Source organism: Serratia sp. TSA_7 (assembly GCF_052692135.1).
This window is the reverse complement of the sequence record NZ_JBQZFU010000003.1, coordinates 288,358-345,046: the sequence shown is the minus strand read 5'-3', so window position 1 is coordinate 345,046 and position 56,689 is coordinate 288,358. Positions and strand designations below refer to the sequence as shown.

Here is a 56,689-nt window from a genome sequence, read left to right as displayed (position 1 = left end):
ACGTCCTTCACATCACCGGCCAACACGCCGCCCTGTACCGCAGCACCCACCGCAACGGCTTCGTCTGGGTTAACGTCTTTACGCGGTTCTTTACCGAAGAAATCAGCGACTTTCTTCTGAACCATTGGCATACGGGTCTGGCCGCCCACCAGGATCACGTCCTGAATGTCGGAAACCGACAGGCCTGCGTCTTTCAGCGCAACTTTCAGTGGCTCGATGGAACGAGCAACCAGATCTTCAACCAGCGACTCGAGTTTGGCGCGGGTCACTTTGATGTTCATGTGTTTCGGGCCGCTCGCGTCTGCCGTGATGTACGGCAGGTTGACGTCGGTCTGCTGAGCGGAAGACAGCTCAATCTTCGCTTTCTCTGCGGCTTCTTTCAGACGCTGCATTGCCAGCGGATCTTTACGCAGATCCATGCCCTGTTCTTTCTTGAACTCTTCAACCAGATAGTTGATCAGACGGCTGTCGAAGTCTTCGCCACCCAGGTGGGTATCACCGTTGGTTGCCAGAACTTCGAAGGTTTTTTCGCCGTCGACGTCGTCGATTTCGATAATGGAAATATCGAAAGTACCGCCGCCCAGGTCATAAACCGCGATGGTGCGGTTGCCGACTTCTTTGTCCAGGCCGTAGGCCAGGGCTGCAGCCGTCGGTTCGTTGATGATGCGTTTTACTTCCAGACCTGCGATGCGGCCGGCGTCTTTGGTCGCCTGACGCTGTGCGTCGTTGAAGTAGGCAGGTACGGTGATAACCGCTTCAGTTACCGGTTCACCCAGGTAATCTTCCGCCGTTTTCTTCATTTTCTTCAGCACTTCAGCAGAAATCTGCGGAGGCGCGATTTTCTGGCCTTTCACTTCGATCCAGGCGTCGCCGTTATCTGCGGCCACGATTTGGTACGGCATGATGTCTTTATCACGCTGTGCTTCTTCGTCCTGGAAACGACGGCCAATCAGGCGCTTGATCGCAAACAGGGTATTTTGTGGGTTAGTCACAGCCTGACGCTTAGCCGGCTGACCAACCAGAATCTCACCGTCTTGGGTGTAGGCGATAATAGAAGGAGTTGTGCGGTCGCCCTCGGCGTTTTCCAGCACGCGCGCCTTACCACCATCCATAATTGCTACGCAGGAGTTGGTAGTCCCCAGGTCGATACCAATAATTTTGCCCATCTAAACGTCTCCACTAATAAATTCATAATCGGTCAGGTTGCTAACCTATATGCGGGCGATTTTTTGCTTTTCAACTGCCCGCTATCTCAGTCTTTCCCGCGGTCAGCAACTGCGGTTGCAAATAAGATGGGGCCATCCCACTCAGCATCAAGGGGCAAGGTGAAAAAAATTTCTTTTTTATCGTCACTCAGATCATTGTTTCCTGCTCAGGGGATCATTATGATGCCGCGCGCTCTGATGGAAGTTACGGTTTTTTCGGCCATTCAGACCATTTATGAATTTACTTAGCTATTTCCGTTAATTTTCTGTTATCGCAGAGGACATATGCACACCAACAAGTTGGCAAATCCCGGCCCTCTCGGCCTGATGGGCTTCGGGATGACCACCGTCTTGCTGAACCTGCACAACGCGGGCTTTTTCCCACTGACTTCCGTCATCATCAGCATGGGGATTTTCTTCGGTGGCCTGGCCCAGATTATGGCCGGCCTGCTGGAATACAAGAAGGGCAACACCTTCGGCATGACCGCCTTTATCTCTTACGGCAGCTTCTGGCTGAGCCTGGTCGGCATTCTGCTGCTGCCACGCATGGGCCTGGCCGAACCGACCGACGCTACCGTGCTGGGCATTTACCTGGCGCTGTGGGGCGTTTTCACCCTGTTCATGTTCTTCGGCACGCTGTGCGCCAATCGTGCGTTGCAATTCATCTTTGCCAGCCTGACGCTGCTGTTCGCCCTGTTGGCGATTGGCAACATCACCGGCAACCACGCGCTGCTGACCTTTGCCGGTTATGAAGGGGTGATCTGCGGCGCCAGCGCCATTTACCTGGCCATGGCGGAAGTGCTCAACGAGCAGTTTGGCCGTACGGTGCTGCCGATTGGCGCAGTGACTGCCAAAGGTGCGGAGCCTGTTCCGGCGACGGCGTAATTGCCTTTGGCCTGAAACAAAAAACCCTGCGTCGCAGGGTTTTTTTTTAGCTGTAGGAACCGGCGCGTTGCACCTTGGTTTCGCTGTTTAAATCGCGGTGCAGATAGATGCCCAGCAGCAGCCCGATACCGGACAACGCCAGCACGTAGTAAGCGGGGGCTAACGGGGTTAACTTCATGATCAACGTGACAAATATTGGGGTTAAACCACCAAAAATAGCGTATGCGACATTGTATGAGAACGAAATCCCGGTAAACCGTACTTCTGCCGGGAAGGCCCGCACCATCACGTAAGGCACCGCACCCACTACCCCCACGCTGAAGCCTACCAGGGCATAGCAAGCAAACAGCATTTCCGGGTGCACGCCCACCGTCTGATAGAACAGCCAGCTGCAACCGGCCAGCAATAAACTGCCGACGATAAAGGTTTTGCTGGCGCCAAAGCGATCCGCCGACAGCCCGGCGGCAATGCAGCCGGCAATCAGCATAATGGTGGCGATGCTGTTGGCCTGCAGCGACAGCGCCGGGGCGATGCCAAACTGTTTTTGCAGGTAGGTTGGCGTCATCAGAATGACCACCACGATACCCGCGGACAGCAACCAGGTGAGCAGCATAGACACCGCCACTTCCTTGCGATGATTAAGCACTACGGATTTTAGCGGCAGCTCCTTGGCCAGCGCTTTGCGCGCCTGCATCTCGATGAAGATGGGCGTTTCCTGCAGCCAGCGGCGCAAATACATCGCCACCAGCCCGAAGATGCCACCAAGCAAGAACGGGATACGCCAGCCGCCGTCGAGAATGGTCTGTTGGCTCAAGGTGGTGTTGATCACCGTCGCGACCAGCGACCCCAGAAGGATGCCGACGGTCAGGCCGGCGGTCAATGTGCCACAGGCGAAGCCGATACGGCGGCGCGGCACATGCTCGGCGACAAATACCCAGGCGCCCGGCACTTCACCGCCAATCGCCGCCCCTTGCAACACGCGCATCAACAACAGTAACAACGGTGCGGCAATGCCGATATTGGCGTAAGTGGGCAACAGGCCCATCGCCAGCGTCGGTAACGCCATCAACAGAATGCTCAGGCTGAACATTTTTTTGCGACCAACCCGATCGCCGAAATGCGCCATCACGATGCCGCCCAGCGGCCGGGCCAGATAACCGGCGGCGAAGATACCGAAGGTCTGCACCTGTCGCAGCCATTCCGGCATGTCCGCCGGGAAAAACAGCTCGCCCATCACCGCGGCAAAGAAGACGAAAATGATGAAGTCATAAAACTCCAACGCACCGCCGAGGGCAGCCAACGTCAGAGTTTTGTAGTCTTGCCGGTTTAACCGGCGATTATTGTCGTGAGGCATAGGGTACCGTCGGAAAAGGCTGTAGAAATAAAAGCCGCAGGCTTTCTGTAAACGAATTCTTACTATAGCGGCAAATTATTTTCACACCAGACGGACTGAAGCTAATCTCACAGATCGCTGAAATTTAGAGGTTTATCTCGCGGCGTGCGTTCTTCGGGCGAAATGCTGCTACCACCGCCGCCTGCGTTTCCACATAAGGCCCTTCGAGCAATTGGATGCAATAAGGCACGCTGGCGAAAATGCCGTGCACCACCGTCTTGCCCTGCTCATCCTTCACCCCTTCCAGCGTTTCCTTGATCGACTTCGGCTGCCCCGGCAGGTTGATGATCAACGCCTGTTTGCGGATCGCCCCGACCTGGCGTGAAAGAATTGCCGTTGGCACATAGTGTAGGCTGATTTGGCGCATTTGCTCGCCGAAGCCGGGCATCACGCGATCGGCTATCGCCAGGGTGGCGTCAGGCGTCACATCGCGCCGTGCCGGGCCGGTACCGCCGGTGGTCAGCACCAGGTGGCAGCCCATTTCATCCACCAGCTCGCACAGAGTCTGTTCGATAAGCGTCTGCTCATCGGGGATCAGACGGGTTTCCAGTTTAAAGGGCGAGACGAGTGCGGCGGTCAGCCACTCTTCCAATGCCGGAATGCCCTTATCCTGGTAAACACCGCCGGAAGCGCGGTCGGAAACAGAAACCAAACCAATACGTAATATGTCCATGCGTAACCTCTACAGCCTGATGGGTTCACTTCCCATCCTGTTATTAATCCTGAGAGTATAAAGTGTCTGGCCCACCGCCGGGCGCGGCGAGCATAAAAAAAGGCGGCCTGAGCCACCTTTTTCGCGCTGATTGCGGTAATTACAGCAGATCGGCGATCATTTTTTCCAGCTTGCCCTGGTCTACGGCAAACTTGCGGATACCGTCGGTCAGTTTCTCAACCGCCATTGGATCCTGGTTGTGCTGCCAGTAGAACTCAGGCTCGGTCAGCGCAGCAGGGCGCGCTTTTACTTCACCGGTATAAGCCAGTTTACGTTCCAGTGCGCCTTCGCTCTCTGCCAGTTCTTTCAGCAGCGCAGGGGCGATGGTCAGACGGTCACAGCCGGCCAGTTCGATGATTTCACCCACGTTACGGAAGCTGGCGCCCATCACCACGGTGTTGTAACCGTGCTCTTTGTAATACTGGTAGATCTCGGTAACGGAAACCACGCCCGGATCTTCGTTTGGCGCGAACTCTTTCTTGTCGCCATTGGCTTTGTACCAGTCGAGGATACGGCCAACGAACGGAGAAATCAGGAACACGCCGGCTTCAGCGCAGGCGCGCGCCTGAGCGAAGGAGAACAGCAGCGTCAGGTTACAGTTGATGCCTTCTTTTTCCAGCTGCTCCGCTGCGCGGATGCCCTGCCAGGTAGAAGCCAGTTTGATCAGGATGCGATCGTTGCTGATGCCGGCATCGTTGTACAGTTTGATCAGGCGCTTGGCCTTGGCAACGCTGGCGACGGTGTCGTAGGACAGGCGTGCGTCCACTTCCGTGGAGATGCGGCCCGGAACCAGTTTAAGGATTTCCAGACCAATGTTGACGGCCAGCTTGTCGGCGGCATCGGCGATCTGCTGTTCGCGATCGCTGCTCTGCTCGCGCGCCCAGGCAATGGCTTCGTCAATCAGTTTACGGTATTCAGGAATTTGAGCTGCATTGAGGATCAGCGAAGGATTGGTTGTGGCGTCTTGCGGTTGATACAGCTTCATTGCCGCGATATCGCCCGTGTCCGCAACCACAGTAGTGAGCTGGCGCAGGGAAGTTAATTTATCGGTCATGTTGGCATTATCTCATCGTTTGTGCATGAACTTTTGGCATCGTTCAACCATGCCCTGCCCTGATAATAACATGCGCAAGGCCCGGTGCAAGGCTGGAAAATCGCGGCCAGACGGCGTTGATTTTTTCCTTGGGCGAGCAACCGTTTACGCAGATATCTTTCGTCATTCCCGAGCTAATGAAAAGGCAATAACGTGCTATCGATGAAATGAATTATGTTAAATTCTCGCCCAATGAGGCGAGAGATCCTGAGCCTTGAGACAAATCTCAATTCATCTGAACCCGGCTGATTTCAGCTAAGCTATTGTAAAAACTGACTCAATGTATTTTCACCCGCGGTGGATGCTGCGCGGTGTGCGGTAAATTTCATCAAGGAGGGATCCGTGACGGACCTGATAGATTTTATAAACACTGTTTTGTGGGATTCGGTACTGATTTATTTGCTGCTGGGTACGGGCATTTATTTCACCCTGCGCACCCGCTTTATTCAGGTCCGCCATTTCAGCCACATGTTCTCGGTGCTGAAGCACAGCAACAAAAGCGACAGCGCAGGCATCTCCTCTTTTCAGGCGCTGTGTACCACCCTGGCGGCACGCGTCGGAACCGGTAACCTGACCGGCGTGGCGATAGCCCTCACTGCCGGCGGCCCGGGGGCGATCTTCTGGATGTGGGTGGTGGCGTTTATCGGCATGTCCACCTCGTTCGTCGAAAGCAGTCTCGCCCAGCTCTACAAAACCAAAGACGATCAGGGCAACTACCGCGGTGGCCCGGCCTACTATATGGAAAAGGGCCTGGGCATGCGCTGGATGGGCGTGCTGTTCTCCCTTTTCCTGATCATCGCCTTCGGCTTGGTGTTTAATGCCGTCCAGGCCAACTCCATCGCCCGGGCTTCCGCTGTCGCTTTCAACGTGAAGCCGCTGCACGTGGGGATCGGCCTGGTGTTGCTGAGCGGCATCGTGATCTTCGGTGGCATCCGTTCCGTCGCGCGCGTGGCCGAACGGGTGGTGCCGCTGATGGCCGGCGCTTATCTGCTGCTGGCTTTCTGGGTCATTGGCCACAATATTGAGCAGATGTCGACGATCCTAACGCTGGTGCTCAAGAGTGCCTTCGGGCTGCAGGAAGCGGCGGCCGGTGCCGTCGGCTATGGCATTTCGCAAGCGATGGCCCAGGGCGTTCAGCGCGGTCTGTTCTCCAATGAGGCCGGTATGGGCTCCGCGCCCAATGCGGCGGCCTCCGCGTCACCTTACCCGCCGCATCCCGCCTCGCAGGGCTATGTGCAGATGTTCGGGGTCTTCATCGATACTGTCGTTATCTGCAGCGCCACCGCCGCGATAATTCTCTCGTCCGGGGTGCTGGATCAGCCGGTATCCAGCGTCAGCGGCATCGATATGACCCAACGGGCGCTGTCCTCCGCCGTCGGCAGTTGGGGCGCGCCGTTTGTCGCCATCGCCATTTTCTTTTTCGCTTTCACCTCGATCATTGCCAACTATGCCTACGCCGAGAGCAATCTGGTGTTCCTTGAGCATAACCACCCGGCCGGGTTGACGATTTTCCGCTGCGCGGCACTGGGCATGGTGATGTTTGGCGCGCTGGCCGAACTGCCGGTGGTATGGAAAATGGCCGACACCTCGATGGCGCTGATGGCGATCACCAACCTGACGGCGATCCTGCTGCTGTCGCGCGTGGCGCTGAGGCTGGCCAACGACTACCACCGCCAGCGCAAGCTGGGGCAATTGCCCACTTTCGACGTGAAGCGTTTCCCCGAGCTGAAATCCCAGCTTGAACCGGGCGTGTGGGATAAAGGTTAACCTTTTACGGGCGCGTCTCGCCTATCAGACCCATTGCCCCTTTTTCTCGCGCTTTTTGCTACAGTATCCGCTCTTGGATAAACAGGATCTGGCCATGCTCGTTATTATTTCACCTGCAAAAACCCTTGATTACGAAAGCCCGCTGGCGACAGAACGCTTCACGCAGCCCGAATTGCTGGACAAGTCGAAGCAACTGATCAAAATCTGCCGCGAGCTGACGCCGGCGCAAATCTCCAGCCTGATGGGCATCAGCGATAAACTGGCCGGCCTGAATGCCGCTCGCTTCAGCGACTGGCAGCCTAAATTCACCCCAGACACCGCCCGCCAGGCGTTATTGGCTTTTAAAGGCGATGTGTATACCGGCCTGCAGGCGCAGGACTTCAGCGAAGAGGACTTTGATTTCGCCCAGCAGCACCTGCGGATGCTGTCTGGCTTATATGGCGTGCTGCGCCCGCTCGATCTGATGATGCCTTACCGGCTGGAGATGGGCATCAGGCTGGAGAATCCCAAGGGCAAGGACTTGTACAGTTTCTGGGGCGAGCAGATCACCAAAAAGTTGAACGATGCGCTGGAACAACAGGGTGACGACGTGGTGGTCAATCTGGCTTCCGACGAGTACTTCAAGTCGGTGAAACCGGCCAAACTGCACGGCACGCTAATCAAACCGGTATTTCTCGACGAGAAGAACGGCAAATATAAGGTGATCAGTTTCTACGCCAAAAAAGCGCGTGGGTTGATGAGCCGCTTTATCATCAAAAATCGCCTGACGCAGCGCGAGCAATTGGTGGATTTCAACCTGGAAGGCTATGTCTTTGACGAAGCCGGTTCCCAGGGCAATGAACTGGTGTTCAAACGCCCCGAACAGTAAAAAGAACGCAAAAAAAAGCCGTCGCAATGACGGCTTTCGTTTTTAGGCTGGGCGGTTTCAGGCCGGCAGAGCCATCAGGAATTTACGCAACTCGGCGAAACCGGCCGGCAGGCTGTGGGACAGCAGCGGCAAATCGGCACGCAGCGCCAGCGCCTTCGGCAGCGGCAGCTCCTGGCCGAGGATCTCTTCTACGCTCTCTTTGAACTTGGCCGGATGCGCGGTGCCGAGGAACAAACCAAACTCCCCTTCCCGCAGTTGATCGCGCAGAGCGCGGTAAGCGATCGCGGCATGCGGTTCTGAGAGATACCCCAATTGCGCCAGTTCCCGCATGGTGTCCCTGGTGGTTTCATCGCTCACCGTAGCGTGGCCCAGATCTTTCAACTGCCAGATTTTACGGCGGAACAGCTCTTCCACCCGCGGCCAGTTGTTCGGCTGGCTGACGTCCATCGCATTCGACAGCGTCGCGACCGTAGCGTGCGGCTGCCACTGACCGTTGGTCAGGAAGCGCGGCACGGTGTCGTTGGCATTGGTGGCAGCGATAAAACGCTTCACCGGCAGGCCCAGCGACTTGGCCAGCAGACCGGCGGTCAGATCGCCGAAGTTGCCGCTTGGCACCGAGATCACCAGTTGATTGCGCGCTTCCTGCGGCAATTGCGCCACCGCTTCGAAGTAGTAGCAAATCTGCGCCAGCAGGCGGCTGATATTGATGGAGTTTGCCGAGTTCAGGTGCAGCGCCTCTTTCAGCTCCTGATCGTCAAAAGCCTGTTTCACCAGCGCCTGGCAAGCATCGAAGTCACCGTCGATCGCCACGGTGTGGATATTGCCGCCCAGGGTGCAGAACAGTTTTTCCTGCAGCGGGCTGATTTTGCCCTGCGGATACAAGATGACCACGCGGACGTTCTTCAGGCCGTAGAAAGCGTGCGCCACGGCGGCGCCGGTATCGCCGGAGGTCGCCGTCAGGATAGTCACCGGCTGATCGCCCGCCACTTCCGCCAGCATCTGTGCCATAAAGCGGCCACCGAAGTCTTTGAATGCCAGCGTCGGGCCGTGGAACAGCTCCAGACAGGCAATGTCGTCTTCTACTGGCGCAACCGGCGCCGGGAATTCAAACGCCGCCGCCACGCGCTTATGCAGCGCCTCTTCCGACACTTCATCGCCGATAAACGCCGACAGGATGCGGGTGCTGCGGGTGACAAAGTCCTGCTCCAGCAGGTGATCGATTTCGGTCAGTTCGAACTCCGGCAGATCCAGCGGGAAAAACAGCCCTTGCTGTTTGCCCAGGCCCTGTTTGATCGCCTGTGCGAAGCTGACCTGCTCGTTGTGATCCTTAAGGTTGTACAGTTTCATGCGTTATCCCAGTAGTCGTGCGCCTGCGGTATCCAGACGGCAAATATGAACAAAACCTTCGTCGTTTTGCAGATAGTGATTGGTCAGCCAGTCGGCCATGCGTTGTGCGGTGGCGCCATCGTCACAGACGGCGAACAGCGTCGGGCCGGAGCCGGAGATGCCGCAAGCCAGAGCGCCGATGTCCTGCGCGGCCTTGCGCGCGTCGGCAAAGCCCGGCAGCAGGCGGGTACGGTACGGCTCGGCAATCACGTCCTGCATCAATTTGGCTGCCAGACGCGGCTGCTGGGTATGGCAGGCATGGATAAAGCCCGCCAGATAGCGACCATGGCTGATGCAGTCCTGACGGCGGTACTGCGCGGGCAGGATAGCGCGCGCTTCGGCGGTGGACACCTTGATGCCCGGGTAGGCCATCACCCACAACCAGTCTTTAAAGCAGGGTACTTCCTGGCTGATGAACCCCTCTTCTTCCAACATCAGCTGCAGGCCGCCCAGGTAGCATGGCGCCACGTTGTCGTAATGCACACTGCCGGAGATGCGGCCTTCCAGCTCGCCCATCAGGCCAAGCAGCGTCATTTTGTCCAGCGGACGATTGCAGAATTCATTCATCGCCATCAATCCGGCGACCACCGAACAGGCGCTGGAGCCCAGCCCGGAACCGATCGGCATGTTTTTCTCCAGCCGCATCGCCACCGGGATCTGCCGGCCTATCTCCTGGCAGAAACGCTCCCAGCACTGGTAGACGATATTTTCTTTCGGATCGTCAGGCAGTTTACTGACGAAGCGGCCGGCGTTTTGCAGGCTGAACGTTTCGGCGGCTTCCACGCTGACGCAATCGCCCAACAGGGTGCCGTCGATCGGAGACACCGCTGCACCCAGAACGTCGAAGCCGACGCTGACGTTGCCAATTGAGGCCGGTGCATACACCTTAACCATATTAAACTCCCAACTTCCATGACAGTGTGCGCAACAGGTCGGCAAATACCCCCGCCGCAGTCACATCATTACCGGCGCCGTAGCCGCGCAACACCAAAGGTAATGGCTGATAGTAACGGCTGTAGAAGGCCAGGGCATTCTCACCGTTCTTCACTTTATACAACGGATCGTTGCCGTCTACCGCATCAATGCGCACCTGACAGCGGCCATCTTCGATCACGCCGACGTAGCGCAACACCTTGCCCTGCTCGGCGGCGTTAGCCACGTTGCGCGCGTATTCCTTATCCAACTCCGGCAAGCGCGCCAGGAAGGTTTCCACATCACCGGAAGCGTCAAAGGACGGCGGCAGCGCCGACTCGACCTCAATGTCCCCCAGTTCCAGCTTGTAACCCGCCTCGCGGGCCAGGATCAGCAGCTTGCGGGCCACGTCCATGCCGGAAAGATCGTCACGCGGATCCGGCTCGGTGAACCCTTTGGCCTTGGCCTCCAGGGTCGCCGCCGACAGCGACATGCCTTCGTCCAGCTTGCCGAAAATAAACGACAGCGAACCGGACAGGATACCGGAGAAACGCGTCAGTTCGTCGCCGGCATTCAGCAGATTTTGCAGGTTCTCGATAACCGGCAAACCCGCGCCGACGTTGGTGTCGTACAGGAACTTGCGGCGTGAGCCGGCAGCGGCGGTGCGCAGCTGTTGATAGTAGTTCATCGACGAGGTGTTGGCCTTCTTGTTCGGCGTCACCACGTGGAAACCATCGGCCAGGAAATCCGCGTATTGGTCGGCGACCGCCTGGCTGGAGGTACAGTCGACAATCACCGGGTTCAGCAGGTGATACTCCTTCACCAGACGGATGAGGCGGCCCAGATTGAACGGTTCTTTAGCCGCGGCCAGTTCCTCTTTCCAACTCTCCAGAGCGATACCGTGCACATTGGTCAGCATGGCTCGGGAATTGGCGATACCGCAGATGCGCAGATCGATATGCTTTTGCTTCAGCCACGGCTGCTGGCGATAAATCTGCTCGATCAGGGCACCGCCGACGCCGCCGACGCCGATGACAAACACTTCAATCACCTGATCGGTATTGAACAGCATCTGGTGGCAGACGCGAACGCCGGTGGTGGCGGAATCGTTGCTGACCACCACCGAGATGGAACGCTCCGACGAGCCCTGGGCGATGGCGACAATGTTGATATTGGCGCGCGCCAGCGCGGAGAAGAAGCGGGCCGAGATGCCGCGCAAGGTGCGCATGCCGTCGCCCACGACAGAGATAATCGCCAGCTTCTCCATCACGTCCAGCGGCTCGAGCAAGCCGTCTTTCAGCTCAAGATAGAATTCGTCTTCCAGCGCACGGCGCGCACGCTGCAGCTCGCTCTGCGGCACGCAGAAGCTGATGCTGTATTCGGAAGAGGATTGGGTAATCAGCACGACCGAAATACCGGTGCGCGACATCACGGCGAACACCCGAGCGGCCATGCCGACCATGCCCTTCATCCCCGGGCCGGAGACGTTGATCATTGCCATGTTGTTCAGGTTGGTGATGCCCTTCACCGGGGTATCGCTATCCACGTTTTCACCGCCGATCAGCGTGCCGGGGGCCTGCGGATTGGAGGTGTTTTTGATCAGGCAAGGGATTTGGAACTGGGCAATCGGTGTGATGGTACGGGGGTGAAGCACGCTGGCGCCGAAATAAGAAAGCTCCATCGCCTCCTGGTACGACATCGACTTCAGCAGCCTGGCGTCCGGCACGGTGCGCGGGTCGCAGGTATAAACGCCGTCTACGTCGGTCCAGATCTCGCAACAGTCGGCGCGCAGACAAGCGGCCAGTACGGCGGCAGAGTAATCGGAACCGTTACGACCCAACACCACCAGCTCGCCCTTGTCATTACCGGCGGTAAAACCGGCCATCAGCACGATGTGATCCGCCGGGATAGCCGCGGCGGCGATGCGCAACGTGGATTCGGCGATATCTACGGTCGACTCCAGATAATGCCCCTGCGCCAGCAGTTTCTCTACCGGGTTGATCACCGTCACCGGGAAACCTTTGGCGCGGAATACGCCTTCCATGATGGCGATGGAGAGCTTCTCGCCACGGCAGATAATCGCCGCGTTCACGCTGTCCGGGCATTGCCCCAGCAGCGCTACGCCGTGCAGCACCTGCTTCAGTTGGGCGAACTCCTGATCGACCAGGGTCTTCAGGCGATCGTATTCGAAACCTGGCAGAGCCTGCGCCAGGCCGCTCAGCAGGTCGGCGAAGATGCGCTCCGCATCGCTCATATTTGGCAGAATGTCTTGCCCGGCCACCGTTTTTTCAATCATCGCCACCAAGTGGTTGGTGATCTTTGCAGGCGCGGACAATACCGTGGCTACCTGTCCCTGACGTGCGTTACTTTCCATGATGTCGGCAACGCGCAGAAAACGTTCTGCATTCGCTACCGAAGTTCCGCCAAATTTCAGCACTCGCATTTCTGATCTCTCCCGAATTTAAGCCGAAAAAAAAGCCCGCACTGTTTAGGTGCGGGCTTTTTTCTTTTGTTTCCTGTACGCGTCAGCCCGCCCCGTTACCTGTGGTTTCGGTGGTGGTAATAATTGTGATATTCAGGCTGATGTTTCGCATTTTTTCTGTCTGTCTCATTAAATACTCTGTCCCCTCTATTGGTTAAAGCAATCGCTTTCCCAAGTCAAATTATTTCTTGTTTTTGCCCCTTTTCCGCCCCGCTTGGCGAGTGAGCAATGCGATAGCAGAAAAGCCAAATGGCAGAACAAAAAAACAACCTGAAGGCAGTTTTGCAGTGGATCACACTGCATAATGACCAGAGCTTGCAGGTATCACTTTGTGAGCTTTTTTTCGATGTCATGCAGCAACCTGTGCAACATCGCCGTATCCCGTTGTGGCAGAACGCCCAGCCGCTGGTGCAGCCAATCGCGCAATTTTTGGTCATCGCTGACCCCCAACGCGCCCAATAATCCTTCGGCGCGCTGACGCAATGCCCGCAACTGCCCTTCATTGGCCATCGTCTCCTGCGGCGCACTGACGTTCATCAGTTCCGACAGTTGATAGCAATACACCATGACCGCCTGGCCGAGATTCAGCGAAGGGTAGTCCGCCTGCATAGGTACGCCGGTCAGCAGATCGGCCAGTTCCAGCTCTTCATTGGTCAGGCCGGAATCTTCGCGGCCAAATACCAGGGCAGCCTGATTCACCCACTGGCTGCGCTCGCCCAATTGCCCCAACAGTTGCTGCGGCGTACAGTAATAATGGAAACGCGCACGGCTGCGGGCCGTGGTGGCTACGGTGAAGTCCACGTCCGCTAGCGCCTGAGCCAAGGTGGCGAAAGTCTGCACGCCGTCGAGGATCTCCCCCGCCCCATGAGCGACCCAGCGCGCTGCCGGCTGCAGGTGCGCTTCGCTGTCGACGATGCGCAACGAGGTGAATCCCATGGTTTTCATTGCCCGCGCTGCGGCGCCGACGTTTTCCGGCCGTGCCGGAGCCACTAAAACAATATGAAGCTGCATCAATACTCCACAGAAAGAGGAATCGCGAGTTTTTGACTGTTCGGGATAGTCTGATTATATTTACAACTGCGCAACAAAAATCCCAAAAATTGCTACAGAGATGTATAAATAGGTTTTTTAACGGATAAATAGAGTGGAATAGATATTATTGCCACTTATGTTTTACTGTTCTTATTAATCAATACGTTAAAATAGCGTTCTTATCAATAAGCCCATAATTGTAACCTATTAAGCGCAACAATGCTGAATCGTACACAGAATTTGTGGTTCTGTGACTTAAGCTGGCAGTTCTGTAAGTGTTTTTCACAAAACTGTTAACGTGCTACAATTGAATTTGATATATGTCAACAAAGCGTAGTTTTGTTGGGTGATGAATTCGGCACGCACTGTTATATTGCTGTTAATAGGGTTAGGATATCCGCCGTTTTGGCACCTTTGGGGTGTAAGCAATAACCGCCCCACCAAGCTAGCGATCTTGTTGACATTAGATGGAAAGTGCATCAAGAACGAGTTTACGTACTTTAGTCATTTGGTAAGAGGGAACGTGAGCGCTATCTCTGCCCTCGTCTAAGAAAGCAAAGACTTCTGTACTTCCTATTTTCTATTTTGTTGGCAATTTTAGGTAGCAAATATGCAGACCCCGCACATTCTGATTGTCGAAGACGAGTTAGTCACTCGTAACACCCTGAAGAGCATTTTCGAGGCGGAAGGCTACGTTGTTCATGAAGCCAATGATGGTGCAGAGATGCACAACATCCTGTCTGAAAATGATATCAATCTGGTTATCATGGACATCAATCTGCCAGGCAAAAACGGCCTGCTGCTGGCGCGTGAACTGCGCGAACAGGCCAGCGTCGCGCTGATGTTCCTGACCGGCCGCGATAACGAAGTGGATAAGATCCTCGGATTGGAAATCGGCGCTGATGACTACATCACCAAGCCGTTTAATCCGCGTGAATTGACCATTCGCGCACGCAATCTGCTGTCTCGCACCATGAACCTGGGCAGCGTCGGCGAAGAACGTCGACTGGTAGAAAGCTATAAATTCAACGGTTGGGAGCTGGACATCAATAGCCGCTCACTGATCAGCCCGGCGGGCGAACAGTACAAGCTGCCGCGCAGCGAATTCCGCGCCATGCTGCACTTCTGCGAAAACCCGGGCAAGATCCAATCCCGTGGCGAGCTGCTGAAGAAAATGACCGGCCGCGAGCTGAAACCGCACGACCGTACCGTAGACGTAACCATTCGCCGCATTCGCAAGCACTTCGAATCAACGCCGGATACGCCTGAAATCATCGCCACCATTCACGGTGAAGGCTACCGTTTCTGCGGCGATCTGGAAGAGTAATCTCTCCCGCGTTAAAAACATCAGGGGTTCATTTGAACCCCTGATTTTATTTCGTCTCACCCCAAGGGATGATAGGCACCGCGCTCAGCGCATTTTTCGGTGAACCATCCACCACACGGTCTGAATAGCTCAGATAAATCAGCGCATTGCGGGTAGCGTCGTAGAAACGCACCACCTGCAGCTTTTTGAATACCAGCGACGTCCTTTTCTGGAACACCACCGTCCCTTCCGCCTTGCCGTTTTTGATTTTATCGTTCAGGGTAATCGGCCCCACCTGTTGACAGGAAATAGCCGCATCCGCCGTATCTTCCGCTAATCCCAGGCCGCCTTTGATACCACCGGTTTTTGCCCGACTGATATAACAAGTTACATTTTTAACATCCGGATCGTCGAACGCTTCCACCACAATTTTGTGGTCCGGACCAAAGAGTTTAAATACCGTATCGACCGAACCTACTTGTTCAGCCTGCGCGCTGTTTACCGTTGCGCAAACTAAACCAAACAAAAATATCCATCCTTTTTTCATTCACTTAACTCCAAGATCTACCGCCTGGAAAAACAGGCTCAGCGATCAATATTGTTTATGTCTTAGGTCACAGAATCGGGATTTTTCTGGTCCGCACTCCTCTTTCTAGCACAGAGCGTGAAAAAAATCTTTGAGAGTCTCGGAGGAAAAAAATTGCTATTATGCGGCGTCGTTATTTCTTTGCGCCCGTTTAAGGTGTGCCCCTGTCCAACTCTTGCGCAACGTGCTGCAAGAAGCAAAGAGTGCTACGCAAAATGGCTCATGGATTGGTCTGATAGCGCAAGCACCTGCGTAATGAATAAACAGTTCGGGTTCCTACCCTAAAGCTCTACGAGGAAGATCTATGGATCAAGCCGGTATCATTCGTGATCTGCTTAGCTGGCTGGAAAGCCATTTGGACCAACCCTTGTCGCTGGACAACGTGGCGGCAAAAGCGGGCTACTCTAAATGGCATCTGCAACGGATGTTCAAAGATATTACCGGTAACGCCATCGGCGCATATATCCGGGCAAGGAGACTGTCTAAAGCTGCGGTGGCGCTGCGTTTAACCAGCCGACCGATTTTGGATATCGCCTTGCAGTATCGCTTCGACTCGCAGCAGACCTTCACTCGCGCGTTTAAAAAACAGTTTGCGCAAACGCCGGCGTTGTATCGCCGTGCCGAAGACTGGAACGCGTTCGGCATCTGTCCGCCAATCCGCCTGGGTGCCTTCACCCTGCCTCAGCCTGAATTCGTCACGTTGCCGGAACAGCACCTGATTGGCCTGACGCAAAGCTATTCTTGCACGCTGGAGCAAATCTCCAACTTCCGTACCGAGCTGCGTTCACAGTTCTGGCGCCAATATCTGGGCGAAGCCGAGACGCTGCCACCGGTACTCTACGGGTTGCACCATTCGCGCCCGAGCCAGGAAAAAGACGACGAACAGGAAGTGCTGTACACCACGGCGCTGGAACCGTACCACGTGCCGGATAAAGTTCAGGAAGGCCAGCCGCTGGTGTTGCAGGGCGGTGAATATGCGATGTTCAGCTATGAAGGACCGGCTTCCGGTTTGCAGGACTTTATCCTGACGCTGTATGGCACCTGCCTGCCGGCGCTCAAACTGACGCGCCGTAAAGGGCACGACATCGAGCGCTTTTATCCCAAGGGTGACCGTCGGCCACCCCAACCGCCGACCGAGATCAACTGCGACTACCTGATCCCGATCCGCCGTTAACGCTGCAGTTCGTCCAGCGCGGGCATGTCCAGATGCGTGACATCGCCCGCCGTTTCCACGATCCAGCCGGAAGCCAACCATGGGCTCTGTTGATGATCAACACGCGACAACGAACAGTTACGCAAACGCAGGCGGCGCTCGGCATAGGCCGGCAACCCGAGCACGGTGCTGATCAGGCAGCCCAGGGCAATGCCGTGGCTGACAATCAGCGGTTTACTGCCTTCAGGCAACATCAGGCAACTTTCCAGCGAGGCGCGCATCCGCTCGCCCAGCTCGTTCATGGATTCACCTTGAGGGATACGGCCTTCAGCCGTGCCATCGACCATCTGTTTGCGCCACTGCTCTTCCTGCGGCGTCAGGCTGTCGATCAGGCGCTCTTCCAGCACCCCCATATGCAGTTCACGCAAACGTGGATCGTTAATCACCTCGCAGCCGCAAGCTTCCGCGATGATTTGCGCGGTGCGACGGGTACGCCCCAGATCGCTGGTGATAACGTGCGTGATGCCCTCTTTGCTGACACGCCGGGCAACCAGATGCGCCTGATGTTCACCCTTGGCGGTTAACGGGCTGTCGGACTGGCCCTGGATACGGCGAGCCGCATTCCATTCCGTTTCGCCGTGGCGAACGAGGTATACCTGTAACATTTTGCTTTTCCGTTATACTGCGTGAAACCTGAGTTTATCTTCGTCAGAAGCGGCTTACGCAAGCCTCTGACGCAGTGAATAGGCTCTTAGCTTAAGGATGCCAAACCCGTTATGTATCATGTTGTCGCTGCAACTACCAACCCGGCAAAGATCAAGGCTATTCAGTTGGCCTTTGATGACACCTTTGGCGCGGGCCAATGTCGCATTGAATCTGTCGACGTCGCCAGCGGCGTCTCACTGCAACCGATAGGCAATCACGAGACCCGCACCGGCGCACGCCAGCGCGTAATGGAAGCCCGTCAGGTTCGCCCGGAGGCCGACTTTTGGGTCGGCGTGGAAGCAGGCATCGAAGAGAATATGACCTTCGCCTGGATGACGGTGGAAAGCCCGCATACTCGCGGCGAATCGCGCTCAGCCAGCCTGATGCTGCCGGAGATAATTTTACAGGGAATTCGCGCCGGCCGCGAATTGGGCACGGAGATGGCGGCCATCACCGGCAATATCGACGTAAAGCGCCAGGGCGGCGCTATCGGCATCTTTACCGATGGGCGATTGAGCCGCACCAGCGTTTATCATCAGGCCCTGCTGCTGGCGCTGGTGCCATTTCACAATCCTGTCTACCAAAGCCACAACGGCACGCCGAATAAATAACCCATGCCGGGCGCGGCGCTACTGCGCATCGCCCAGCAACTGTTGCTCCAGCCACTGTTTCAACGCCGGCGTCGCCGCTTTCAGGCTGTTCGAACCGCGAGTGATGGTGGCAATTCCCGCCCCCAGTTCGTTCTTCAGTTCCCGTTGGCTCATCTCACCGCGCATCAGTTCCTGAATAATCCGTACCCGCGTGCCTAAGGCCGTGCGCTCATCCGGCGTCAGCAACAGTTGCATCAAGGGCTGGTGCAGCTCCTGAGCGAACGAATTTTGCAGCAGCGCGACAAAGCGCAGCCAATCCTCATTGCCTTGTTCTGAAAGAGCCGGATCGTTAAGCGATAATTGCGTCATGGCAAGCCACCATACTATTTAACTAGTACAGCAGCATACCATAGCGCCGTCAAAATCAATAACGTCTCTGCCATTCGGCATCGGTCAACACTTTGGCCGGGCGGTGCATCAAATAGCGGTAAAACGCGTCGTAAGCCAACACGTTCTTCACGTAAGAACGGGTCTCCGAGAACGGGATGCTTTCAACAAACGCCACCGCATCGACGCGCCCTTCGCTGTTCCCCAACCAGGTATTCACCCGCGATGGGCCGGCGTTATAAGCCGCCGACGACAAGATGCGGTTACGGCCAAACTGCTGGTAAACGTACTCCAGGTAGCTGGTACCGATAGTAATATTGGTTTTCGGATCAAGCAGCTGGCTCGGGCTTGAGTAGCCGGGAATATTGTACATTTGCACGGTATGTTGCGCGGTCCGCGGCATCACCTGCATCAGGCCGCTGGCCCCCACCGGTGACTGCGCTTTCGGGTTCCAGGCGCTTTCCTGACGGGCAATCGCCATGGCGTAGCTCGGCGTGATCCCCTTGTCATCGGTAGCGCTGCGGAACTCTTGCGACCAGGCCACCGGGAAGCGCTCCTCGAGGTGATCCCACAGCTTGCCGACGATGGTTGCCTGCACGCTGAGATCGGCCCAATTCTGCTCGAATGCGAAACGCGCCAGCGCTTCCTGTTCAGGCCGGCTGCGGCTGGCAACGAACGAACTCCACTCGCTGCGCGCCAGGTTATCCATGTTCCAGTACATCAACTCTCGTACACGGGCGATTTCCGGCCCGTCCACCAGCGAAGCGCGGGGTTTGGCCGCCACCGCCACCATAACCGGATAAGGCGTATTCAGTTTCTGCGCCGCCACCATCGGGTAGAAGCCACGTTCATTCATCAGGCTGCGCAGGATCTCTTCACCCTCGCCGCGTTTGCCTTCGTCCAGCAAGATGCTCGCACGCCAGTAACGCCATTCGTCTTTATTGCGCGATTCTGCCGGCAGGCGCGCAAGCCAGGTCGCCACGCCCTGACGATCGCCGCTGCCCAGCGCCATGCGCACACGGCGTTCCAGCAGCGTCGGAGACTGGCTACGCAGGATCACCTTATCGCGCCACTGGGTCTGCTCGAAGGTCGCATCGCTGCCCATCAGGCGCCACGCCACCGCTTCTTCCAGCCCCAACCGCTCGCTGTCGCTCATTTTCTGCAGGCGGGCGATACTCGGGATCATCGCACGGGCATTTTCCGCATCCTGACGAGCCAGCCGCTCGAAAGCGATGCCGGTCGCCGCCCGGGTAAAGTCAGTCGGACCAACGCTGCGGGCGAAAGCCTCTACGGTGGCGGGATCGTTCTGCAGACGTACCAGCGCGTCACCCATGGTCTGATATTCGGACGGCAACTGGCGGTAAAGGCTGTTAACCAGGCCACTGTTGCCCTCTTTTAACGCCAGCTTCATGCGCGCCAGGGTATTCAGCGGCGTTTGCTTGCCGGCCCCCTGCCAGACGTTGAACAGTTTGTCGCAGGTGCCCGGCAGCGTTTTACCGCTCATCCAGAGATCGTCCGCGCCGCTCCAGGCTGCCTGCTGATCGCCGGTGGCCCATTTGGCGTAGTAATAATTACAGCGTGCGGCTATAGGTTTGGGGGCCTGCGGGCTGAAAGCCAGCAGAGTGCGCCAGTCCTCACGGCGCGCCAGTTCATTGACAAAACGAGGCGCCAGCGACTTGGCGGGCGGCAGCGTCGGGTGCTGCTTGATAAAGTCATTCACCTCGGAGAAGCCGGCCTGGCTGAGATCCTGCGTCAGTTCGCGGTATTCCAGATAAGGGTAAAGCGGGTAATCACGCAGCGTCGGCATAAGTTGCGCCACGACATCCATCTGATTGCTGTCCCACGCCTGCTTGATTTGCAGGTAACGCTGACGCTGTGCGTCGAGAGAGTCCGCCAGTGCCGCGCCCGAGAATGCCGTCAGGCACACTCCCACGGCCAACAGCCGCCATTTGTCTACCTTGACCATACTTACTCTTTCCTCGCTGGTTGTGTTGCCAGAACCCCCTCCCCCTTGCCGCGCTACGCCAACGGCCAAGGCCCGGAGAAACCGGTTCTTCGAGTATTTCGCGCCCTGAAGTGGAATACACGCCAGAGCAAAAAGGTGTGCGGAGCGATAAGCTCAGGCATCTATCATAGACAGCGCAATCGCCTATCCATTCACTACTGTAGAAGAAGAAGTTTATCGTCATGAGGGGCGTCAGGTAAAAAACGTTTACCCTGGCTGACAAATTAACTACAGGCATTGCGCAAATCGCCGCACTGCCGTTTTCTTTGCCGAAAACGCCTGGCCAACTCCCCGAGGCGTTTTATACTGTTAAAAAAAGATAGGATAAATCCGAGAAAACGGCACATAAAGCGCGCAACAGAGATATCTTATAATACAATCCGCGCCAATTATGGGTTAGATAGTGTTCATCAGACAGTGCGATTAACAGTTCTTAGCATTACGATTATCCCCTCCGTCGGGTCAGGTTTTTCATTGTTAGATCACCGCTACCGTACTGCGGACGTTGGCAGGAATGGCAGATGAAGATGGCAAAAAATGCCGTGATGTTAGCAGCCAGCGCAAAAAGCTCATTCACGAGCTTCATTTGCGCACGTCTTGACGACGGCCGCCTGCTACCCTTCATTCTGGTCCTGCTGCTGGCGTTTCCCGGGCTGGCTCGTCCCGAGACGCGCAGTCCCTATCAGAACCGCACACATGCCGTCACCACTGTCGTGGTCGGCATTATCAGCTATGCCCGCTGGCCCAGCGAGCCCAAGCCCATCCGTCTGTGCGTAACGGCGCCGACCCAATATGCCGAAGGCCTGTTCGACCCTATTTTGCTGAGCGCTCCCCGGCCGATCAAAACCGAGCGAGTGCCCTTTGACAGCCCTTTGCTGAACACCGGATGTGACGTGATTTATTTGGGTAATATCAACGCCGGACAGAAACAAAACTTTATACAGCGCATCCAGGGTCATTCCATTCTCAGTATCAGCGAGAACGACGGTGAATGCTCTGCCGGCAGCGCGTTTTGCCTGCAGATTGACGGTGACCAGGCCAGTTTCAAAGTAAATCTGGACGCTCTGGCACGCAGCGGCGTACGCGTTCATCCTAACGTGCTGCAGTTGGCGCGCAAACAGGCGCCGCCGCTATGATATGGCTGCGCAAGAACCGCTCCGGGCATTCGCGGCCCACGCTGGGCAGGGTGCTGCAACGGGCAAATCTTGGGCTGGCGCTGATTGCCGTCGGCACCGCCGGGATTTTTCTGACGTTGGTAGCGCTGTTCGCGCTGCGCGCCTACGCCAACCACAACCTGCATCTGATTGCGCGCTCCATCAGCTATACCGTCGAGGCCGCCGTGGTGTTTGGGGATCGCCCCTACATTCGAGAGGCGATGGTGCTGATCGCCTCCAAAGAAGAGGTGTCGGAAGCCAAAATTCTGGACAACGGCGGCAACGTGCTGGTCAGTTGGCATCATCCCAAAGACGGTCCGCTGCATGGTCTGGAGCAGATTGTCGCTCGCTGGGCGCTGCCGGAGCCGGTGGTTTTGCCGATCACCCATGAGGGCAAGCAGGTCGGCAAGGTCTGGCTCAGCGGCAACGGCGGCAGCCTGCTGCGTTTTCTGTTGCGCGGCATAGTGGGCATGATCGCCTGCCTGGTACTCAGTACCCTGTGCGCGCTGGTGCTCTCTCGCCGCATGCTGGTCGGCATTGTCAGTTCGCTGGACGACATCGCCAAGGTGGCGCACGCGGTGCGACGCGATCGCACCTTCGGGCTGCGGGTGCCGTCGGCACCGATCGCCGAACTGCACGAGCTGAGCAACGACTTCAACGGCCTGCTCGATGAGCTGGAAGACTGGCAGGCGCACCTGAAGCAGGAAAATGATTCGCTGACCCACCGGGCGACCCACGACAGCCTGACCGGATTACCGAACCGCGCCTTTTTTGAAGGCCGGCTGAGCCGCGCGCTGGGCGATATTCAGCCGACGGAAAAACTTGCGGTGTTGTTTATCGACGGCGATCGCTTCAAGGAGGTGAATGACAGTTACGGTCACGCGGCCGGTGATGCGGTGCTGACCACCATTGCCGGGCGCATTCGCGCGCAACTGCGTGAAAGTGACCTGGTCGCGCGTTTAGGCGGCGATGAGTTCGCCGTGCTGTTGGCGCCGGTTCACAGTACGGAAGATGTGCTGCAAATTGCCGACAACATTATCGACTGCATGACCCAACCGATAATTTTACCGAACGACGAGGCGGTGACGACCTCTCTGAGTATCGGTATTGCACTTTACCCTGAACATGCAGTAACGCCTCAGGGTCTTTTGCACGAAGCTGACGATGCAATGTATCAGGCAAAGCATCGTTATAACGGAGGCTGGCGGCTGGCAATACAGAAATAAAGCCCCAGCTATAAAATTAAAACCAGGGATTTGATTATGATACAGCAAACACTAAAAAACCGTTTTTCACTGCTGGCGATGATGTTTGTCGCCCTGCTCGCCCTTGCCGGGTGCCAGAGCAAACCGCAGGGACTGACGCCCGAGCAGGTCGCGTTGTTGCAGTCTCAAGGGTTCAAACTGACGGATAACGGCTGGGAATTCGGCCTCTCCGACAAGGTGTTGTTTGGCAACAACATCGGCAAACTGAATCCGGAAAGCACCGAAACCGTCCAAAAAATGGGCCGCGCGCTGATGAGCGTAGGCATCACCAAGTTCCGTCTGGATGGTCATACGGACAACTACGGTGAAGACAGCTATAACGACCAGCTTTCGCTGCGCCGCGCCAACGCAGTGGCCGATTTGCTGGCCAGCGTAGGCATCCCTCGCGCCAATATCGAAACTCGCGGCATGGGCAAGCGCGATCCGGTCGCCGATAATCGCACCTCCAGCGGCCGTGCGGAAAACCGCCGCGTCGCAATCGTCGTCACCCCTTAATCTGTCGAGATGCGCCTGTTAAAGGCGCATAAACGGTTATACTTAGCGATTGCTGATGATGTCTGGGATCCGTGTTCGAAACGGGCTACACTCCGCAGCCAGACATCCTATAAAACTGATATAGAGAGGCTAGAGCAACGTGGCTCAATACGTCTATACCATGCATCGCGTCGGCAAAGTAGTTCCGCCGAAGCGTCACATCCTGAAAAATATCTCCCTGAGCTTCTTCCCTGGCGCCAAAATCGGCGTGCTGGGCCTGAACGGTTCCGGTAAATCCACCCTGCTGCGCATTATGGCCGGTATCGATACCGATATCGAAGGCGAAGCGCGCCCGCAACCGGGGATTAAAATCGGCTACCTGCCGCAGGAACCGCAACTCAACCTGGAACACACCGTTCGCGAATCGGTTGAAGAAGCGATGGCCGAAGTCGTCGGTGCCCTGAAACGCCTTGACGAAGTGTACGCGCTGTACGCTGAAGAAGGCGCCGACTTCGACAAGCTGGCCGCTGAACAGGGCCGCCTGGAAGAGATCATTCAGGCCCATGATGGCCACAACCTGAACGCCCAATTGGAGCGCGCCGCCGATGCGCTGCGCCTGCCGGAATGGGACGCCAAAATCGCCAACCTTTCCGGTGGTGAGCGCCGCCGCGTAGCGCTGTGCCGCCTGCTGCTGGAAAAACCGGACATGCTGTTGCTGGACGAACCGACCAACCACCTGGACGCCGAGTCCGTGGCCTGGCTGGAACGCTTCCTGCACGACTTCGAAGGCACCGTGGTGGCGATCACCCACGACCGTTACTTCCTTGATAACGTGGCCGGCTGGATCCTCGAGCTGGACCGTGGCGAAGGCATTCCGTGGGAAGGCAACTACTCTTCCTGGCTGGAACAGAAAGACGCGCGTCTGGCGCAGGAAGCCTCAACCGAAGCCGCTCGCCGCAAGTCGATCGAGAAAGAGCTGGAGTGGGTACGCCAGGGTGCCAAGGGCCGTCAGTCTAAAGGCAAGGCCCGTCTGGCCCGCTTTGAAGAACTCAACAGCACCGAATACCAGAAACGTAACGAAACCAACGAACTGTTTATTCCACCTGGCGCACGCCTGGGCGATAAAGTGGTTGAAGTCAGCAACCTGCGTAAATCCTACGGCGACCGCCTGCTGATTGACGATCTGTCATTCGCCGTACCTAAGGGCGCGATTGTCGGCATTATCGGCCCGAACGGCGCGGGTAAATCCACGCTGTTCCGCATGATGTCCGGTCAGGAACAGCCTGATTCCGGCAGCATCGCGCTGGGCGATACCGTCAAACTGGCTTCTGTCGATCAGTTCCGCGACAGCATGGACAACGCCAAAACCGTGTGGGAAGAAGTGTCCGGCGGTCAGGACATCATGCGCGTGGGCAACACCGAAATGCCAAGCCGCGCTTATGTCGGCCGCTTCAACTTCAAGGGCGTCGATCAGGGCAAACGCGTGGGCGAACTGTCCGGCGGTGAGCGTGGCCGTCTGCATCTGGCCAAGCTGCTGCAGGTTGGCGGCAACGTGCTGCTGCTCGATGAACCGACCAACGACCTGGATATCGAAACCCTGCGCGCGCTGGAAAACGCCCTGCTGGAATTCCCTGGCTGTGCCATGGTGATCTCGCATGACCGCTGGTTCCTTGACCGTATTGCTACCCACATTCTGGACTATCAGGATGAAGGCAAGGTGGAGTTCTTCGAAGGTAACTTTACCGAATACGAAGAGTACAAAAAGCGTACTCTGGGTGCCGATGCGCTGGAACCTCGTCGTATCAAGTACAAGAAAGTCACCAAGTAACATCAGGTTGGCTATCTATGCTCTCAAGCCCGCATCTTGCGGGCTTTTTATTATCCCCAATCCAGTGCCTGTGCATAGTCCACAAATACCGGGTGCTGCAACACCACATCGATAAAACAGGCCAGCGCCGGTGAGTTAAGCTTGCGGCTGGGGTAAACCAAATACAGTTCATTCCCTTCCGCCCGCCATTCAGGCAGTACCTCCACCAGCTGTTTCTGCGCCACCACCTCGCGGCTGAGAAAGGCCGGCAGCAGAGTGATACCGGCACCGGAAATCGCGCATTCGCGCGCGTACAACAGATTGTCAGTGATATGCAGCATCGGCAGTTGCCAGCGGTAATACTCGTCGCCGCGGCGCAGGCTCCAGGCCGGCCAGGCGCGGTGCGCAATGCAGCGGTGCTGCTGCAACTGCTGGGGATGCAGGAGCGGCGGAAACTGCGCCAGATAGGCCGGCGCCGCCAGCAGATAACGCGGAGCATGCCCCAGGCGGCGGCCAATCAGCGAGGAGTCCTGCGGTTTACCGGTGCGCAACGCGGCGTCATAGCCCTCTTGCACCAGATCCACCATCGCATCAGACACCGAAACCTCCAGCGTGACGTCCGGGTACTGGCGCTGAAAATCCGCCGCCAGCCGCGCCACCAGCGTCGCCCCCAGCCCGGCGGGCGTCGAGATGCGCAACCGGCCGCTGGGGTTGTCACGCAGCCGCTGCAGCGCCAGATCGGCCCGTTCGGCGGCGGACAACATCTCCTGACAGTGCACCAGATAGCGTTCGCCGGCGAAGGTCAGATTGAGCTGGCGAGTGGTGCGGTTGAGTAGCCGCAAACCCAGCGTCTGCTCCAGTTGGCTGATGCGCTGGCTGACGCTGGATTTCGGCAAACCGGCGCGGCTGGCGGCGGCGGTAAAGCTGCCGCACTCGGCCACCAGCGCGAACAACGCCATATCCTGCAGCTGTTTGAACATCATTGTTCACCTCAGACGAACACTTAGTTAGCTATTGTCCATCTTATCACTCTCCTCTGAGAGGTCTACACTGAGGGTATTCATTCTAAAGGAGCACAGTCATGCCGATTAAAGCCATAGCCGTAGACCCGAAAAACCCCGCGGGTTTCATTGAAATCAGCCCGGAAAAACCGGCCCCGGGCCAATACGATCTGCTGGTGGAAGTCAAAGCGGTATCGGTCAATCCGGTGGATACCAAAGTCCACGCCGGCCTGCAAAAAAGCGGCCTGCAACAACCGCGTATCCTCGGCTGGGACGCCAGCGGCGTGGTGCTTGAGGTAGGCAGCGGCGTCAAAGGTTTCAAAGCCGGGGATGAAGTCTGGTACGCCGGTGATATCACCCGCCCGGGCAGCAACAGCACTCAGCAGTTGATTGATTCGCGCATCGTGTCACATAAACCGCGCAGCCTGAACTGGGCGGAATCCGCCGCCATGCCGCTGACCGCGCTGACGGCCTGGGAAGCGCTGTTCGAACACCTGAAAATCCAGGATGCGGCGGAAGGGAAAACCCTGCTGATTATCGGTGGCGCCGGTGGCGTGGGTTCGCTGGCGATCCCGTTCGCCGCCCAGTTGAGCAAGGTGAAGGTGATTGCCACCGCCTCACGCCCCGAGTCGGCGGCCTGGTGCCGGGAGCGCGGCGCCGATCTGGTGGTGGATTACCGTGACCTTAAAGGGAATCTGGCGCAGCAGGGCATTGAAAACGTCGATTATATTCTTTGCCTGAACGATACCGACGGCCACTGGAAAGCGATCTCGGATCTGATCGCGCCGCTGGGCCACATCTGCACCATCGTGGAAAACCAACAGCCGCTCGATCAAAACGCGTTGAAGCTGAAAAGCGCCGCACTGCATTGGGAATTGATGTTTACCCGCAGCATGTTCACCACGCCGGACATCGCTCAGCAGGGGGAAATCCTCAGGCAGGTGGCGCAGTTGCTGGACGAAGGAAAGTTGAGCACCACGCTGAGCGAAACGCTGCAGAGGCTGACGGTCGAGACCCTGACCGCCGCGCATAAAAAGCTGCTCGACGGGCATATGCAGGGCAAACTGGTGATTGTTTACTGAGGCAAGAGAGGCGCAGCACGCTGCGCCTCCGGCTTATTCCGTCGTGGCGCCCACCAGTCGGCTGGCATCGGCCGCCAACAACTGTTTTACCAGTTCGACGCAGCGCAGGAAGCGCTCCTCATAGTCGCTGGACTCCACGTGCGCATACTCGATATTGTTGGCGCGCAGCATCTCTTCCAGCAGGTGCTGGAATGCCTTGCGATCGGTCGGCGCACCGAGGCTGCGCAGGCCATCCGCCACCCACGGGGTGTTATTTTCCAGCAGGATCACCAGATCAAACCGGTATTCGTCGATCAGCGCCTGCACGAAGGGGTGCTCGCGCCCTTCGTACTTTTTGCAGAACGCCTGGGTAGTGACGAAATCGGTATCGATAAACGCCACCTTGTTGGCGTATTTCACTGCAAAGTCAACGTACTGCGCCTGCCCCAGCGCAATCTTGTCGTAGTCGGAATACTGCAACGCCATCTCATCGCCGCCCAGGTGCGAGAACACATAGTCGCGGCCGTATTCCCAGGCGCTGGTGGTGTTAAAAATGTTCGCCAACTTGTTCACCAGCGTCGATTTGCCGCTCGACTCGCCGCCGAGGATCGCCACGGTGCGCACAAAGAACGGCTTCACTTCGGTCGGAATGTAATCCCAATAGCGGAAAGGATCCTGACGGATTTGGCGGCCGCTGATGTTCATGAATGAGCGTTCGGGATCGATCAGAATGGTTTCCGTCGCCAGGTGCTCGCGATAACGCGGGGCGTCCTGCGTTTCGCTGGAATAGATAAAACTCGGCACGATGCCCTTCTGTTCCATGAAGGCTTTCATCCCGTCGCTCCAAACGTTCCAGCCGTGCGGATAGGGTTCGATACCCTGCTCGTCGAACGAATGAATATGAATGTTTTTCTGGTATTTGAAGGTTTGCAGAAGCCAGCGCAGACGGTCGCTGACCGTGGGCTGTTGCGACATCGAACTGTTCTCGAACAGTTCCCGGTCACGCGGTTCGTCGTGACACAAAATCACGTGCAGCTCATCCACCTGGCTACAGGCGCGCTGGATCAGGTAAATGTGGCCAGTGTGCAGGGGGTAAAATTTACCAAACACCACACCGACTTTTTTCTCGCGGCGCGGGAACTCCAGGCCAAGAAAACGGTGTAACGCCTCAAGTTTCTGCGCGCTCGGGCTTTTGATTTTGTCGTTCAACAGCTGGCTAAGATAGCCTTTGGTCATGTCGCTGGCATCCGCCACCTGCTGCAGGGTACAGTTCTTCTGCTTGATAGACGCTTTCAGGTAGTCGAATTGCCGCATAATCCCTCCGTTTAATATGCTAAACAAAATAGCATATTCTGCGCATCATAGGGCAATTAATAGAATTGTTCCAGCACGTCCAGGGCGTCCGCCAGCTTCTTCACGCCGAACACCTGCATATTCGCCGGCGGCTTTTTCGGCACGTTGGCGTGCGGCACGATAGCGCGCTTGAAGCCGTGCTTCGCCGCCTCGGAAATGCGCTCCTGCCCACTCGGCACCGGACGGATCTCCCCCGCCAACCCCACTTCACCGAACACCACCAAATCGTTCGGCAGCGGGCGATCGCGCAGGCTCGACACCAGCGACATCAGCAACGCCAGATCGGCGCTGGTTTCGCTGACTTTCACCCCGCCGACCACGTTCACAAACACATCCTGATCCGACATCTGCAACCCGCCGTGGCGGTGCAGCACCGCCAACAGGATCGCCAGCCGGTTCTGCTCCAGGCCGACCGCGACCCGGCGCGGGTTAGACATCATCGAATGATCCACCAGCGCCTGGATCTCAACCAGCAGCGGCCGGGTTCCTTCCCAAACCACCATCACCGAACTGCCGGAGGTGACTTCATCGCCACGGCTGAGAAAGATGGCGGACGGGTTGCTGACTTCTCGCAGGCCCTGCTCGGTCATGGCGAACACGCCCAGCTCGTTCACCGCACCGAAGCGGTTTTTGTGGCTGCGCAGCGTACGAAAACGCGAATCGGCATCGCCGTCCAGCAGCACCGAACAGTCGATACAGTGTTCCAGCACCTTCGGCCCGGCCAGCGAGCCGTCTTTGGTGACGTGGCCGACCATGACAATCGCCACGCCGCGCGTTTTGGCGAAGCGCGTGAGGTAGGCGGCGGTTTCCCGCACCTGCGCCACGCTGCCCGGCGAAGACTGGATATCCGCCATGTGCATCACCTGGATCGAGTCGATCACCATCAGCTTCGGCTGCTCTTGTTCGGCGATCAGGCAAATCTGCTCGATACTGGTTTCCGACAGCATGTTCAGGTTGCCGGTCGGCAACCCGAGGCGGTGAGCGCGCATCGCCACCTGTTGCAGCGATTCCTCGCCGGTGACGTACAGGGTTTTCATCTGCTCGGACAGCTTGCACAACACCTGCAACAGCAGAGTACTTTTACCGGCGCCGGGGTTGCCGCCGATCAGGATCGCGCTGCCCGGCACCACGCCGCCGCCCAGTACGCGGTCAAACTCAAGAAAGCCGGTAGAAAAACGCGGCAACTCGTCCAGGCTGATGTCCGACAGTTTTTGCACTTTGCTGATGCCGGCATCGCCGGCATAGCCGCTTAAACGCTCGGAGCGAGAAGAAGAGGACACCGCAGCCAGACGAACTTCTGTAATGCTGTTCCAGGCGTGACAAGCGCTGCACTGTCCCTGCCAGCGCGGATAATCTGCGCCGCACTCATTACATACAAACGCCCGTTTTGCTGCTTTTGCCACGTATTACCTCTTACTCGATATATTTAGCGAACTTCGTGTTTCAGGCTGCCGGTCAGTACGCACAGCACACCCATCAGGTCCGCATGGCGAATGGACACCTGCGCCTTGTCATACACTTTCGGTTTGGCGTGGTAGGCAATGCCCAGCCCGGCCACCTGTATCATTTTCAAATCGTTGGCACCGTCGCCGATAGCCACGGTCTGCTGCGGCGGAATGCCCAGCTTTTCCGCCAGCGCGACCAGCGTATCGGCCTTGAACTGTGCGTCAACCACCGGTCCCAGCACTTCGCCGGTCAGTTTGCCGTCGCGGATCCCCAGCTCGTTGGCCGCCACCGCCACCAGCTTCAGTTTGTCGCGCAGGTACTCGGCATAGTAAGTGAAGCCGCCGGAAGCGATCGCCACATGCCAGTCCATCGCCTGCAGCTTGCGCACCAGGTTGATCAACCCCGGCATCAGCGGCAGTTCATCGCGTACCTGTTTGAGGATATTGGCATCGGCGCCTTTCAGCTTTCCGACGCGCTGACGCAGGCTGGCGGTAAAATCCAGCTCGCCGCGCATTGCGCGTTCGGTCACTTCCGCCACCTCATCACCCACGCCCGCCAGCTTGGCGATTTCGTCGATGCATTCAATCTCGATCGCGGTGGAGTCCATGTCCATCACCAGCAGCCCAGGGGTGCGCAAATGGGGGATCTTGCCGAGTGGCGCTACGTCCAGCCCGTTCTCCGCCGCCAGTATTTTGGCGCGCGCCGTGAGGGTGCCCGCCAGACGCACGACCTGATAATCCTCTACGCACCAGGCGGTGACGATCACCATCGCCGCGCCCAGCTTGCGCTGGAAATGGGTAATGCGCGTTTTATCCAGTTCTCTGCCATATAATAGCCAACCGGTATGGCCCGCCCGATAGTCCAGCGGCATCACTTCGTCGCCGCTCAGCGAAAGGGGTAAACCCGGCCATTGAGAGATCTCTGCCGGGAGATCGCAATAGGTCAGACTATTCGACATCATTAACTCCTGAAAAAACGCTGCATGATAAAACGACGCATCAAGCTATCCTATCGTCATTGGTTCTGGCAACATAAAGTGTCCAAGATGCCCAAGGAACCTGAATGGCTCGCGCTAAACTGAAATTCCGCCTGCACCGCACCGCTATTATCCTGATTTGCCTGGCTTTGCTGGTGCTATTGATGCAGGGCGCGTCCTATTTTAGCCTGAGTCACCAGATGGCGCGATCCGAACAGGTGGAAGAACTGGCGCAAACGCTGACCAAACAGGTGGCCTCCAGCCTGGCGCCGCTGCTCGATGACGACAGCGACGTCGACAACCAGCGCGTAGACGCCATCCTCAAACAGCTTACCGACCACAGCCGCATTCTGGACGCCAGCGTCTATCAGTTGGACGGCACGCTGGTTTCTCACGCCGGTGAACAGATCAGTATACGCGATCGCCTGTCGCTTGACGGCAAACGTGCCGGCAGCTATTTCAATCACCAGTTGGTGGAATCCATTCAGGGCAAAGACGGCCCGATCGGTTTTATCCGCATTACGCTGGATACCCACGTGCTGGCGACCGAATCCAAACAGGTGGATAACACCACCAACCTGCTGCGTCTGATGATCCTGCTGGCGCTGGCCATCGGCATTATTCTGGCGCGTACCCTGCTGCAACATCGCCGCAGCCGCTGGCAGCAATCGCCGTATCTGCTGACCGCCAATACGCCGCTGGAAGAAGGCAATACGGTGGAAGACGACGATGACGACAAGCCACAGGATAAAGAAGAAACGAAACGCCCTTAGGCCAGGCGTTGGATACGCTCATTCAGCCCCTGAACCTGCGCCAGCATCTGGCCGGCAATCATGCGGAACGCTTCGCTGATCGACGCATGCCGCGCCGTTCGCTGCCAGAACTCAAGCGCCATCAATTCCGCCTGCCGCCAAACAGCGCCGCTGACTTCGTGGCCCAGCCTGATTTCCACAGCTTCTTGGCGCATATTGCCGCTGCTGGTTGGCGCAAATGCCATCGGCAACATATCGTATAAGGGCGCCAACGCTACCGGCCGTCGTTCAGGCCGCAAAAACGATAAATTACCCTGATGCATGTCACTATTGGCAATCAACCGGCCAAATGCCCAATACAGCGCCATTTTCTGGGAGGTCTGGCGATCGATCACGCCTTGTCGCAATAATCCTTCCGCCGCAGTAGCCCAGTTGGCATTGCCGTTACCGCTAAACTCCGCATCCAAGGCTTCCAACGAGACCATCGGCACCCGGCCAAACTCCCCGACGCGATCGAACCGCTCAATTTCCAGGAAACACTGGAGGTTTTCATCAAGCAGGACTTCACCCTGCGCAGCAGGGAACCCCGAGTCTGCCACAACCCGCAACGCCAGCGACTCCGCGATCAATAAATCGCTCCAACGCTGGGCATTAGGGTTCTCCGGGACAGTACTGAATTTAACTAACACATGGCCACGTCGACCATCCCTCAGTTCGGCATAGGTGATAAACTTGGGCTGCTCACCACCGGCAGAAGAGCCGACCAATTCCCCCGCCAACGCCTGCTTCGCCAGTTCCGCGTAACGGGCATTTTTATCCGCTATCGGCACGGCCTTCTCCGGAGTGCGCATCAGCCAGCGTTGATAGCTGCCATTACCGGGCAGCAGATTACCGCTCATGTCGTCCCCAGAGTGGCAAAGCGCCAACAGCCGCTGTTCTTCGCTCCAGAGCCCTGTATCTTCCGACAGGTGCAATACTTGCGAGACGGCTTTTCCCCATGCTCGGCCAAGGAAACCTACCGGCCGCAGATCATTAAGATACCAAGGCAAACCGTCATAAAGTCGCCACTCGCCATTTTGCTCATTTTGAACCGCATAACACTCCGCCGGATAGACAGGATAAAACGTGGCCAGCTTAGAGACCTTACCCTGCTCATCCACCTGATACAGCGGAAAATACGATTCCCCACCCACAACCCTGCGTAACGCATAGCGAGTAGCTCGGCCTTTGCCAATAGCCAATACCGCTTCTGCCTGGTCGCGTATACGGCGCGATAGCGTCGGTTGGCTGATGCCCAGCGCATCGGTGAGAACTTTTGACGTAGCCGAACCGTTACGCAGAACTTGCTCGAGGGTAGTCATAAATGAATAGATTAGTGAATAGATTCGTGAATAAAGTAATAGCGCTAATTACCTATAAGGTAAAGCATTTAAAGAAAATGATTGGCATAAGATGAATAGATTGGCACAGGGGGCGCAACAGGATGCTGCGCCCGCAGTATTGTTACTCTTTGTCGCCCAACAGCACGGATTCCAGCGCGATAACGATCATCTCGTTAAAGGTGGTTTGGCGCTCTGCGGCGGTGGTGGCTTCGTGACGCAGAATGTGGTCGGAAACGGTACAGATGGTCAGCGCCTTACAGCCGAACTCTTCGTACAGCTCAGCCGCCACGCCGTAGATGCCGGCCGCTTCCATTTCTACGCCCAGGATGCCGTACTTCTTCATCACCTGGAACATGTCCGGATCCGGCGTATAAAACAGATCAGCGGAGAAGATGTTGCCCACGCGCGCCGGGATACCTTGCGCCGCCGCAGCGTCTACCGCGTTGCGCACCATGTCAAAGTCGGCAATCGCCGCATAGTCATGATCTTTAAAACGCATGCGGTTCACTTTGGAATCGGTGCAGGCGCCCATGCCGATCACTACGTCGCGCAGTTTGATATCGTCGCGCACTGCGCCGCAAGAACCCACGCGGATGATTTTCTTCACGCCGAACTCGGCAATCAGTTCACGCGCGTAAATGGAACAGGACGGGATACCCATACCGTGGCCCATTACGGAGATTTTGCGGCCTTTGTAGGTCCCGGTGAAGCCCAGCATGCCACGCACGTTGTTCACTTCCACCGCGTCTTCCAGGAAGGTTTCCGCGATATATTTTGCACGCAGCGGATCGCCCGGCATCAGTACTACGTCAGCGAAATCACCCATTTCAGCATTAATATGCGGCGTAGCCATAATTGTCTTCCTTCAAATCGTATTAAATAAAAACGTTAAACGTATAAGCCTTTGGATGTCGAGTCGCAGCCAACAAGGCTGCGGCTTGAAAACGGGGCTTAGAACATGGATTTACCGTAATCCATCGGCGACAGGCCAAAGTAGCTGGCAACGGTCTGGCCGATGTCGGCAAAGGTTTCACGGTGGCCCAGCGAGCCCGGTTTCACTTTCGGGCCGTAAACCAATACCGGAATGTGCTCACGGGTGTGGTCGGTGCCCGGCCAGGTCGGGTCGCAGCCGTGGTCGGCGGTGAAGATAATGATGTCTTCGTCTTTCACCAATTTCAGCAGCTCCGGCAGGCGGCGGTCGAACAGCTCCAACGCGGCGGCATAACCCGCCACGTCGCGGCGGTGGCCGTAAGAGGAGTCAAAATCAACAAAGTTGGTGAACACGATGGTGTTGTCACCGGCTTTTTCCATTTCGATCAGGGTCGCGTCAAACAGCGCGTCGATGCCGGTGGCTTTCACCTTTTTGGTGATGCCGACGTTAGCGTAGATATCGGCGATTTTACCGATCGACACCACTTCGCCGCCCTTCTCGTCCACCAGTTTTTTCAGCACGGTAGGCGCCGGCGGCTCTACCGCCAAATCGTGACGGTTGCCGGTACGCTGGAACTCACCCGGCTTGTTGCCGAGGAACGGGCGCGCGATCACGCGGCCGATGTTGTAACCGCCTTCGGTCAATTCTTCACGGGCGATTTCACACAGCTCATACAGACGGTCCAGACCGAAGGTCTCTTCGTGACAGGCAATCTGGAACACCGAGTCGGCAGAAGTATAGAAAATCGGCTTGCCGGTTTTCATGTGCTCTTCGCCGAGTTGATCGAGGATCACGGTGCCGGAGGAGTGACAGTTACCGAGGTAACCCGGCAGATTGGCGCGCTCGACCAGCTTGTCCAGCAGTTCCTGTGGGAAGCTGTTGTGTTCGTCGCTGAAATAACCCCAATCGAACAAGACCGGTACGCCGGCGATTTCCCAGTGGCCTGACGGCGTATCTTTACCGGAAGACAGTTCGCTCGCATGCGCGTAGGCACCGATAATATCCGCATTGCTGTCCAGCCCCTGCGGGAAGGTGCCGGTGGATTCTTCCGCCGCTTTCCCCAGCCCCAGACGGCTCAGGTTAGGCAGCGTCAGCGGGCCCTGACGGCCAACGTTGGCTTCACCGCGCGCGCAAACCTCGGCAATGTGGCCCAGAGTATCGGAACCCTTGTCGCCAAAACGCTCGGCGTCTTCGCTTGCGCCAATGCCGAATGAGTCTAGAACCATAATAAATGTGCGTTTCATCTGTGCTCTCCTGCGTGTTCTCACGCTGTGGGCGACAGCGAAAAGGCCGCTGCCGCTCCTGATTCGTTAATTATTCCGTGATGCGCTTATACACCACTGGCGTTTCTTCCGGCGCTTTGTCGCTCAGCACCATAGCGCTGCGTACCGCTTCGGCCGCCTGCTGCCAACTCTCTTCGTCGTTGGCGTGGATCACCGCCAGCGGCTGCTGGGTATCCACTTTATCCCCCAGGCGCGCCATGCCGGTCAGGCCGACGCTGTAATCGATACTGTCGGTCGCGCGGCGACGACCGCCGCCCAGCGATACCACCGCCATGCCCAGCGCACGGGTGTCCATCGCGCTGATAATGCCCTGTTTTTCGGCGTAAACCGGCTTGCTCAGGGTCGCGGCCGGCAGATAGCTGTCGTAGCGCTCGACGAAATCGGTCGGGCCCTGCTGCGCCGCTACCATGCGGCCAAACACTTCTGCCGCTTTGCCATTGTCCAACACCGCCTGCAGCTTGGCGCGCGCGTCGGCGTCATCTTTCGCCAGACCGCCGGAAAGCAGCATTTCCACGCACAGCGCCATCGTCACTTCCAGCAGGCGCGGATTGCGGTATTCGCCGGTCAGGAAACGCACCGCTTCGCGTACTTCCACCGCATTGCCGGCACTGGAGGCCAGCACCTGATTCATGTCGGTCAGCAGCGCAGTCGTTTTGCATCCTGCGCCGTTGGCCACGCCGACGATCGCCTGCGCCAGATCGGCCGACAGCGCATAGGTCGGCATAAAGGCGCCTGAACCGACTTTAACGTCCATCACCAGCGCGTCCAGCCCTTCCGCCAGCTTCTTCGCCAGAATAGAAGCGGTAATCAGCGGGATCGAATCCACGGTAGCGGTGATGTCGCGGGTGGCGTAGAAACGCTTGTCCGCCGGTGCCAACGAGCTGGTCTGGCCGATAATCGCCACGCCAACGTCCTGAATAATTTTGCGGAAGGCGTTGTCGTCCGGGAAAATGTTAAAACCCGGGATCGCCTCCAGCTTGTCCAGCGTACCGCCGGTATGGCCCAGACCGCGGCCGGAAATCATCGGCACGTAGCCGCCGCAGGCGGCCACCATCGGGCCGAGCATCAGCGAAGTGACATCGCCCACGCCGCCGGTGGAGTGCTTGTCGACCAAGGGCCCGTTCAACGACAGGCTTTTCCAATCCAGCACGGTGCCGGAATCACGCATCGCCATGGTGAGCGCCACGCGCTCCGGCATGGTCATATCGTGGAAATAAATGGTCATCGCCAGCGCGGCGATCTGACCTTCGGAAACCACATTGTCACGGATCCCATTGATGAAAAAGCGGATTTCCGCCTCGTTCAACGGCTGACCGTCACGTTTTTTACGAATAATTTCTTGTGCCAGGAACAAAGCATCCCCCTGATTGAGCGAATGTAGGGTGCAGGCAGGCGCTGCATCGCGCCTTGCCGACGTTATCGATCAGTAACCGCTGCCAGGCGCGGCGGCGCTGTGGCCCAGCGTCGTCAGCAGGCTGGCTAACAGACTGGAAGCGCCGAAACGGAAATGACGCGCATCGGCCCAGCCTTCACCCAGAATACGATCGGCAAGTTGCAGATAATGCAGCGCATCTTCTGCCGTGCGCACGCCGCCGGCCGGCTTGAACCCCACCGTTTTGGCGACGCCCAGATCGCGGATCGCCGACATCATCAGCTCTGCGCTTTCCAGCGTGGCGTTGACCGGCACTTTACCGGTAGAGGTTTTGATAAAATCGGCACCGGCGGCGATGGCAATTTCCGATGCCTTGCGGATCAGATGTGCCTGCTTCAACTCGCCGGTTTCAATGATCACTTTCAGCAGCACATTGGCCGCCTGGCAGGCTTGTTTGCACTGCTTCACCAGGTCAAAACCGACCTGCTCGTTACCGGCGATCAACGCGCGGTACGGGAACACCACGTCAACTTCATCGGCGCCATAGGCGATAGCCGCACGGGTTTCCGCCAGCGCGATGTCGATATCGTCGTTGCCATGCGGAAAGTTGGTGACGGTTGCGATGCGGATATCCGGCGTCCCTTGCTCACGCAGAGTCTTGCGCGCCACCGGAATAAAGCGCGGATAAATGCAGATGGCCGCCGTATGGCCAGCCGGGCTGTTGGCCTGACGACACAGCGCGATCACTTTCTCATCGGTGTCGTCATCGTTCAGCGTGGTTAAATCCATCAGGGCCAGCGCACGTTGCGCTGCTGCGGTTAATTCGGTCATAAAACTCTCCAACTGCGAACCTGGGTGTTGGCGAGCGGACTTGGTTCCTTGAAGATAGCGCTGGGGAACGGGTTCCCACGGCGGCAACTGAGATCCTTCTCACCGCACTTGGCCCTGCATATCGTGCAGGGTCAGTAATAGCTATTTGAACACGATCGCCCGGGGCAATTCGCGCTCAGAGTCACACTATATGAAATAACACTGTAACAGGCCGGAATTATATGTGAAGAACGTCACAAAATAACGCGATATCGTTCACAAATTCGCTAAAGAAACGGATGCAGACGACGAGCACGACATCGCGTGCCCGTCTTAGAGTATAGGCGGTGTCCCGCAATAGGGCTTGGCGCGCCATTGCGGAACCTTGCCTGGCTTACAGCGCCAAAAAGAACCCGGCGATGGTGGCGCTCATCAGGTTGGAGAGCGTGCCGGCCGCGACCGCCTTCAGGCCGAAGCGCGCGATATCGTGACGACGGTTCGGCGCCATGCTGCCCAACCCGCCGAGCAGGATCGCCACCGATGACAGGTTGGCAAAGCCGCACAGCGCAAAGGAGATGATCGCCTTGGTATGCGTCGACAGCACCTGCAACCCTTCCGCCGCCACCACGTCGTCCGGGCGCAAATAGGCGCCGAAGTTCATGTAAGCGACAAATTCGTTGACGATAATCTTCTGGCCGATAAATGAACCGGCGGTCATCGCCTCATGCCAGGGTACGCCAATCAGGAAGGCAATCGGCGAGAAGACCCAACCGAGCATCAGCTCCAGCGACAGCTGCGGGTAGTCGAACCAGCCGCCGATACCGCCGAGAATGCCGTTCAGCAAGGCGATCAGCGCGATAAACGCCAGCAACATGGCGCCGACGTTCAACGCCAACTGCATGCCGGATGCCGCGCCGGACGCCGCCGCATCGATCACGTTGGCCGGGCGGTCATCTTCGGCGATCAGTTTCGTCGCATCGTCTTTATCGTGGGTTTGTTCGGTTTCCGGCACCATCAGCTTGGCGAACAGCAACCCGCCCGGCGCAGCCATAAAGGACGCGGCAATCAGGTATTCCAACGGTACGCCCATCTGGGCATAGCCGGCCAGCACCGAACCGGCCACCGAGGCCAGGCCACCGCACATGACGGCGAAAAGTTCTGATTGGGTCATGGTGGCGATATACGGACGCACCACCAGCGGGGCTTCGGTCTGGCCGACGAAAATATTGGCGGTCGCCGACAGCGATTCGGTGCGTGAGGTGCCCAGCAGTTTGTGCAAGCCGCCACCCAATATACGGATCACCAATTGCATTATGCCCAGGTAATACAGTACGGCAATCAGCGAGGAGAAGAACACGATCACCGGCAGCACGCGCAGAGCGAAGACGAAACCGCCGCCACCGAACACCTCGAACATCTTGTCGGACACCAGCCCGCCGAAGATAAACGATATCCCCTGGTTGCCGTAGGCGATCACGTTAGCCACGCCGGCCGACATGCCGCCGAGAATGCTGCGGCCCACCGGCACGTACAGCACCAACGCGCCAATGGCCACCTGAATGATGAATGCCCAGACAACGGTGCGCAATTTGATGGCGCGACGGTTGCTGGAGAGCAGCACGGCTATGGCGATCAGTGCCGCCATTCCTACCAGGCTCATGATGAGTTGCATGCAAAGTATCCCTGTTGCGAAAAAGAAATGCATCCCTACCCGGTAGAAACGAGAGGGCCGCTGAAGAGTGATTTCGGGGTGCGATTATACGGAGCGGGGCAGCACCCGCACCGATTTATGTCACAAATATATACAACAGGAAGCAAATGAAAATCTTATAACGTGACATATGTCACGTTTTTTAACTCATTTATCGTTCAGAAGCGAAACAGGACGCGGGTGTTGTGGTGCAGGTGGGCGGCAATGTCATCAGGGGATTCCGGGCGCAGTTGGCACAATATCCGGAACACCTCTGCGGCACGTTCAGGGCGGTTAGGTTGCCCCTGGTAACCGGAAAGCGGCATATCCGGCGCATCGGTTTCCAGCAACAGGGAGGTCAGCGGCAACTGGGCCATCACGCTGCGGGTTTTCTGCGCTCGCTCATAGCTGATGGTGCCGCCGACGCCAATGTAATAGCCCAGACAAATAAACGCCTGCGCCTGAGACAGGCTGCCGGCAAAACCGTGGACCACGCCACGGCGCGGCAACGGCACGCGGCGCAGCGCGGCGGCCAGCTGATCGTGCGTCCGGCGGGAATGCAGGATCACCGGCAGATCATGCTGTTTCGCCAGCTTCAACTGGGCAATCAACAGCCGCTGCTGCCGCTCAAACTGCGGATTTTCCATGTACAGATCGAGGCCTATCTCCCCGACCGCCACCAGCTTCGGCGGCCGACTGGCCAGGAACCCGGCCAACTGCTCAAGCTGCGGCTCCTGATGCTGGGCAATATACAGCGGGTGCAACCCCAGCGCGGCATACAGCGGCTGATGCTCGCGCGCCAGCTTCAACACCCGCGCAAAACGATCGGCGGTTACCGTCGGCACGATAATTCGCTGCACCCCCGCCTGTTCCGCCAGGGCCAGGCTCTCGCGCTCATGGCCGCTGAAGGGCGGAAAATCGAAATGGCAGTGGGTGTCGGTAAAATCGTGACTCACAGCGCGCCTCCTTCACCTGGCGGCACGTCGCCCGGCAGGATAATTTTCGGTGCGGCCAGGTTGGCCTCCGGTTGCGCGGCAAGGCCATGCGGATGATTGACATCGGTAATGATCGGCGATGGCATTCTGACATTTTCCGGCTGGAGCAGACGCCGCGACAGCGCCTTTTTCACTTTGACGCCGTCCCGTTCTTCTTGTTGCATCAGCCAATGGCCGACGGTCGCCAGAAAATAGCGCCCGCAGCGGCGGCCCAGATGATAATCCTGATTCAGCGACGTCAAGCGACTGCCCAACGCATTGCTGGCCAGCGGTTTGGGCGGGAAAATCTCAAAGATGCGCAGCTTGCCCGGCGGTTTCTCAATAAACTGCTGGATGCGGTGATAGCTTTGCTCATGGTGTTGCAGGATGCGCACCATCTGCTGCAGGCTACTTTCGCTCAGCCAGTGCTCCATGCGCTTCATCCACTGCGGCGTGTAATACATCTGAGAAGGCACGGTGCGGATCACCACAATGGTATCGGCACCGCGGCGGTAGGCCTCTTCGACCGGGATAGCGTCGCTGATGCCGCCGTCCTGATAGCTGACGCCGTCCAACTCTACGCCCATGCGGTAAAAGCCGGGGATGGCGCTGGAGGCTTTGATCGCCGGCAGCCAACTGGCGCGCAGCGCCGGCAGGTAAGTCGGTTCGAAGTCATCGCTGCGGCAGGCGCACATCAGGAATTCACGGCCATCGACCAGGTGCTTTTCCGCCACGTCCATCGCCAGCGGCAATTGCTGCGAAGTCGTGTCGATCAGCCAGTCGAGGTCAATCAGATGCCCGCCGCGCACAAAGCGCAGCGGATTAAAGAAGTCAGCGGTGGTGGTGTAGCGGGTGATGACCCGCCGTGCATAGCCCATCTGGCCGCAAATAAAGGCCGAGAGATTCTGCGCGCCGGCAGAAGTGCCGATCATCAGCTCAAAAGGGTTAAAGCGGGCACGCTGAAACTCGTCCAGCACGCCGGCGGTAAAGATGCCGCGCTGCCCGCCCCCTTCACATACCAACGCCATTTTACCGGGCCGGTACGGTTTATACGCCAGCGGTTCTATATTGCCGAGCGTGATGGGTATTCTGTATCCCAACCCTGTATCCTCAGTGAGACGTTTTTTCCGAGGATACCTCGTCTTGCTCTCTTCCGTAATCCTCTTGCAGTACGCCAGAGAGGCAGTCATTGCTTCCCATCAGCCAAATGCAGTCACTACCGGACCATTCCGCCACGGTCTGACATACCTGACCCTTCAGCTGTTTCCAGCGTCCGAGGATGATGTCGCTGTTCATGACGCACCTCCCTACTGCAAGAAAAGGAATGAAGCTTTGTTACACTTTGAGAAAAACTAAAGACGCCGGCGGCCGGTAAACAGGCTGACCAGGAACAGGATAATCCCCACGACGAAGACGATTTTTGCAGCCCACGCGGCGGTGCCCGCCAGCGTGCCGAAACCTAACGCCGCAGCAATCAATGCAATGACTAAAAAGATAATGCCCCAACGAAACATAAGCCTCTCCTTACGTAGGGGCGCAATAGGTTGCGCCCGTGATGACCCAAAGAATCAATGGGTTCAGCATGCTGAACCCCTACCTGTAGAGCTTGGTTCTACCGTTGCTTCAATTAAGGCTTCACGACCAGGTCGTTCTTGACGCTTTTCACGCCGTCGATAGCCTTGGCGATACTTTCTGCGCGTTCAGCCTGCGCCTGGGTTTTCACTTCGCCGGAAAGCTGCACCACACCGTCGGTGGTCTCTACTTTCACGTTGCGCGAAGGCACGATGTCATCAGCCAGCAGTTTGGCTTTCAGTTCGCTGGTGGTTGCGGTGTCGCCGGCGTAAGCCTTCACCGACTGTTTGGCTTCATCTTTCACGTGCAGCTTGTCGCTGACGGATTTGACGCCTTCTACTTTGCCGGCCACTTCAACCGCGTGCTCGGCCTGCGCCTGGCTGCCGACAAAACCGCTCAGGGTCACGGTGCCTTTTTCCGTTTTCACGGAGATGTCAGTGCTTTTGATCGTTTTATCGTCGACCAGCGCACTTTTAACTTTAGCCGTTGTTGCGCTGTCATCCATGTAGCCGTCGACTTTTTTCATGGAGCTATCGATTTTGGCACCCGCGCTGTCGGCGGCACTTGACGCTTTATTGAGCAGCGTATCTTCAGCCAGCGCGCTGCCACTAACCAGTACGGAACCCAAAACAACAGCCATCAGTGATTGTGCAAATTTGGTATTTTTCATCGATCTCTTCCTTTGGTTGCGGATCCAAATGATTGCGGATCCTTCAGCCGCCATGATGCGGCCCACTCAGTAAATACTTCACGACTTCTATACGATCAAACGTTCACGCTAAAACGATTGCTGTTACACAAGGATTATTGCAACACCTGTGCCAACCTTAAAATATCGTTAAAAATCAATTATAAACAAAAAATAGCTCATTGTTTAACCTAAAATATGTCGCCAATCAGCGACAATGACAACCTGTAAAAACAACACTTTAGCTATCTCACTGATCTTTAACAGATCGAGCTGTCTCCAATTGGCAACAACACCGAATAACTCTCTACCTAAAAAGTAAAAAGCAGTGAATTACGCTTATCGGATACGCCCTCCCCTGTTAAATATAGACTATAGGGCGAAAAACGTAGGGAATACCGATGAAATCCTGGCGGCAGCGGGGGGAAAGAGAAATTATTAGGGGGATTTATTAATTAGCAGAAGTAGGGTCGGGCAACATCACACAGGGCGCCCTAAGGCGCCCTGTCGTTCTATCAATGTTCGCGCGTTTTGCGGAACACCACTTCCGGGTAGCGTTCCTGCGTGATATTCAGGTTAACCATGGTTGGCGCGATGTACGACAGATTGTCGCCGCCGTCCAACGCCAGGTTAAGCTCACACTTGCGCTTGAACTCTTCGAATTTTTTCACGTCACTGCATTCAACCCAACGGGCAGTCGAGACGTTGACCGACTCGTACAAGGCTTCCACGTTGTATTCGCTTTTCAAGCGCGCGACGACCACCTCGAACTGCAGCACACCGACCGCGCCAACGATCAGATCGTTGTTGGCTATCGGTCGGAACACCTGCACCGCCCCTTCTTCGGACAATTGCACCAGGCCTTTCAACAGCTGCTTTTGCTTCAGCGGATCGCGCAGACGAATGCGGCGGAACAGCTCCGGCGCGAAGTTCGGAATACCGGTGAACTTCATGTCTTCACCCTGAGTGAAGGTATCGCCGATCTGAATGGTGCCGTGGTTGTGCAAACCAATGATATCGCCCGGATAGGCTTCTTCCACGTGCGAACGGTCACCCGCCATAAAGGTCAGGGCGTCGGAGATCACCACGTCTTTACCGGTGCGCACCTGACGCAGCTTCATGCCTTTCTCGTAGCGGCCGGAAACCACACGCATAAAGGCCACGCGGTCACGGTGTTTAGGGTCCATGTTGGCCTGGATCTTGAACACGAAGCCGGTGAATTTATCTTCCGCCGCCACCACTTCACGGGTGCTGCTTTTACGCGACATCGGCGCCGGAGCCCAGGCCACCAGGCCGTCGAGCATGTGGTCCACACCGAAGTTGCCCAAAGCGGTACCGAAGAATACCGGCGTCAAATCACCGCTCATGAAAGCGTCGTGATCGAACTCGTGGGAGGCCCCCTTCACCAGCTCCAGCTCTTCACGCAACTGCGCGGCCAGATCTTCGCCTACCGCAGCGTCCAGTTCCGGGTTGTCCAACCCTTTGACGATGCGCACTTCCTGAATGGTGTGGCCTTTGCCGCTCTGGTACAGGTAGGTTTCATCCTTGTACAGATGATAAACCCCTTTAAACAGCTTGCCGCAGCCGATAGGCCAGGTGATTGGCGAGCAAGCGATTTTCAGCTCACGCTCAACCTCATCCATCACTTCCATCGGATCGCGGATATCACGGTCCAATTTGTTCATAAAGGTCAGGATCGGCGTGTCGCGCAGACGGGTAACTTCCATCAGCTTGCGGGTACGATCCTCAACGCCTTTCGCGGCGTCAATCACCATCAGACAGCAGTCCACGGCGGTCAGGGTACGGTAAGTATCTTCGGAGAAGTCTTCGTGCCCCGGGGTGTCCAGCAGGTTAACCAGACATTCGCGGTACGGAAACTGCATCACCGAGGTGGTGATCGAGATACCGCGCTGCTTTTCCATCTCCATCCAGTCGGATTTGGCATGCTGGTTCGAGCCGCGGCCTTTTACCGTACCGGCGGTCTGGATAGCCTGTCCGAACAGCAATACCTTTTCGGTAATGGTGGTTTTACCGGCATCGGGGTGCGAGATGATGGCGAAAGTTCTTCTTTTCGAGACTTCGCGGGCAAATTCACTAGGAGACATGTTTTTCAGATTCTACGGTTAGTCCGCCCTGCGACATCATCAGAACGCGCCGCGCACGGCGCCAGGCAAAGCGGTAAATAAAAGATAATAGCCGGGCATTTTCGCTGATTTGTCAACCGGTGACAATCAATGCTTTTCCCGGCGGGGGAATAACCTTGTTTGTCATTACAAACGGAAGTCGGATGAGAGCGAAGCCCAGTGCTGCCGTAATACGGATTGGTGCTCTGCCACCATGGGTAAGTTTTCCAACAAACCTGGCCATAAGGTGCGTGCCTTGTCGATGGCATCCAATAAATGCACCCGAATAGCCGGCCAGGGAATGCCGACGCGCTCCGCCCAACGCTCAAAAGTCTGCATGGAAATCATTGCCCAACGCTTTTCTCTCGCCATATTCAGCGCCACTTCTGATTCACCCGGGATATAAACCCGTGTAGTAACAATGTCATAAGCGGGAGAAAGCCGAACACCGGTTTGGTTGGGGTAGATCATGGACCAGTTTTTTACATGGGCATCACCATTCGCCAACAAAATATTGGCCAATAAGCGGCGGGCCATCTGTTGTACATCGGCCAAGGGGGCACTGCCCCAGTCATAAAGATATGCCGCTATTTGATCATAGTTTTTTCCACGATATTTATCGTGTGCATAGAGTTCAAATATTTGGGCAAAATCTTCCGTATGCACACGCCCGCTTTCGCTACGATCAAAACGACGAATGGCGTAAGCATAAGGCTCATCAGCCAGGCGAATATCCGGTAAGTTATCCAGTTGCCCCAAAGCAACCAACTCAATATCAGGAATATCCACACCGATAGCTTGCGCCAATCGCATCGCCGTATATTCATTTTCAGGCACGTTACGATGCACCGGCGATGGCGTTTTAATAATCCAGCTATCAGCCCCCACCTGAGAAGAAATGTTGAAGCGCCCATCTTTACGCAGCGAGGAAAACTTCATCTGCACGCCTGCCAGAGAAAATTTCTGCGTATCCAGCCCGACGTCGATTTGCACCGCTTCCAGCTCGCCGCGAGAGGTTAATGCCCAATCGGGGATCTCATTAGCGGCAAGCGCTCGTGCCTCAAGCGCCCCCGGCAGGTTGGCGCCGGCCCAGGCCATCAAAGGAAACTCTTCATCAACATGCGTTTTCAGAGATTGGGCCAACCAGCTACGCAATGCCCCTTCAGGCAGTAAATTGGATAAAACGGGAGGAAGACGCTGTGATGACATCAAAACCTGTTCAAGATAACCCGGGTGGGCCCGCTGTCTTAGGGTGAACAACGGACGACTGGCCTCCGGCAAAGCAAGATATTGCGGATCAAAGGTCAGGATATTCTTGCCACCGCTATAATGCGCCAACACACCAATGCGCACCTGGTGCAGCATCAGTGCCAATGCCTGTACCGATTCAACCTGCCGTTGCCCATTCATCAGCTAGTCCTCGAGATCTTTCAGTTTTTTTTCGAAGCTCTGCAATTCATCGGCTGCAGAAACCTTGTCCGCTTCTTTTTGCAGCAAGCGCTCCACATCGCGCACATCGTTTTTCGGCACGATAAGGTATTCCAAATCCATCGCCGCCAATATGCGTAGCAGGGTGCTCACTCGCATATCACTGCCGGATTCAATACGCTGGTATTGCTGTTGGGTCATACCGATTTTCATCAAAAAGTCTTTTTGGTTCCAGCCCAGCTCAGTGCGTTTCTCTTTCAAAAATTTTGCTATCTCTGATGATTTCCGCATCTTTCACCTCAAAACAACTTATTGATTGTACCTACCGCAATAAACAACACATTAGTTGTTACATCAAACAAAAACAACTTATTTGCTGTACCCACACCTAAAAACAACCCATTAGTTGTAAATAAACAACAGAACAATAAATAAGCTGTTTTTTGTTCGAGATCAGGCCAGCGGCAACGCCATCACTATCGCATCTTCACGCCCGTTGGCGCTCGGGTAGTAATTACGGCGGAGAGTCACTTCGTTAAAACCGAGGTCTTCGTACAGCGCAATGGCCGCACGGTTAGAGGCGCGCACTTCAAGCCACAGCGTGACGACGCCGCGGGCTTCCAACTGCGCAATCAGCGCTTCCAGCAGTGAACGGCCGAAACCGCGACGCTGCCAGTCGGGATGAATCGCAATATTGAACAACGTCGCTTCGTCGAGCACGATCTGGGTAATGGCGAAGCCCGCCATCTGCCCTTCGGCACTCAGTTTCAGGTTAAGGTAACGATCGCCCTGATTGCCGGCAAAAGTGGCTTGCGTCCAGGGAAAGGCGTGGCTGGCCTGCTCAATCTTGAATGCCGTGGCCAGATCGGCCGCCGTCAGGGTAGAAATACTGTTCATGATGACAAATCTGCTGCCAGAGTGCGCGCTTGGCACTCGCGTCGAGGGAAAGCTCGGCCAGTGCCGGGCTGTGTAGTTGTGCGCCGGCCACCGCGAGCGGCTCCGCGACGCCCAGCCGCCAACTGTTGCATTCGGTATCCTCAGGCAGCATCGCTACCTGGTCCGGCGTCAGGCCATAGGTTTGCGCCGGGGTCAGCCCCAGGCTGCGCAACACGTCGCAAAACAGCGGATCGTTATGCTCAGGCAGTGGCTGCGCCACCACCAGTAAACGCACATCGGGCGGCAGGCTGACCGCTACTTCGCCCTGCAACACGCCCGGGCGGCGCAATGTCCACTGCGTAATACCCAGTTGTTGTAACAGCCAGTCGCGTTTTGATGCCATGCCGATTCCTGTCAGGAGCTACCCGTTGTGGTGCGCCATGCCTGCCATGCGCCGCGCTATGCTAACAAACCCGCGCGGCCTGCGCCAACAAACCCGTCGAACATATCGCCACAAAGCTCTATAATCCCCAGCTTAATTTCCAGGAGCAAAAAACCGATGTCTGCATTAACCCCCGCCAGTGAAGTCATGCTGCGCCACAGTGATGAGTTTATTGAACGCCGCGTTCTGTTCGCCGGTGACCTGCAGGATAGCCTGCCGGCCCAATTCGAAGCCGCGGATGTACGTGTCCATACCCAGCAATACCATCACTGGCAGTTACTGAACCGGGCGATGGGTGACAACGTGCAGTTCGGTCTGACCGTAGATGCCGAGTTTGTCGCCGAATGCGATACGCTGATCTACTACTGGCCGAAGAGCAAACAGGAAGCGCAGTTCCAGCTGTGCAACATTCTGGCGTTGCTGCCGGTAGGCGCAGAAGTGTTCGTGGTCGGCGAGAACCGCAGCGGCGTGCGCAGTGCGGAACAGATAATGGAAGACTACGCCACCTTGGTAAAAATCGACAGCGCCCGTCGCTGTGGCCTGTATCACGGTCGCCTGGATACCCAAACAGAATTTGATTTGGACGACTGGTGGGAAAGCTACCCGCTGCACGATCTGGAAGTGAAAACCCTGCCGGGCGTGTTCAGCCGCGATGGGTTGGACGTAGGCAGCTCACTGCTGCTGTCGACGCTGGAAAAACACATGAAGGGCAAAGTGTTGGATCTGGGCTGTGGCGCCGGCGTCATGGCCTCGGTGCTGTCTAAGCTGTCGCCTAAGGTGAAGCTGACGCTCAGCGACGTCAACGCCGCCGCGGTGGAATCCAGCCGCGCTACGCTGGCCGCCAACGGTATCGAGGGCGAAGTGATCGTCAGTAACGTCTATTCCGACATTACCGGCCGTTTCGACATGATCATCTCCAACCCGCCGTTCCACGATGGCCTGCAAACCAGCCTGACCGCAGCCGAAACCCTGATCCGCGGTGCGTTGAAACACCTGCCGATAGGCGGCCGTCTGCGCATCGTGGCCAACGCCTTCCTGCCGTACCCGGACATTCTGGACGCCACCTTCGGCAGCCACGAAGTGCTGGCGCAAAACGGCCGCTTCAAGGTGTATCAAGCCACCGTCGCCCGCGCGCCGCGCGATGCGAAGAAAAAGAAGTAACGGTTACCCGCCGAATATCATGACCAAGAGCGCAGCGTTTTCACGCTGCGCTTTTTTTTAGCCGTTGATGTAGGTCATCGACTCGGCGCCATAGCGCGGGCCCGCCGCCGCCTGGAACGGGAACACCGCCTCAATCGCCGCCAGTTCAGCCTCGCTCAGCGTCAGCTCAGCCGCCGCGATATTCTCCTCCAGATAACGGCGACGCTTGGTGCCCGGGATCGGCACAATGTGTTCGCCCTGCGCCAATACCCAGGCCAGCGCCAGCTGTGACGGTGCGACGCCTTTACGGTTCGCCAGCTCAGCGACCTTTTCCACCAGCGCCAGATTGCGGGCAAAGTTCTCGCCCTGGAAGCGCGGATTACTGCGGCGGAAATCGTCGGCGTCCAGATCCTCCGGCCGCTGGATCGCCCCGGTCAGGAAACCGCGTCCCAGCGGGCTATAAGGCACAAAGCCGATGCCCAGCCGCGAACAGGCCGCCAACGTTCCCTGCTCGGCGTCGCGCGTCCACAGCGAATATTCGGTTTGCAACGCGGTAATCGGGTGCACCTTGTGCGCACGCTCCAGCGTGGCGACCGAAGCCTCGCTCATCCCGATATAACGAATTTTACCTTCGCCAATCAGGTCCGCCATGGTGCCCACCACCTCTTCAATCGGCACTTCAGGATCCACGCGGTGCTGGTAGTAAAGATCGATCACGTCCACCCCAAGCCGCTGCAGGCTGCCCTCCACCGAGCGGCGAATATATTCCGGCCGGCTGCTGACGCCCCGGGCGCTGGGATCGGTCGGATCGCGTAGAATGCCGAACTTGGTGGCCAAAAAGACCTGATCCCGTTTGCCCTTGATCGCTTTGCCTATCAGTTGCTCATTGGTATGCGGCCCGTACATATCGGCGGTATCCAGCAGGGTGACCCCCAGCTCCAGTGCCCGATGCAAAGTGGCAATGGCTTCTTTTTCATCGGAATCAGTCGAATAAAAGTCACTCATTCCCATGCATCCCAAACCCAGAGCGGAAACGGTCGGCCCGTTAAACCCTAATGTGCGCTGTTGCATTGTGCTGCCCTCTTGCTGTTTTTTTAAACCGGAGTGGTGTCGCAACAAAGTCTGGTTGTTTACCCTGCAAAGATAAATAATGCAGATTACTCATCACTGTTCAAAAATCGCCAACAATCACGGACGGTAAAATGGATCAGGTTCAGGCCATGCGTATTTTCACCCGTATCGTCGAGCTGGGCAGTTTCAGCCGGGCGGCCGAGCGTTTGCAACTGCCGCGCGCCACGGTCAGCAACGTGCTGAAACGGCTGGAGCAGCGCCTCGGCGTACGGCTGCTGATCCGCACCACCCGTCAGGTGCAGGTGACCAGCGAAGGCACGCTCTATTATCAGCGTTGCGTACAGCTGCTGGGCGCGCTGGAAGAAGCGGATACGCTGTTCAGCCGCCATAAGCTGCAACCTTCCGGCAAGGTGCGCATCGATATGCCGCATTCGCTGGCGCGTGAAATCGTTATCCCGGCGCTGGACGATTTTTATCGTCGCTATCCGGACATTACGCTGGCGTTAGGCGCCAATGACACTCACGTGGATCTGCTGCGCGAAGGCGTGGACTGCGTGCTGCGCGCCTGGGAAACCGAAGACGACAGCCTGGTGGCGCGACGCATCGCCATGCTGCCGCAGTTAACCTGCGCCTCTCCCGGTTACCTGGCGGCGTTCGGCGTTCCGCAGTCCATCGACGACCTGCGGCAACACCGCGCGGTGGGGTATTTTTCCCTCGCCAACAACCGTGATTACCCGCTGGAATTTTGCCGCAACGGGAAAGTGGAACGGCGCGAACTGCCCGCCAGGCTGAGCGTCAGCGGCGCCGATGCTTACACCAGCGGCTGTCGCGCCGGCATGGGGTTGATACAGGCGGCGCACTATTCGTTGGCGCCGTGGCTGGAAAACGGGGAGTTGGTGGAAGTGCTGGCGGAAACGCCACCGCCGCCGATGCCGATTTACATCATGTATCCGCCCGGCCGATTTCTCGCGCCACGGGTCAGAGTATTGATTGACTGGCTGATTGGGCTGTTTGAAAACCCTAAAAGCAGCGATATGGCTGTTTTTCCAGCAAACGCCCGCAAACAGGGGAAATAACTATTGACGTACCCGCCAAAATCTCTAGAATTCGCCTCCGTGGTAACGTTACTCCGGTAATGTTTCTGGTATGCGAAGGTGGCGGAATTGGTAGACGCGCTAGCTTCAGGTGTTAGTGTCCTTACGGACGTGAGGGTTCAAGTCCCTCTCTTCGCACCAAATAACCACATGATTTATATTGCACGCAGCATCGATGCGAAGGTGGCGGAATTGGTAGACGCGCTAGCTTCAGGTGTTAGTGTTCTTACGGACGTGAGGGTTCAAGTCCCTCTCTTCGCACCAAGCTGGCGCCGTAATATAAATCTGAAAGTAACAACATCGACTGTGCGAAGGTGGCGGAATTGGTAGACGCGCTAGCTTCAGGTGTTAGTGTCCTTACGGACGTGAGGGTTCAAGTCCCTCTCTTCGCACCAATTGATGAGTTCCCCTCCCGCGATTCCTCTGAAGTCCCCCAAAAAATAGCACCAAAGACTCTCCGCTCAAGCGGCTTTTTGCGTTTTTAACCGAAGCTGAAATTCAGGCTGACCGCCGCCAATCCACCGGCCAGCGCCATGCAGGAAGGCAGCAGCAAATAATGACGCCAGCGGCTGTTAAACAGCATAACCAACGTCGCTAACATGGCGATCACGATTAGCGTGCGCAGTTGCATCATATCCAGGTCTATCAACGCCAGTAACGGCATCAAGGCGCAGGGCAGCAGAACGCCCCAGGCGCTGGCCAGGCGGTTGCCCAGGCACCAGCTAACGCCCCACAAACCACATGCGGTAATCATGGCTGCAATCATGATAACCCTACCCTTTAAGTGATAATGATAACCAATATCATATAACACTTTTTTTCAACGCGCATCATTTTCACCGCTGCGGCCAAACGCGGATGACAGAACGGTGAAAAAATGATAGTTTGCGATAAGAAAATTCTTAGTCGCCGTAGCGTGCTAATAATTACAATTAAAAACCATGTAATACAGGTGTTTAATTCACGCTGAAAGAATATTTCTAACCTTAATTTTTCGACAGATCGATATTGTAAAGAGTGAACTCCGTATGAACGCGCGTTCTTATCAGGAACTGCTGACTAGCAAGCACCGCTTATCATTGTTTTTGTTTTTGTTGATGAACGCGGCCTCTTCTATATTTACAATATTGGTTCCGTTTCAGGGTAAACCCGCATTTACCCTACCTTTATTAGCCATACCGCTATTTTGTCTGGTTGCATTATTATTTACCCTGCAATCCATGCAGCAATTCGTCAAAAAGCTTAATCTTTTTTCCTGTGTTATTGGCCTGCTGTGGGCGGCGCATATTTACATTAAAAGTCAGTATTATGCGCCGAATAACCAAGGCTTCTTATTACTTAGCCTGTTCAGTATGTTCTTTATCAGCGCCATCGCCTTAACCGATAATTTTATCGCTTTTTGTCTGCATGCCGTCCCTTCTGCGCTGGTCATTCTTTTACTGGACGGTATGCACAATACCGTACGGATAGTATTCACTACTGTGTTGCCCATTATCGCTTTCTCAATCCATCACCTCATGCTCAAGCGCAGCGAAGCCTTTACCCAAACGCTGGTGGCTAACCTGTATAACGAACGAGACAGGTTCAGTAATTTAAGCATGATAGATCCGTTAACCGGCCTTTATAATCGGCGTGGCTTGGAGAACAAGATCAATATGTTGCCGGAGTCCCAATCGGGTCGCCATTTTGTTCTGTTGCTCGATATTGACCACTTCAAAGCCTATAACGATAACTATGGCCACACCATGGGCGATCAGGCGCTGGTGCAAGTGGCTATCGCCATCCGCGACTCGGTACGTTCGCGCGATATTGTGGTGCGCTACGGCGGGGAAGAGTTTCTGGTGCTGCTGACCAACGTCAGAGAAGATTATGCCGCGCAACTGGCTGAAAGAGTGCGCCGGCGCGTGCAGGAATTGAAAATCCCCCACCGCTTTAACCAGTTAGAGATGACCAACGTCACGCTCAGCGCCGGTATCGCCATGCTGGACAAGCTTGACGTGGCCTCGGCGATCCGCGCGGCCGATGCGGCGCTGTATCTGGCTAAAAACAACGGCCGCAACAATATCCAACTGGCGGAAAACGTACAGACCGCGGTGACCCCATGACAAGCTGACCGCAGCCCCCCGTAATCACTTGCGGGGGGAAGCGAGAAACCTCATGCGCTCGTCGTCGGAGTGCGCAAAGGTTTCAACCCGTTCAGCAGCAGTTCCACCCCATCCAGTGCCTGCGCCAGCGCTTGCTTGTCCTCAGGGCGATTGGCGATCCAAAAAGCCGCGTCCATCAAGCCGCCATTAATCAGATGCGCCAGCACTTCGGGCGAAGTCGGCGCAATATGTTTTTCTTCCATCAACGTCTTCAACATGCGGGTCATCGATGCAACGCATTGCAACTTGCCGGCCTGCAAATACTCCGCGCCAAGTACTGACGGCGAATCGCGCAGCAAAATACGCTGCACTTCCGGCTCCATCGTCATTTCAAGATAGGCCCGGCAGCGCCCTTTGAATGCACTCCAGTTATCCGGTGCATGGGCGGAAATATCGGCCAGGCGCGCGTCCATTTCTGCATCGATTTCCTGCGCCACGGCAAGAAACAGCCCTTTTTTATCGCCAAAGTGGTGATACAACGCGCCGCGCGTCATGCCGGCTTGCGCCGTAAGCTCATCCATCACCGTGTCGGCATACCCAACGCGGCCAAATTGCTGACGCGCGGTCGCAACCAGCTTTTTGCGCGTTTCTTCAATCATTTCCGTTCGTGCTTTACGTGCCATTTTGACGCTCCGGGCTTAGGGTCATGACGTTATAATTGACATACGTAGCGTATGTCAATTAGGTTTACATACGCCTCGTATGTCAATGAGGCCAAATATACCCATCAATACTCTGGAGTTTTTATGGCCAACCCTTACCTCGAGCTTTTCAGCGTACCGGGCACCAAAGCATTTTCCCTTGCCGGGCTTATCGCACGCATGCCCCTCTCCATGCTCGGGATCGGCATCATCACCATGCTCGCACAATTGCGGGGGTCTTATTGGCTGGCCGGAGCCGTAGCGGCGACCTTTGCGTTTTCCATGGCGCTGCTGGCGCCGCATATCTCACGCGCGGTTGATCGCCTGGGGCAGCGCCGCGTGCTGCCCTGCGTCACCGCGGTCAGCGTAGCCGGCGTGCTGTCATTGCTGCTGTGTACGCATTATCAGGCGCCCGACTGGACGCTGTTCGTCTTTGCGGCGGTGTCCGGCGGCATGCCCAGCATGCCGGCCATGGTCAGAGCCCGCTGGACTGAGATCTTGCGTGGCACACCCCGCTTGCACACCGCATTTTCGTTTGAGTCCGTGCTCGATGAAGTCTGTTTTATTATCGGCCCCCCCATTTCAGTTGGCCTCAGCGTAGCGATCTTTCCAGAGGCGGGGCCATTGGCCGCCGCCATTTTACTGACGATGGGCGTCACGGCCTTTGTCTGGCAAACCGGCTCCGAACCGCCGGTTTATTCGGACGACGGCGCGGCTCGCGGTTCCGTCATCAAGCAGGTGCCGATGCAGATACTGGTGCTGGCGTTAGTCGCGTTGGGCACCATTGTCGGTACCGTCGACGTCATCAGCGTCGCCTTTGCCGAACAGCTTGGGCAACCTGCCGCAGCCAGCCTGGTGCTGTCGGTTTACGCCATCGGGTCTTGCCTGGCCGGGTTGGTTTTCGGTGCCATGAAAATCCCGGTTTCCCTGCCCCGCCTGTTTTTATACGCCGCTCTGGCCACGGCGATGACCGCATTACCCTTGCTGCTGGTTGAGGATATTTTCACGCTGGCGGCCACGGTATTTGTCGCAGGCCTGTTCTTTGCCCCGACCATGATCATTGCGATGGGGTTGGTTGAAAATATCGTTCCGCCCTCCCGGTTAACGGAAGGGTTAACCTGGATGATTACCGGGCTGGGGATTGGCGTAGCGCTCGGCGCCGCTCTGGCGGGATGGGTTGTCGATGAGGCCGGGGTAAAAGCGGGGTTCATCATTACGATATCTGCCGGCCTGGTGGTATTGCTGGTCGCCGTCGGCGGTTACCGTCTGCTGCAAAAATCCGTGCATGCGGCCTGACGGGAAATGGCCGGCTGGCGTCAGGCCAGTTCCCAAATGGCCTTGCCGCCCCATCGGCTTTCTATCGCCCCCACGAATCGTTTCACTTTAGGCGACAGATAGCGCCGGGTGGGATAAACGGCGCATATGGGCGCTTCAGCCCGGCAATATTTCTCCAGTACCGGCACAAGCGTGCCGGCCGAGAGTTGTTCACCAACCAGAAAAGCGCCGAGTTGGCACAACCCCAAACCTGCAAGTGCCGAATCCCGCAGTGCCTCGGTGTTGTTGAAACGCATTCTTCCGCCGACAGGTTCGTCGCGATGTTGTCCATTTACCTGATAGCGCCAGGGAACCGGCATTCCCTGGTGCGAGAACACCAACCGATGGTGATCAATCAGATCGTCCGGCGTCTGAGGCACGCCATGGTTATCCAAATAGCGCGGTGAAGCACAGGTTATCAGCCGGTGCGGTGCGAGGACTTTACGCACCAGCCGGCTGTCATCGTTACCGCCAATGCGGATAGCCAAATCGATCCCCTCGCGCACCAGATCGCTGTAGTCATCAGAGAACGTCACCTCTACATCCACTTCCGGCCATTGGAGCAGGAAATCCCTCAAAATCGGTAAAATATGCAAACGGCCAAAGGCGACGGGAAGATCGATACGCAAGCGTCCCCTGGGAGTTTGATGCCGCTGGTTTATCGCCGTTTCCGCTTCGTCGACCTCCGCCAGAATCCGCAGCGCATGTTCATAAAACACCAGACCTTCTTCGGTCAGGCTCACGCTGCGCGTCGTCCGGTGCAGAAGCCGGGTGGCCAACCGCTCTTCCAGCCGATTGACGCTTTTCCCCGCCGACGAGCGGGATATGCCGAGCCTCTCGGCCGCCAGAGTAAAACTACGCGCATCAGCGACCCGCACAAACACCAGCAGATCGGACAGGTTATCAAGCGGCATCGCCAGTAAATTAGCCACGTTTTGTCCCCAATGTTGCTCATTAAGGCCAGTTTATCACCCGATAGTGCGCGTATACACTGTGTTCTATCCACCCATGCCCCCCTATCAAACCCAGTAAACGAGGACATTTAATGAGCACATCTCACCAGGCCGCCGGGCAACCGGCAAGCGTCCCAGGCCCCTGGTTGGCGGTATTTTCAATCGGGCTCGCCACATTTTCCGTCGTCACCACCGAAATGTTACCCGTCGGCCTGTTGAATCCCATTGCGGATACGCTAAACGCCACGGTTGGCAGGGCGGGCCTGATGATTTCATTGCCGGCCCTACTGGCCGCCTTTTTTGCTCCACTGGTTGTTCTCGCCTCCGGAGGGATTAACCGCAGGACGATCCTCCGCTGGCTTCTGGTGTTGCTGATTGCGGCTAATATTGCTTCGGCCACGGCAGCCAGCATGAACGGGCTGTTGGCCGCCCGCGTCGTCGTCGGTTTCTGCATGGGCGGAATTTGGGCCATTGCCGGGGGCATTGCGGGGCGGTTGGTCCCGCAAGCTTCCATAGGGCTGGCAATATCGATAATTTTTGGCGGCGTCGCAGCCGCTTCGGTATTGGGCGTGCCCTTAGGGGCACTTATAGGTGATGCATTCGGCTGGCGTACCGCCTTTCTGGCGATGGCCCTTTTAGCTCTGCTGGCGCTAATCTTGCTCATCAGATCGTTCCCATCGGTGCCTGCGGAACAGGCTGTCACTTTAGGGCAATTCGCCGAACAACTGGCAAACCCAAAGCTACTTGCGGGGCTCCTGGTCACAGCCATGTTGGTCGCCGGCCATTTCATGGCTTTCACCTTCATTCGACCGCTGTTGCAGACGGTATCCCATTTTGACGACAACTGGATTGGCCCGCTGCTGTTCGCCTACGGCCTCGCCGGCATTGCCGGAAATTTTCTTGCCGGCAGCACAGCGGCAAAACACCTTCGCCCGACGCTGGCGCTGATCGCCCTCGGGCTAACTGCCGCCGTCATCCTGTTTTCCTGGTGGGGAGCAACCGCCG

General features: G+C 56.8%; 54 protein-coding genes, 3 tRNA genes and 1 other annotated feature (2 of these 58 running past the window's edge). Of the genes, 20 read left to right on the top strand and 37 right to left on the bottom strand.

The window, feature by feature from the left end:
• Positions 1–1,166, bottom strand: partial view of a molecular chaperone DnaK gene (gene dnaK, locus ACUTQW_RS13975; protein ID WP_004950026.1) — the 5' portion only. 748 nt of this gene lie to the left of the window's left edge; the window shows 1,166 of its 1,914 coding nt (coding positions 1–1,166); the start codon lies at positions 1,164–1,166; the stop codon falls past the left edge of the window.
• A gap of 324 nt (positions 1,167–1,490) precedes the next feature.
• Here dnaK and satP point away from each other — a divergent pair, with 324 nt between their 5' ends.
• Entirely contained in the window at positions 1,491–2,090 is a 600-nt protein-coding gene (gene satP, locus ACUTQW_RS13970; protein WP_006323541.1) for an acetate uptake transporter, read from the top strand.
• Positions 2,091–2,136: 46 nt separating this feature from the next.
• Here the strand turns inward: satP and ACUTQW_RS13965 are convergent, their stop codons facing one another.
• The 3 genes from ACUTQW_RS13965 to tal form a co-directional block, all read right to left on the bottom strand.
• Entirely contained in the window at positions 2,137–3,444 is a 1,308-nt protein-coding gene (locus ACUTQW_RS13965; protein WP_004950009.1) for an MFS transporter, read from the bottom strand.
• Between the two features lie 124 nt (positions 3,445–3,568).
• Positions 3,569–4,156, bottom strand: a complete 588-nt coding sequence (mog, locus tag ACUTQW_RS13960) for a molybdopterin adenylyltransferase (RefSeq protein ID WP_004950007.1) — start codon at positions 4,154–4,156, stop codon at positions 3,569–3,571.
• Positions 4,157–4,295: 139 nt separating this feature from the next.
• Positions 4,296–5,249: a transaldolase gene (gene tal / locus ACUTQW_RS13955; protein ID WP_004950006.1), complete on the bottom strand. Its 954-nt coding sequence runs from the start codon at positions 5,247–5,249 to the stop codon at positions 4,296–4,298.
• A gap of 381 nt (positions 5,250–5,630) precedes the next feature.
• Here tal and ACUTQW_RS13950 point away from each other — a divergent pair, with 381 nt between their 5' ends.
• On the top strand, positions 5,631–7,055 hold the full coding sequence (locus ACUTQW_RS13950) for an alanine/glycine:cation symporter family protein (RefSeq protein ID WP_006323539.1): 1,425 nt from the start codon (positions 5,631–5,633) through the stop codon (positions 7,053–7,055).
• A gap of 94 nt (positions 7,056–7,149) precedes the next feature.
• The gene (gene yaaA / locus ACUTQW_RS13945; protein WP_006323534.1) at positions 7,150–7,923 is read left to right on the top strand and encodes a peroxide stress protein YaaA; all 774 of its coding nucleotides are present in this window, start codon (positions 7,150–7,152) and stop codon (positions 7,921–7,923) included.
• A 57-nt stretch (positions 7,924–7,980) separates the two neighbouring features.
• On the opposite strand, the gene thrC is transcribed toward yaaA, so the two are convergent.
• The 5 genes from thrC to ACUTQW_RS13920 form a co-directional block, all read right to left on the bottom strand.
• A complete protein-coding gene (gene thrC, locus ACUTQW_RS13940; RefSeq protein ID WP_004949999.1) occupies positions 7,981–9,270 on the bottom strand; it encodes a threonine synthase in 1,290 nt (429 codons plus the stop codon).
• Between the two features lie 3 nt (positions 9,271–9,273).
• Entirely contained in the window at positions 9,274–10,203 is a 930-nt protein-coding gene (gene thrB, locus ACUTQW_RS13935; RefSeq protein WP_004949998.1) for a homoserine kinase, read from the bottom strand.
• A 1-nt stretch (position 10,204) separates the two neighbouring features.
• Positions 10,205–12,664, bottom strand: a complete 2,460-nt coding sequence (thrA, locus tag ACUTQW_RS13930) for a bifunctional aspartate kinase/homoserine dehydrogenase I (protein WP_006323533.1) — start codon at positions 12,662–12,664, stop codon at positions 10,205–10,207.
• 25 nt (positions 12,665–12,689) lie between these two features.
• Positions 12,690–12,808, bottom strand: a sequence feature (Thr leader region).
• Entirely contained in the window at positions 12,747–12,815 is a 69-nt protein-coding gene (gene thrL, locus ACUTQW_RS13925) for a thr operon leader peptide (protein ID WP_100220745.1), read from the bottom strand. Its footprint overlaps the feature before it by 62 nt.
• Positions 12,816–13,027: 212 nt before the next feature.
• Positions 13,028–13,714, bottom strand: a complete 687-nt coding sequence (locus tag ACUTQW_RS13920; RefSeq protein WP_006323532.1) for a tRNA/rRNA methyltransferase — start codon at positions 13,712–13,714, stop codon at positions 13,028–13,030.
• A 631-nt stretch (positions 13,715–14,345) separates the two neighbouring features.
• Between ACUTQW_RS13920 and arcA the strand changes: the two genes are divergently transcribed.
• Positions 14,346–15,062 (top strand): two-component system response regulator ArcA, encoded by a 717-nt coding sequence (gene arcA, locus ACUTQW_RS13915; RefSeq protein ID WP_004949989.1) that lies wholly within the window; start codon positions 14,346–14,348, stop codon positions 15,060–15,062.
• A gap of 46 nt (positions 15,063–15,108) precedes the next feature.
• On the opposite strand, the gene creA is transcribed toward arcA, so the two are convergent.
• Positions 15,109–15,588, bottom strand: coding sequence for a protein CreA (creA, locus tag ACUTQW_RS13910; RefSeq protein ID WP_004949986.1), 480 nt, complete (start codon positions 15,586–15,588; stop codon positions 15,109–15,111).
• 343 nt (positions 15,589–15,931) lie between these two features.
• Between creA and robA the strand changes: the two genes are divergently transcribed.
• Positions 15,932–16,801 (top strand): MDR efflux pump AcrAB transcriptional activator RobA, encoded by an 870-nt coding sequence (gene robA, locus ACUTQW_RS13905; RefSeq protein ID WP_006323531.1) that lies wholly within the window; start codon positions 15,932–15,934, stop codon positions 16,799–16,801.
• Here the strand turns inward: robA and gpmB are convergent.
• Positions 16,798–17,445: a 2,3-diphosphoglycerate-dependent phosphoglycerate mutase GpmB gene (gene gpmB / locus ACUTQW_RS13900; RefSeq protein WP_004949982.1), complete on the bottom strand. Its 648-nt coding sequence runs from the start codon at positions 17,443–17,445 to the stop codon at positions 16,798–16,800. The genes robA and gpmB overlap by 4 nt on opposite strands.
• Positions 17,446–17,556: 111 nt before the next feature.
• Between gpmB and yjjX the strand changes: the two genes are divergently transcribed.
• Complete coding sequence (yjjX, locus tag ACUTQW_RS13895) at positions 17,557–18,096, top strand: inosine/xanthosine triphosphatase (protein ID WP_006323529.1); 540 nt, start codon at positions 17,557–17,559, stop codon at positions 18,094–18,096.
• An 18-nt stretch (positions 18,097–18,114) separates the two neighbouring features.
• Here yjjX and trpR read toward each other — a convergent pair whose 3' ends face one another.
• Both trpR and sltY read right to left on the bottom strand, forming a co-directional pair.
• Positions 18,115–18,444 (bottom strand): trp operon repressor, encoded by a 330-nt coding sequence (trpR, locus tag ACUTQW_RS13890; RefSeq protein ID WP_004949979.1) that lies wholly within the window; start codon positions 18,442–18,444, stop codon positions 18,115–18,117.
• Between the two features lie 55 nt (positions 18,445–18,499).
• Complete coding sequence (gene sltY, locus ACUTQW_RS13885) at positions 18,500–20,428, bottom strand: murein transglycosylase (protein ID WP_006323521.1); 1,929 nt, start codon at positions 20,426–20,428, stop codon at positions 18,500–18,502.
• A 560-nt stretch (positions 20,429–20,988) separates the two neighbouring features.
• Between sltY and ACUTQW_RS13880 the strand changes: the two genes are divergently transcribed.
• The 4 genes from ACUTQW_RS13880 to ettA all read left to right on the top strand — a co-directional run bounded on the left by ACUTQW_RS13880 (position 20,989) and on the right by ettA (position 25,188).
• Entirely contained in the window at positions 20,989–21,603 is a 615-nt protein-coding gene (locus tag ACUTQW_RS13880; RefSeq protein WP_006323520.1) for a YfiR family protein, read from the top strand.
• The gene (locus ACUTQW_RS13875; RefSeq protein ID WP_004949971.1) at positions 21,600–22,847 is read left to right on the top strand and encodes a diguanylate cyclase domain-containing protein; all 1,248 of its coding nucleotides are present in this window, start codon (positions 21,600–21,602) and stop codon (positions 22,845–22,847) included. The genes ACUTQW_RS13880 and ACUTQW_RS13875 overlap by 4 nt, the downstream gene beginning before the upstream one ends.
• A 36-nt stretch (positions 22,848–22,883) precedes the next feature.
• Entirely contained in the window at positions 22,884–23,381 is a 498-nt protein-coding gene (locus tag ACUTQW_RS13870; RefSeq protein WP_004949970.1) for an OmpA family protein, read from the top strand.
• Positions 23,382–23,520: 139 nt separating this feature from the next.
• Entirely contained in the window at positions 23,521–25,188 is a 1,668-nt protein-coding gene (gene ettA / locus ACUTQW_RS13865; protein WP_006323518.1) for an energy-dependent translational throttle protein EttA, read from the top strand.
• A 50-nt stretch (positions 25,189–25,238) separates the two neighbouring features.
• On the opposite strand, the gene ACUTQW_RS13860 is transcribed toward ettA, so the two are convergent.
• Positions 25,239–26,150, bottom strand: a complete 912-nt coding sequence (locus tag ACUTQW_RS13860) for a LysR family transcriptional regulator (protein ID WP_037430217.1) — start codon at positions 26,148–26,150, stop codon at positions 25,239–25,241.
• Between the two features lie 98 nt (positions 26,151–26,248).
• Here ACUTQW_RS13860 and ACUTQW_RS13855 point away from each other — a divergent pair, with 98 nt between their 5' ends.
• Positions 26,249–27,250, top strand: coding sequence for a zinc-binding alcohol dehydrogenase family protein (locus ACUTQW_RS13855; protein ID WP_020438422.1), 1,002 nt, complete (start codon positions 26,249–26,251; stop codon positions 27,248–27,250).
• A gap of 33 nt (positions 27,251–27,283) precedes the next feature.
• Here the strand turns inward: ACUTQW_RS13855 and nadR are convergent, their stop codons facing one another.
• Genes nadR through serB form a run of 3 tightly spaced genes read right to left on the bottom strand, consistent with a single transcriptional unit; the run spans position 27,284 to position 30,986 of the window.
• Positions 27,284–28,543: a multifunctional transcriptional regulator/nicotinamide-nucleotide adenylyltransferase/ribosylnicotinamide kinase NadR gene (gene nadR / locus ACUTQW_RS13850; protein ID WP_020438421.1), complete on the bottom strand. Its 1,260-nt coding sequence runs from the start codon at positions 28,541–28,543 to the stop codon at positions 27,284–27,286.
• A 56-nt stretch (positions 28,544–28,599) separates the two neighbouring features.
• Positions 28,600–29,985: a DNA repair protein RadA gene (radA, locus tag ACUTQW_RS13845; protein ID WP_004949941.1), complete on the bottom strand. Its 1,386-nt coding sequence runs from the start codon at positions 29,983–29,985 to the stop codon at positions 28,600–28,602.
• Between the two features lie 23 nt (positions 29,986–30,008).
• Positions 30,009–30,986, bottom strand: a complete 978-nt coding sequence (serB, locus tag ACUTQW_RS13840) for a phosphoserine phosphatase (protein ID WP_004949936.1) — start codon at positions 30,984–30,986, stop codon at positions 30,009–30,011.
• Positions 30,987–31,090: 104 nt separating this feature from the next.
• On the opposite strand from serB, the gene ACUTQW_RS13835 reads away from it, so the two are divergent.
• On the top strand, positions 31,091–31,777 hold the full coding sequence (locus ACUTQW_RS13835; RefSeq protein WP_004949928.1) for a YtjB family periplasmic protein: 687 nt from the start codon (positions 31,091–31,093) through the stop codon (positions 31,775–31,777).
• On the opposite strand, the gene yjjJ is transcribed toward ACUTQW_RS13835, so the two are convergent.
• From yjjJ to ACUTQW_RS13755, 16 genes are all read right to left on the bottom strand, one after another.
• Positions 31,774–33,117, bottom strand: coding sequence for a type II toxin-antitoxin system HipA family toxin YjjJ (gene yjjJ, locus ACUTQW_RS13830; RefSeq protein ID WP_006323514.1), 1,344 nt, complete (start codon positions 33,115–33,117; stop codon positions 31,774–31,776). The genes ACUTQW_RS13835 and yjjJ overlap by 4 nt on opposite strands.
• Positions 33,118–33,259: 142 nt before the next feature.
• Positions 33,260–33,991, bottom strand: a complete 732-nt coding sequence (deoD, locus tag ACUTQW_RS13825; RefSeq protein ID WP_004949927.1) for a purine-nucleoside phosphorylase — start codon at positions 33,989–33,991, stop codon at positions 33,260–33,262.
• A gap of 98 nt (positions 33,992–34,089) precedes the next feature.
• Positions 34,090–35,313 carry a phosphopentomutase gene (deoB, locus tag ACUTQW_RS13820; RefSeq protein WP_020438418.1) on the bottom strand — a complete coding sequence of 408 codons (1,224 nt, stop codon included), beginning with the start codon at positions 35,311–35,313 and terminating at the stop codon, positions 34,090–34,092.
• A 70-nt stretch (positions 35,314–35,383) separates the two neighbouring features.
• Positions 35,384–36,706 carry a thymidine phosphorylase gene (gene deoA, locus ACUTQW_RS13815; RefSeq protein WP_006323498.1) on the bottom strand — a complete coding sequence of 441 codons (1,323 nt, stop codon included), beginning with the start codon at positions 36,704–36,706 and terminating at the stop codon, positions 35,384–35,386.
• Between the two features lie 69 nt (positions 36,707–36,775).
• The gene (gene deoC / locus ACUTQW_RS13810) at positions 36,776–37,555 is read right to left on the bottom strand and encodes a deoxyribose-phosphate aldolase (RefSeq protein WP_004949923.1); all 780 of its coding nucleotides are present in this window, start codon (positions 37,553–37,555) and stop codon (positions 36,776–36,778) included.
• Between the two features lie 373 nt (positions 37,556–37,928).
• Positions 37,929–39,194, bottom strand: a complete 1,266-nt coding sequence (locus ACUTQW_RS13805) for a NupC/NupG family nucleoside CNT transporter (protein WP_170865754.1) — start codon at positions 39,192–39,194, stop codon at positions 37,929–37,931.
• A gap of 209 nt (positions 39,195–39,403) precedes the next feature.
• Positions 39,404–40,180 (bottom strand): TatD family hydrolase, encoded by a 777-nt coding sequence (locus ACUTQW_RS13800; RefSeq protein ID WP_166728562.1) that lies wholly within the window; start codon positions 40,178–40,180, stop codon positions 39,404–39,406.
• Positions 40,177–41,298 (bottom strand): patatin-like phospholipase family protein, encoded by a 1,122-nt coding sequence (locus tag ACUTQW_RS13795; RefSeq protein ID WP_006323494.1) that lies wholly within the window; start codon positions 41,296–41,298, stop codon positions 40,177–40,179. Before ACUTQW_RS13795 ends, ACUTQW_RS13800 begins: the two co-directional genes overlap by 4 nt.
• Positions 41,299–41,308: 10 nt before the next feature.
• Positions 41,309–41,494: a CsbD family protein gene (locus tag ACUTQW_RS13790; protein ID WP_020438417.1), complete on the bottom strand. Its 186-nt coding sequence runs from the start codon at positions 41,492–41,494 to the stop codon at positions 41,309–41,311.
• Between the two features lie 56 nt (positions 41,495–41,550).
• Entirely contained in the window at positions 41,551–41,712 is a 162-nt protein-coding gene (locus tag ACUTQW_RS13785) for a DUF1328 domain-containing protein (protein ID WP_004949916.1), read from the bottom strand.
• Positions 41,713–41,825: 113 nt separating this feature from the next.
• The gene (gene osmY, locus ACUTQW_RS13780; RefSeq protein WP_004949915.1) at positions 41,826–42,440 is read right to left on the bottom strand and encodes a molecular chaperone OsmY; all 615 of its coding nucleotides are present in this window, start codon (positions 42,438–42,440) and stop codon (positions 41,826–41,828) included.
• A gap of 533 nt (positions 42,441–42,973) precedes the next feature.
• Positions 42,974–44,563 (bottom strand): peptide chain release factor 3, encoded by a 1,590-nt coding sequence (gene prfC / locus ACUTQW_RS13775; RefSeq protein ID WP_006323493.1) that lies wholly within the window; start codon positions 44,561–44,563, stop codon positions 42,974–42,976.
• A 165-nt stretch (positions 44,564–44,728) separates the two neighbouring features.
• Entirely contained in the window at positions 44,729–45,991 is a 1,263-nt protein-coding gene (locus tag ACUTQW_RS13770; RefSeq protein WP_006323492.1) for a type II toxin-antitoxin system HipA family toxin, read from the bottom strand.
• A gap of 3 nt (positions 45,992–45,994) precedes the next feature.
• Complete coding sequence (locus ACUTQW_RS13765) at positions 45,995–46,300, bottom strand: helix-turn-helix domain-containing protein (protein WP_006323491.1); 306 nt, start codon at positions 46,298–46,300, stop codon at positions 45,995–45,997.
• A 162-nt stretch (positions 46,301–46,462) separates the two neighbouring features.
• Positions 46,463–46,906 (bottom strand): ribosomal protein S18-alanine N-acetyltransferase, encoded by a 444-nt coding sequence (rimI, locus tag ACUTQW_RS13760; protein ID WP_020438415.1) that lies wholly within the window; start codon positions 46,904–46,906, stop codon positions 46,463–46,465.
• A complete protein-coding gene (locus ACUTQW_RS13755; RefSeq protein WP_006323488.1) occupies positions 46,851–47,288 on the bottom strand; it encodes a DNA polymerase III subunit psi in 438 nt (145 codons plus the stop codon). The genes rimI and ACUTQW_RS13755 overlap by 56 nt, the downstream gene beginning before the upstream one ends.
• Positions 47,289–47,444: 156 nt before the next feature.
• Here ACUTQW_RS13755 and rsmC point away from each other — a divergent pair, with 156 nt between their 5' ends.
• The gene (gene rsmC / locus ACUTQW_RS13750; RefSeq protein WP_004949908.1) at positions 47,445–48,488 is read left to right on the top strand and encodes a 16S rRNA (guanine(1207)-N(2))-methyltransferase RsmC; all 1,044 of its coding nucleotides are present in this window, start codon (positions 47,445–47,447) and stop codon (positions 48,486–48,488) included.
• A 57-nt stretch (positions 48,489–48,545) separates the two neighbouring features.
• Here the strand turns inward: rsmC and ACUTQW_RS13745 are convergent, their stop codons facing one another.
• Positions 48,546–49,538 (bottom strand): aldo/keto reductase, encoded by a 993-nt coding sequence (locus ACUTQW_RS13745; RefSeq protein WP_006323486.1) that lies wholly within the window; start codon positions 49,536–49,538, stop codon positions 48,546–48,548.
• 131 nt (positions 49,539–49,669) lie between these two features.
• Here ACUTQW_RS13745 and ACUTQW_RS13740 point away from each other — a divergent pair, with 131 nt between their 5' ends.
• From ACUTQW_RS13740 to ACUTQW_RS13725, 4 genes are all read left to right on the top strand, one after another.
• Entirely contained in the window at positions 49,670–50,614 is a 945-nt protein-coding gene (locus ACUTQW_RS13740) for a LysR family transcriptional regulator (RefSeq protein ID WP_006323485.1), read from the top strand.
• 72 nt (positions 50,615–50,686) lie between these two features.
• A tRNA-Leu gene (locus tag ACUTQW_RS13735) sits at positions 50,687–50,773 on the top strand.
• Positions 50,774–50,809: 36 nt separating this feature from the next.
• A tRNA-Leu gene (locus tag ACUTQW_RS13730) sits at positions 50,810–50,896 on the top strand.
• 44 nt (positions 50,897–50,940) lie between these two features.
• A tRNA-Leu gene (locus tag ACUTQW_RS13725) sits at positions 50,941–51,027 on the top strand.
• A gap of 86 nt (positions 51,028–51,113) precedes the next feature.
• On the opposite strand, the gene ACUTQW_RS13720 is transcribed toward ACUTQW_RS13725, so the two are convergent.
• Positions 51,114–51,398, bottom strand: coding sequence for a DUF1435 domain-containing protein (locus ACUTQW_RS13720; RefSeq protein ID WP_004949902.1), 285 nt, complete (start codon positions 51,396–51,398; stop codon positions 51,114–51,116).
• 262 nt (positions 51,399–51,660) lie between these two features.
• Between ACUTQW_RS13720 and ACUTQW_RS13715 the strand changes: the two genes are divergently transcribed.
• Positions 51,661–52,737, top strand: coding sequence for a GGDEF domain-containing protein (locus ACUTQW_RS13715; protein WP_020438414.1), 1,077 nt, complete (start codon positions 51,661–51,663; stop codon positions 52,735–52,737).
• A 50-nt stretch (positions 52,738–52,787) separates the two neighbouring features.
• Here ACUTQW_RS13715 and ACUTQW_RS13710 read toward each other — a convergent pair whose 3' ends face one another.
• Positions 52,788–53,399, bottom strand: coding sequence for a TetR/AcrR family transcriptional regulator (locus ACUTQW_RS13710; protein WP_004949897.1), 612 nt, complete (start codon positions 53,397–53,399; stop codon positions 52,788–52,790).
• Between the two features lie 123 nt (positions 53,400–53,522).
• Between ACUTQW_RS13710 and ACUTQW_RS13705 the strand changes: the two genes are divergently transcribed.
• On the top strand, positions 53,523–54,713 hold the full coding sequence (locus tag ACUTQW_RS13705) for an MFS transporter (RefSeq protein ID WP_020438413.1): 1,191 nt from the start codon (positions 53,523–53,525) through the stop codon (positions 54,711–54,713).
• A 20-nt stretch (positions 54,714–54,733) separates the two neighbouring features.
• On the opposite strand, the gene ACUTQW_RS13700 is transcribed toward ACUTQW_RS13705, so the two are convergent.
• On the bottom strand, positions 54,734–55,645 hold the full coding sequence (locus tag ACUTQW_RS13700) for a LysR family transcriptional regulator (protein WP_041417526.1): 912 nt from the start codon (positions 55,643–55,645) through the stop codon (positions 54,734–54,736).
• 131 nt (positions 55,646–55,776) lie between these two features.
• Between ACUTQW_RS13700 and ACUTQW_RS13695 the strand changes: the two genes are divergently transcribed.
• Positions 55,777–56,689 carry the 5' portion of an MFS transporter gene (locus ACUTQW_RS13695; protein ID WP_020438411.1) on the top strand. The gene runs 281 nt beyond the window's last position, so only the first 913 of its 1,194 coding nucleotides appear in the window; it begins with the start codon at positions 55,777–55,779; its stop codon lies beyond the right edge, outside the window.

What these genes read in the sequence shown, in the direction of transcription:
- ACUTQW_RS13835 (WP_004949928.1), top strand. Translation starts at nt 31,091, where the DNA reads ATGGCTCGCGCTAAACTGAAATTCCGCCTGCACCGCACCGCTATTATC.
- tal (WP_004950006.1), bottom strand. Translation starts at nt 5,249, where the DNA reads ATGACCGATAAATTAACTTCCCTGCGCCAGCTCACTACTGTGGTTGCG.
- ACUTQW_RS13860 (WP_037430217.1), bottom strand. Translation starts at nt 26,150, where the DNA reads ATGATGTTCAAACAGCTGCAGGATATGGCGTTGTTCGCGCTGGTGGCC.
- satP (WP_006323541.1), top strand. Translation starts at nt 1,491, where the DNA reads ATGCACACCAACAAGTTGGCAAATCCCGGCCCTCTCGGCCTGATGGGC.
- thrA (WP_006323533.1), bottom strand. Translation starts at nt 12,664, where the DNA reads ATGCGAGTGCTGAAATTTGGCGGAACTTCGGTAGCGAATGCAGAACGT.
- ACUTQW_RS13870 (WP_004949970.1), top strand. Translation starts at nt 22,884, where the DNA reads ATGATACAGCAAACACTAAAAAACCGTTTTTCACTGCTGGCGATGATG.
- deoB (WP_020438418.1), bottom strand. Translation starts at nt 35,313, where the DNA reads ATGAAACGCACATTTATTATGGTTCTAGACTCATTCGGCATTGGCGCA.
- deoD (WP_004949927.1), bottom strand. Translation starts at nt 33,991, where the DNA reads ATGGCTACGCCGCATATTAATGCTGAAATGGGTGATTTCGCTGACGTA.
- deoC (WP_004949923.1), bottom strand. Translation starts at nt 37,555, where the DNA reads ATGACCGAATTAACCGCAGCAGCGCAACGTGCGCTGGCCCTGATGGAT.
- nadR (WP_020438421.1), bottom strand. Translation starts at nt 28,543, where the DNA reads ATGCGGCAATTCGACTACCTGAAAGCGTCTATCAAGCAGAAGAACTGT.
- serB (WP_004949936.1), bottom strand. Translation starts at nt 30,986, where the DNA reads ATGTCGAATAGTCTGACCTATTGCGATCTCCCGGCAGAGATCTCTCAA.
- ACUTQW_RS13715 (WP_020438414.1), top strand. Translation starts at nt 51,661, where the DNA reads ATGAACGCGCGTTCTTATCAGGAACTGCTGACTAGCAAGCACCGCTTA.
- thrB (WP_004949998.1), bottom strand. Translation starts at nt 10,203, where the DNA reads ATGGTTAAGGTGTATGCACCGGCCTCAATTGGCAACGTCAGCGTCGGC.
- ACUTQW_RS13740 (WP_006323485.1), top strand. Translation starts at nt 49,670, where the DNA reads ATGGATCAGGTTCAGGCCATGCGTATTTTCACCCGTATCGTCGAGCTG.
- thrC (WP_004949999.1), bottom strand. Translation starts at nt 9,270, where the DNA reads ATGAAACTGTACAACCTTAAGGATCACAACGAGCAGGTCAGCTTCGCA.
- gpmB (WP_004949982.1), bottom strand. Translation starts at nt 17,445, where the DNA reads ATGTTACAGGTATACCTCGTTCGCCACGGCGAAACGGAATGGAATGCG.
- sltY (WP_006323521.1), bottom strand. Translation starts at nt 20,428, where the DNA reads ATGGTCAAGGTAGACAAATGGCGGCTGTTGGCCGTGGGAGTGTGCCTG.
- ACUTQW_RS13705 (WP_020438413.1), top strand. Translation starts at nt 53,523, where the DNA reads ATGGCCAACCCTTACCTCGAGCTTTTCAGCGTACCGGGCACCAAAGCA.
- ACUTQW_RS13880 (WP_006323520.1), top strand. Translation starts at nt 20,989, where the DNA reads ATGAAGATGGCAAAAAATGCCGTGATGTTAGCAGCCAGCGCAAAAAGC.
- arcA (WP_004949989.1), top strand. Translation starts at nt 14,346, where the DNA reads ATGCAGACCCCGCACATTCTGATTGTCGAAGACGAGTTAGTCACTCGT.
- ACUTQW_RS13805 (WP_170865754.1), bottom strand. Translation starts at nt 39,194, where the DNA reads ATGAGCCTGGTAGGAATGGCGGCACTGATCGCCATAGCCGTGCTGCTC.
- rsmC (WP_004949908.1), top strand. Translation starts at nt 47,445, where the DNA reads ATGTCTGCATTAACCCCCGCCAGTGAAGTCATGCTGCGCCACAGTGAT.
- trpR (WP_004949979.1), bottom strand. Translation starts at nt 18,444, where the DNA reads ATGACGCAATTATCGCTTAACGATCCGGCTCTTTCAGAACAAGGCAAT.
- ACUTQW_RS13700 (WP_041417526.1), bottom strand. Translation starts at nt 55,645, where the DNA reads ATGCCGCTTGATAACCTGTCCGATCTGCTGGTGTTTGTGCGGGTCGCT.
- ACUTQW_RS13710 (WP_004949897.1), bottom strand. Translation starts at nt 53,399, where the DNA reads ATGGCACGTAAAGCACGAACGGAAATGATTGAAGAAACGCGCAAAAAG.
- ACUTQW_RS13875 (WP_004949971.1), top strand. Translation starts at nt 21,600, where the DNA reads ATGATATGGCTGCGCAAGAACCGCTCCGGGCATTCGCGGCCCACGCTG.
- ACUTQW_RS13770 (WP_006323492.1), bottom strand. Translation starts at nt 45,991, where the DNA reads ATGAATGGGCAACGGCAGGTTGAATCGGTACAGGCATTGGCACTGATG.
- robA (WP_006323531.1), top strand. Translation starts at nt 15,932, where the DNA reads ATGGATCAAGCCGGTATCATTCGTGATCTGCTTAGCTGGCTGGAAAGC.
- rimI (WP_020438415.1), bottom strand. Translation starts at nt 46,906, where the DNA reads ATGAACAGTATTTCTACCCTGACGGCGGCCGATCTGGCCACGGCATTC.
- osmY (WP_004949915.1), bottom strand. Translation starts at nt 42,440, where the DNA reads ATGAAAAATACCAAATTTGCACAATCACTGATGGCTGTTGTTTTGGGT.
- ACUTQW_RS13720 (WP_004949902.1), bottom strand. Translation starts at nt 51,398, where the DNA reads ATGATTGCAGCCATGATTACCGCATGTGGTTTGTGGGGCGTTAGCTGG.
- creA (WP_004949986.1), bottom strand. Translation starts at nt 15,588, where the DNA reads ATGAAAAAAGGATGGATATTTTTGTTTGGTTTAGTTTGCGCAACGGTA.
- ACUTQW_RS13785 (WP_004949916.1), bottom strand. Translation starts at nt 41,712, where the DNA reads ATGTTTCGTTGGGGCATTATCTTTTTAGTCATTGCATTGATTGCTGCG.
- ACUTQW_RS13765 (WP_006323491.1), bottom strand. Translation starts at nt 46,300, where the DNA reads ATGCGGAAATCATCAGAGATAGCAAAATTTTTGAAAGAGAAACGCACT.
- ACUTQW_RS13755 (WP_006323488.1), bottom strand. Translation starts at nt 47,288, where the DNA reads ATGGCATCAAAACGCGACTGGCTGTTACAACAACTGGGTATTACGCAG.
- ACUTQW_RS13855 (WP_020438422.1), top strand. Translation starts at nt 26,249, where the DNA reads ATGCCGATTAAAGCCATAGCCGTAGACCCGAAAAACCCCGCGGGTTTC.
- ACUTQW_RS13790 (WP_020438417.1), bottom strand. Translation starts at nt 41,494, where the DNA reads ATGAACAGCGACATCATCCTCGGACGCTGGAAACAGCTGAAGGGTCAG.
- yjjX (WP_006323529.1), top strand. Translation starts at nt 17,557, where the DNA reads ATGTATCATGTTGTCGCTGCAACTACCAACCCGGCAAAGATCAAGGCT.
- yjjJ (WP_006323514.1), bottom strand. Translation starts at nt 33,117, where the DNA reads ATGACTACCCTCGAGCAAGTTCTGCGTAACGGTTCGGCTACGTCAAAA.
- prfC (WP_006323493.1), bottom strand. Translation starts at nt 44,563, where the DNA reads ATGTCTCCTAGTGAATTTGCCCGCGAAGTCTCGAAAAGAAGAACTTTC.
- ACUTQW_RS13965 (WP_004950009.1), bottom strand. Translation starts at nt 3,444, where the DNA reads ATGCCTCACGACAATAATCGCCGGTTAAACCGGCAAGACTACAAAACT.
- mog (WP_004950007.1), bottom strand. Translation starts at nt 4,156, where the DNA reads ATGGACATATTACGTATTGGTTTGGTTTCTGTTTCCGACCGCGCTTCC.
- ACUTQW_RS13920 (WP_006323532.1), bottom strand. Translation starts at nt 13,714, where the DNA reads ATGCAGCTTCATATTGTTTTAGTGGCTCCGGCACGGCCGGAAAACGTC.
- ACUTQW_RS13745 (WP_006323486.1), bottom strand. Translation starts at nt 49,538, where the DNA reads ATGCAACAGCGCACATTAGGGTTTAACGGGCCGACCGTTTCCGCTCTG.
- yaaA (WP_006323534.1), top strand. Translation starts at nt 7,150, where the DNA reads ATGCTCGTTATTATTTCACCTGCAAAAACCCTTGATTACGAAAGCCCG.